The following is a 57671-nucleotide window of genomic DNA, read 5'->3' as shown; positions in this document are numbered from 1 at the left end:
CCCGAGGGCGTAGAGGTCGCTGCGCGGGCCCGCCAGCCCGCGCTGGATCTGCTCCGGCGACATGTACGCCGGGGTGCCCAGGATCTGGCCGACCCGCGTGAACTGGGCGACGTCCGCCTCGCGCAGCATGGCGAGCCCGAAGTCGAGCACCTTGACGCTGCCGTCGGGGCAGAGCATCAGGTTGGTCGGCTTGAGGTCGCGGTGGCAGATGGACAGGGCGTGGGCGGCCGAAAGGACCGCGCAGGCCTGGGCGGCGATCGCGGCGGCCCAGGGCACCGGCAGCGGCCCGTGCTCGCTCACCAGATCGGCCACCGTGACGCCGTCGATGAACTGCATGACCTGGAACAGGCGCTGGTCGAAGGTGCCGAAGTCGTAGAGGACGGGCGCCCCGGCGTGCTCGAGCCGGGCCAGGATGCGCGCCTCGCGCATGAAGCGCTGCTCGAGCTCCTCGTCGTGCCCGCCGGGGAACCGCAGGAACTTCACGGCGACCTTGCGGTCGAGATGCTTGTCGTGGCCACCGTAGACCGCGCCCATGCCGCCCTGGCCGAGGGGGAGGTCGTCAAGTACGTACCGGTCGCCGATGACCATTCACCCCTCCTGACGATCTATCGGGGAAAATACACCCTTAGCCATTGGGCCGCAGATGCCCGCCGATCAGTCCGTCAAAGCCTAGCCGGATCAGCGTCTCCCCCAGGGCGGTCGTCTCCCGCAGCCGGTCTTCGAGCGCGAGCAGTTCGCGGAAGGCCCGGCCGTAGACCCGCTGCTCGGGGAGGGAGAGCCTCGGGATCCGCACCCGGCGCGCGTCGACCCGGCTGGCCCCAGGGTAGGCCCGGGTCGCCGCGCCGGCGTACCGCAGGTACCCGGCCAGGAAGTCGGGGTCCATCCGGTCGTGGTCGACCCGGTAGAGGTGCAGCTGGGATCCGAGCACGGCACCCCCCTCGGTGACGGTGCGGGCGGCGCCCTCGGTGGTGCTCGTGGCCACGACGTCCCCGGCCTCCAGCGTGATGTGACCGGGGTCGTGGGAGGTGCGGCCGGAGGGCCCGCCCCCGCCGGCGAGATCGGCGGCGGTCAGCACCGGCACCTCGCCCAGGTCGGCCGGCATCTTCGGCGGCCCCTGGTGGATCGTGACCAGACCGGCCCTGACCAGCTCACCGATGGTGGTGCTGGGCAGGTCGCGCGTCTCGGCGAGGGCCGCGATCGCGGGCGTGTACTGGGGGAGTGCCGCCACCGCGGCGTGGAAGCGGTCGCGCACGGCGGCGAACCCGAGGGCAGGGTCCTCCTCTTCCCGGTAGGGGCGGTGCCGTGCGGGGGTGAGGTCGACCTCGTCGTCCAGCAGGTCGATGATGCGGACCGCGTGACCCGTGCCGGGGGCCTCCGACTCGGGGTCGGCCGTGAACGCCCGCCAGGCGGCCTCGACGCCGGGAAGCCCGCCGGTGCCGTCCATCAGCAGCACCAGCGACGAGGGCCGTTCACCGGCCGGGCGGCGCAGCAGCCACAGGTCGGGGCCCCCGGGCGCCAACGTGACCACGGCGCGCAGCGCGCCGGCCCGCAGCAGGTTGCCCCGGATCCGCTTACCCGGACGGCGTCCGGCCGCCGCGACGGGCATGAGGATGGCGACCAGGCCGCCGGGGCGCACGTGGGCCAGGCAGTGTTGCACCCACGCGAGCTCCGACTCGCCGCGCGGCGGCAGGCCGTACTCCCAGCGGGGGTCGCCGGTCAGCTCCTCGTAGCCCCACGCACGCTCGTTGAACGGCGGGTCGCAGACCACGACGTCGGCACGCAGATCGGGGAACCCGTCGAGCCGCAGCGAGTCGCCGGCGACCACCTCCGCCCGCGCGTCGCGCAGCAGCAGCCGTACGGCCGTGAGCAGCGCCGCCGTGTCGCCGCTCTCCTGCCCGAGCACCCGGGCGCCCGTGAAGGGCAGGAGCATGGCGCCGACGCCGCAGGACGGGTCGAGGACGGTCAGGCTCTCGCCGGCCGGGCTCTCTTCCAGCCTCGCGAGGCGGGCCACCAACTCGGCGATGTCGGCACGCGTGACGGACAGCTGGCGCGAATGGGCCACGACGTAACGCTCGCAGAGCAGCTCGAAGGCGCCGAGCGGCCCCTGCTCGGCCGCCAGGTCGGCGAGCAGCCGGTAGAGCCGGGCGTCGATCAGGCTCCAGTCGACCGGCACGGGCAGGTCGGCCGTGGCCGTGGCGGCGGCCTGGTGGAGCCGTTTGGCCGGCTCGGAGCTGCGCGCGGCCTCCCGCCAGCCGCCGGGGTCACGCCGCAGGAACAGCAGGAATGCTCCCGCGCAGCCGACCAGGTCTCCGAGCCGCAGGTCGTCGCCGGAGGCGCGTAGCCGCTGCCAGACACGTTCGCCGAGCGACATCTCATAGGATTTGCCATTACGGCGGAGCCAATCCTCGACCTCGGGAAGGGAGAACAGCGGGCTCGCGGCCGTGCCGCCGACGGGCTGGGGAAAGTCGTCGTAGCGCCGCCGCCAGTTGCTCACAGCGGCGCGTCCGACATCGGCGAGCCGGGCGATGTCGCCCGCGTTCAATGTGGCGTCGTGTCCCATTCGCGTCGCATCTCCCTGCTCACCACTCGGGTCTACGGCTCCCCAGGGTCAGATTAGTCCACCATGCCACTGCAATCCACAAATTATATGCTTGTGAAGTGTTTCAACCAATGATTTACTGAGCTCATGTCGAACAACGCGTCGTTCACGCTGCGTTACGCGGCTCGCACCGACGTCGGCCTGCGCCGCCAGCAGAACGAAGACTCGGTCTACGCCGGCCCCCGGCTTCTGGCCGTCGCCGACGGGATGGGCGGGCACAGTCACGGCGAGGTCGCCAGTGCCACCGTCATCGCCACCATGTCGTCCCTGGACAGCGATCCTCCGAGCGACGACCTGCTCGGCTCGATGGAGACCGCGATAACGGAGGCCGGCCGGCGGCTCAAGGACATGGCCGGGCGTGATCCCAAGCTGACGGGCATGGGCACGACCCTCACCGCCATGCTCTGGGACGGCACGCGGTTCGCGCTCGCCCACATCGGCGACTCCCGCGCCTACATGCTGCGCGACGGCTGCCTCTACCAGATCACGCGCGACCACACCCTGGTCCAGTCGCTGGTCGACGACGGCCAGATGACCGCCGAGCAGGCGGCCGCGCATCCACGGCGCTCCCTGCTGATGCGGGCGCTCGGCGGCAGCGGCTCGGTCGAGCCCGACCTGACGATGCGCGACGTGTGCGCGGGCGACCGTTACCTGATCTGCTCCGACGGCCTGAGCGGCGTGGTGGGCCCGCAGGCGCTGCACGAGACGCTGACCACGATGGGCGATCTGGGCGAGGCCGCCGAGCGTCTGATCGACCTCGCCAAGGACGGCGGCGGCCCCGACAACATCAGCTGTGTGGTCGCCGAGGTGCTGGCCAACACCTGATTCTCAGGTCGGGCCGCATCAGATCACCTGTTCAAAGCACCGCAATCCGGGTAGCACGCCATGTCGTGCCCCAAGCTGCCGTGATCGTGAATCCGACCAAAGTGTCCGACCTGGACCGCCACCGTGCCGAAGTCACGGCTGAACTGGCGATATACGGCTGGGACGAGCCGCTTTGGCTCGAGACGACGGCCGAGGACCCCGGCGTCGGCATGACCAAGCAGGCCGTGGCCGAGGGGGCGGACCTGGTCTTCGCCTCAGGCGGTGACGGGACCGTTCGCGCGTGCGCCGAGGGCCTGATGGGCACCGGGGTGCCCCTGGCCATCCTGCCCATCGGCACCGGCAACCTGCTGGTCCGCAACCTCAAGCTGCCCCAGGCGCTGCCGGACGCCGTACGCGCCGGCGTGGAGGGCGAGACGCGGCCGATCGACGTCGGTGTCATCGACGGCCGTCCCTTCGTCGTCATGGCCGGGATCGGCCTGGACGCCTCCATGGCGCACAGCACGAGCGACGACGTGAAACGCAAGATCGGATGGCCGGCGTACATCGGCGGCCTGGTGAAGCACCTCAGGGACCGCCCCTTTCAGGTGACGCTGTGCCTCGACGGGCGCACGACGCTGCGCAGGCGGGCGATGATGGTGCTCATCGGGAACGTGGGCCAGGTCCAGGGCGGCCTGCGCCTGCTCCCCGACGCCAAGCCCGACGACGGGCACCTGGACATCCTCATCCTCGCCCCACGCACCCCGATGGACTGGCTGCGTGTGGTCGGCCATGTCGTGACCCGGTCCAAGCGCTACGACCGGCGTGCGGAGCGGTACACCGCCGCGCGGGCCCGGATCGACATCGATCCGCCGGTGCTGCACGAGTGCGACGGCGATCCGATCGGATACTGCTCCACCACTTCCATTTCCATCGAGACAGAACCGAAGGCGTTGCTGCTGCGCACGCCGCGCGGAACGGATGGTTGATCATGGGTACGGCTACCACGGTGCCGCAGACCAGGTCGATGAGCGGCGAGGAGCTCAGCGCCGACGACGCCTGGATGACGTTACGCCGGTACGGCGGCTGGCATCTCATCCGCGACTCCTTCATCCGGTTCAGGTACGGAGACGGCTTCAGCCACTCCCGGGCCCTGGCCTTCCAGATCTGCCTCGCCGTCATCCCCGGCGCCATCGCGGCCGTCGGGCTCAGCTCCGAGCTGCACCAGGATGATCTGGGACGGGTCGTTCAGCTCACCATCCGCGAGTTCGTCCCCGGCTCCGGCGAGACGGTCATCAAGGACGCCCTCGAGGTGAGCGAGCGCCACGCCGGCGACGGCGGGGCCATCGCCCTGTGGTTCGGCCTGATCACCGCGCTGATCGGGCTCACCACCGCCATGGCGCAGGTCGAGCGGGGCGCCAACCGCATCTACGGCGTGGAGCGGGACACCCCGTTCCCCCGCAAGTACACCAAGGCCGTGCTGCTGGCGGTCACCTCCGGCTCCCTCATGACCCTCGGCTTCGTCATCATGGTGGGGGGCAAGCCCCTCGGCACGGCCTTCGCCAAGGTGTACCACTGGGACGACATGATCACGACGTCGTGGATGGTGCTGCGCTGGCCGGTCGGATTCCTGCTCGCCGTCCTGTCGGCCTCGGTCCTGTTCCGTGCCGCGCCGCGGCGCAAGCAGCCCGGGCACACCTGGCTCGCGGTCGGGGCGATCGTGGCACTCGCGCTGTGGACGCTGTTCAGCTGGGGCCTCGCCTTCTACATCGAGCACAACGGGTCCTTCGGCATGACGTACGGGCCGCTGACCGCCGTGATGGCGTTGCTCCTGTGGTCACTGCTCAGCTCGGTCGCACTGTTCCTGGGCCTGTCCTTCGCGGCGCAACTGGAGGCGTGCCGCGGCGGCGTGGGGGACCCGGTCGAACCCGATCCCGGGCCCGCCGGCTTTGACACGGGAAACCGGGGCAGTGCGACGCCCCAAGGCGAGTAAGGAGGGCTCGGGGAGTGATGACCACGTTCGGGCAGCGGCTGGAGAAGGCGGTTCGACCGCGGCGGGGAGACAGGTTCCGGAAACGGTTCGGGAAGCGAGCCGACAACGACAGGCGGCTCGGACTACGGCTCGCACTCGCCTCTGGCGCGGTGGCCCTGGTGCTGGTCCCGTTCGCGCTGCTGCTCGTGCTGGTGAAGAGCTCGTTCGGCCCGCTGAACCGGCTCGACGAGGGCGTGGCGCAGACGTTGCACGCCTACGCGCTCGAACACCCGGCATGGGTGCACTTCCTCCAGCTGTGGACGGACGTCTTCGGACCGAACACCTGGCGGGTCGTGGTCGTGCTGGCCGCGATCTGGCTGATGTACCGGGGCGCACCGCGGCTCGCGGCCTGGGCGGTGACGACGATCACGGTCGGCGGGCTGCTCGGGCTGGCGCTCAAAGTGGTCGTCGCCCGTGCCAGACCGCACCTGCCGAACCCCGTCGACGTCGCGCCGGGCTCCTCGTTCCCCTCCGGGCATTCGGTCAACGTGACGCTCGGCGTCGGGGTGCTGCTCCTGCTGCTGCTTCCCCTTCTCAACCGCCGCCAGAGAATGATCGCCTGGATCGTGGGCACTGTGATCATCGGCGGCGTGGCGTACACGCGGGTCGCGCTCGGCGTCCACTGGGTCAGCGACGTGGTGGCCGGGGTCGTCTTCGGCGCCGCGGTCGTCGCGGCGACGACGGCCGCCTTCGAGACCTGGCGGCGCGAGATCGGCCGCCGCCCCTCCGAGCCGCACTTCGAAGGTGTCGAGCCGGAGGCCAAGGAACACATCTCCCCGAAGGGAAGTGCACATGGTCACCGACACTAAAGCGGTGGCGAGCGGTTCGCGGCGGTCCCAGACCGTCGCGTGGGTGCTGCGCCTCATCCTGCTTCCGCTTGTGTTGCTGGCAGGGGTGACGCTCGGCATCGGCTGGCTGATCATCAAGCCGCTCCACACCGAGGTCGCGGGCGAGGTCGCGTTGAACCGGGAGCTGGTGGAGGACCGCACGCCCTTGTTCAACACGCTCACCCACTTCGGGTCGATGTTGTCCGACACGTCGGTGATCATCATCCTGACGGCCATCGCCGCCCTGGTGTTCAGGCTCGTCTTCAAGCGCTGGCGTGAGTCGATCTTCATCATCCTGTCGGTGTGGACGCAGTCCGCCGTGTTCCTGCTGGCCACGGTCTTCATCGAGCGCCCGCGGCCGAAGGTCCCCCACCTCGACCCCGCCCCGCCCACCTCCAGCTTCCCGTCAGGGCACACCAGCGCGGCGGTCGGCTTCTACGTCGGGATGGCACTGGTCCTGACACTGCACACCCATCGCCACACCGCGCTGAAGGTCCTGTTCTGGGCGATCGGGCTGGGGGCTCCGCTCATCGTCGCCTTGTCCCGCCTCTACCGCGGCATGCACCACCTGACCGACGTGAGCTGGGGCCTCGTGCTGGGCTTCGTCTGCGTCGCCATCGTCGGCCACGCGATCCTCGGCACGCCGCTCATCCCTGGCAGAGGGTCCGCCACACGAACGGCGGGAAGGCCGCGCGAGTCGATCGCCTGAGGACTTCGCGGACACGGTGCGGGGGAGTCGGTGAGGGGTCAGGGTGAGGCGGTCGGTTCAGCGGACACGGTGCGGGTGGAGCTGGTGAGGGGTGTCGTAGGCCGTTGGGGGGTGAAGGTTGGGGGGTCGGAGAACGCGGGTCTATTGACGTACACCCTCTTGGCCCACCCGGCACCCGTTTGATCGGGGCACCCGTGGCCGCCCACCCCGGGTGAGGGCTTCGCGGACACGGCACGGGTGGGCGGTGAGGGGTCGGGGTGAGGCGGTCGGTTCAGCGGACACGGTGCGGGTCGGTGGTGGCGCCGTTGTCAGTGCTTCCGGTGGCGGCGTGCGTTGTTCCTGCCCCCGGGGGCAAAGTCAGGCGTTGTCAGTCTTCCCAGGCGCAGATCGCGTAGGCCGTGACGCTCCAGTACCTGTTGAGGGGTTCCATTGCGGTGGCTCGGGTCAGGACTGTGTCGTTGGTGGGGATGAGGTAGTCGAGGGTGACCTCGCCCCCGCCGTCGTGGATCGAGAAGCCGGTGCCCAGGACCACCTGCCGGTCATCGGCGCCGCGACAGTCCGTGTCGATCGGCTTGCTGCCAGAGGTCGAGACCGGGCTGGTCGCGGAGTAGATCCAGAGCCCCGGCGGCGGGTCTTCGGCGCAGATCGCGAACACGCGAAGCGTCCAGTCGGTGGATGTCGCGGGATACCGGTTCGCCGCGTGGCCGGAGACGCTGTTCAGTTGCGGGATGAGGTAGACGAGGCTCGCGGTGCCTCGCGCGCCTTCCAACTGGTATCCGGTGCCGAGCAGGAACTCACCGGGGTCGCAGGTGACGGTCACCGGGATCTGCCCGTTGGGCGGGGCGGACCGCGAGCGAATCCTGGTCGACTCGTCCGGGTCGCCGCAGACGGCCCACGCGCGGATGTCCCAGGAGGCCGAGGTGCCCTCGTCGGTCTCGACCCCGTACGCGCTGACCGTGTACGTGGTCGGTATCACCTCGTCGATGACGACGGTGCCACTCGCGCCGGTGATCTCCGCTCCGGCACCGACCACGCGTGTACCGTGGGGGCAGGTGACATCCGCTCCTTTGTCGTTGGAGTTGCTGTCACTCCTGTCGCTCACGATCTCGTAGTCGGGGATATCGGCCGATGACGCGCCGGCCCGCACTGTCATGGTGACGGCGGACAGCGCGATGAAGAGCGAAACGGCGGCGGCTCGGGTGCGACGTGTCGCGACAGGCAATGTAGCCCCTCCCTGGGTGGTGGGCTCGTGGGCATCTCCTCGATCTTCGAAGAGCACGCTCCCTGACTCCTCGCAGCATCGCCCCAGGCCTCGCGTCACACTGTGCACATCTATCTGCTGCGACCTGTTACTTCTATACGCGGCGATCACGCCGAGTGTGGTAGCTCCAACCTGAACCCTCGCACGGCACCCGCACCGTGTCCGCTGAGTCGACGGCCACCCCTTGACCCTTCACTGCCGTCGGCCTGCACCGTGTCGGCGTGGTCCTCACCCGGGGTGGGCGGCCACGGGTGCCCCGATCAGATGGGTGCCGGGTGGGCCAAGAGACCGTTCGCCAAGTGGCCCGCGGTCCTCGACACCCCCCACCTTTACCTGCCAACGGTCTACGACACCGCCCCCCCGTGACCCCTCACCGGCTCCACCCGGACCGTGTCCGCTGAGTCGACGGCCGCCCCTTGACGCTTCACTGCCGTCGGCCTGCACCGTGTCGGCGTGGTCCTCACCCGGGTGGGCGGCCACGAGTGCCCCGATCAAACGGGTGCCGGGTGGGCGAAAAGGGTGTTCGTCAATAGCTCGCCGCAGTTAAAGGACGCCGTCCGAAATCCAGCGGACCTATGAGACCAGCTCCCCTTCACCCTTCCCCAAAGGATCGGCCCCCTGAGACCCGGGTCGGAGGAGTCAGCTGGCCAAGGTCAGGAGGTTGTCGCGTTCGACGGCTTCCAGCGAGAGGGTCTTGTAGCCCACGTCCTCGAAGAGCACCGTGACCCGGTCCGGTTCCCTGCTCATGACCACACCAGGGCCCCAGGCGCTGTGCCGTACCTTCGCGTGCATCGGGAAGGGTCCGTCGTCGGTCTCATCGGCGGGCGCGATGGTGGTGGTCGTCCCGGCCGAGCGGCAGGTGTCGCAGTTGCCGCAGGTTCGCTCGTATGGCTCGCCGAAGTACTCCAGCAGTGCCCTTCGCCGGCAGCCGGTCGTCTCGGCGTAGCCCCGCATCATCTCGATACGGGACTCGTCGACCCGGCGCCGGGTGTCGTCCAGGCCGACGGCCTCGGCCGCCGCGCGCTCGGGCGGCGGCCCGTCCGCGATGGAACGCAGGTCCCCGCTCTCGGTGACCTGCACAGCGCCGACCCGCTCCAGCAGGTTGACCACGCCCGTCAGCTTGGAGGGGCCGACATCGAGCAGTTCTCTCAACTCAGGGGCTGGGACGTTGCCGCCGTGCTCGTGGACCAGCGTCGCCACCCGCAGCAACAGCTCCTCGTCAGCGCGTCCACCGGCGAAGAACCGGCGGATGCCCAGATCCTCCGGCCGATAGAACAGCACAGCGGAGGCCGGCTGCTGATCGCGTCCGGCTCGGCCGATCTCCTGGTAGTAGGAGTCCAGCGACTCGGGCGGATCGGAATGCAGGACATAACGCACATTGGGCTTGTCGATCCCCATGCCGAAGGCCGAGGTGGCCACGACCACATCCAGCCCGTCATCGCGGAACAGCTCGTGCACCCGGTGGCGGTCGGAGGCCTTCATCCCGGCGTGGTAGGCCTCCGCCCGGCGTCCCGCGTCCCGCAACGCGGCGGCGTAGTCGTCGGCGGCGCGGCGCGTGGCCACGTACACCAGGCCAAGGCCCTCCCGGGAGGCGGCGTCCTCGACAAGGGCACGACGCTTGGCATCCTTGTCGACGAACCTGCGGACCTCCAGGTCGATGTTGGGACGGTCGAACCCCCGGACGATCTGCCGGGCATCTGTCATGCCGAGCGAGCTGAGGATGTCGTCTCGGACCAAAGGCGCGGCGGTGGCCGTCAGCGCCACCACCGGCGGGTGACCCAGCCGCTCGATCGCCTGCCCCAGCCGCAGGTAGTCGGGCCGAAAGTCGTGACCCCACGCCGAGACGCAGTGCGCCTCGTCGATGGCGATCAGCGATGGCCGCGCCGCGCGCAACCGGTCGATCACCTCCGGCTTGGCCAACTGCTCGGGAGACAGGAAGACGAACTCGGCGGTCCCGGCGCGAAGCTGGTCCAGCGAGGCGTCGCTGGCACCATCGGACTGCGCCGAGTTGACCGCGACCGCCCCACCCGCGTCCACCTCGGCCAGCCCGGCCACCTGGTCACGCTGCAGGGCGATCAACGGGGAGACCACCACCGTGGGGCCATCGAGCAGCAGAGCCGGGATCTGGTACACCGCCGACTTGCCACTCCCGGTCGGCATGACCACCAGCACATCACGCCCGGCCAGCAGATGCTCCATCGCCTCCTGCTGCCCCGGCCGAAGCTCCTGCCATCCGAACGCCTTCTGGGCCACCCCGCGCAGCCGCCGCCCTTTGCGCCCGAATCGGTTGCCGAACCCTCGAACCAGACCCATGAGGCTCGCTTCCCCCTCGTCTTCTCACCGGTGCTCGGACATCGCCCCGTGAACGGCATGCCGATGCCACCGGCGGCCGTGACTTGCGGCCGGGAATCCAGTGCCCCGGATGCGATCGCCTACGCATCTCGGTGGGCTAACGGCCCTTCCACCTGTGCCGGCATCGGTAAGGAGGCCGGGGCCGGGCCGCCGGCCGCTTCGGAGGGTTGCCCGGCACTCACCAGGAACGGGGTGAGCAGGCCGGGGATCCCCTGGTCGGCCGTGCGCAGGGCCTCGGCCAGGTCGACGTCCCAGACGCTGTACCCCTGGCGGCCGGCCGCGGTGGTCGCGGTGAGGGTGGCCAGGCCGGCCCGCCGCTGGAAGAACGACCTCCGCAGGTTCCACCCGATGATGCCGTCGCGGTCCAGTGCCACGCGCCGCCGTACCACCGAGCCCCACCGTGTGACGAGGTGACCGCCGGAGATGGTGTGACCGAGGCTGCGGTAGCGGTCGGCCGCGAGGGGCATCGCCGGCACCGTGAGCACCAGGGCCGTCTGCCAGGTCCAGGCGGGGAACCCGGCCCAGTACGACAGGGCCAGGAGCGCCGCGGTGAGGGTCCCCCACACCGCGAGCGCCCGGGTGAACCTGCGCCGCAGGGCCGCCGGGCCGTGGGGGAGCAGATCCGCCGTCAACGGCTCGGAGACACCGATCACGCGGGCCGCCACGTTCTGGGCCTCGGCCAGCGGTGCCGGTGGCAGCAGCATCGATCCGCCGCGCTGGGCCCCGAGCCCGACGCGGAGCCCGGTGGCCACCGCGATGAGGCGCGCCCCGCCCACCGCGCGCAGCAACAGCGGCTCGCTGACCTCGATGCCGCGCAAACGGCGCTCTTCGAGCGTGGTCGCTCTCGTGGTGATGAGCCCGCGCGTCACATGCAGCGTGCCACCGGTCGTACGGGTGAGGCGGAACCGCCAGAAGGCCAGTACGTACCCGAGCGTGGACGCGATCGCGACGAAGATCACCAGTGTCGCCACCGAGCCGGTGATCCGCAGCCAGAGGGCCCCTTGGTTGAACGAGTCGACCACCTGCCGTACGGGTCCTATCGAGAGCAGGTCGACGTTGCCCTCGGACACGATGCGGGAGATGAACCCGGCCAGCACACCCACCGTGACGACGCCCGACAGGGTGAACGGGCCGAAGCGGATCCATGCCGGTCGCAGCGCCGTGAGTTCGACCTCGGTCATCGGGCCGGCGGTGCCCGGGTGGACGTCCATCTCGGACGTGGCGGTCGCGCCGGCATGCGGGGACCCTGCGACGGAACCGGGTGCCACAGGACCGGAGGCCACGGAGCCGGGTACGACGGAACCAGGTGCCACGGTACCGAGTGCTGCAGAACCGGGTGCCACGGAATCGAGTGCTACAGGGCCGGGTGCCACGGAGGCCGCGGCGGCGGAGGCCGGCGCCGGACGCCGGTGCAGCAGTTCGTCGCGTAGCCGGTCCACCTCGTGTGTGTGGAGCGCGTCGAGCTTGAGCGTGCCGCCGTCCTTCCTGTCCGAGCGGCCGGTGCCGACCTCGACCCTGGACAGCCCGAGAAGGCGGTGCAGTACGTGGGAGGTGACGTCGACGGTCCTGATCCGGTCACGCGGCACGGTGAGGACCTGCCTGCGGAGCAGCCCTTTCCGTACCTGGACGTACTGCGGGGTGACGCGATAGGTCGTGGTGAACCAGCGCAGCGTGCCGATCAGGAGCATGATGCCGAGGCCGGCGAGGCTCCACAGATGTCCGTGGCCGCCCTGGGTGGATCCGGCGAACAGCAGCCCGATGAGGGCCGGGGCGCTCCGTACGACCTCCTGGAAGGGATGGATCACCAGCATGCGCCGGCTGAGCCGCCGCCACTGAACCAGCTCACCCCCCGGCTCGGCCACAGGTCCGCCCCCGACCGCGTCCGCCGGTTCGCCCCCCAAGGCGTCCGTGGTGTCGTCCATCGCGGTCACGTCGCGTCTCCGGTCGTCGCCTGGGTGTTGGCGGTGAGCTCATCCACCAGGCGCTGCGCCGTCTTCCGGTCGAGGCCGTGGACGCGCAGCGGGCCCGCCGCCGACGCGGTGGTGACGGTGACGTTGACCAGCCCGAACAGCTGCTCCAGCGGCCCGCGCTCGCTGTCGACGGTCTGGATGCGCGAGATCGGCGCGATGCGCCACTCCTGCTGGAGCCAGCCGGACTGGGTGTAGACGGCGTCGGCGGTGGTCTCCCAGCGGTGAACCCGGTACCGCCACCACGGCATGACGGTCACGTGGGTCACCGCGAGAGCGACCGTGATGGCGAGGACGGTGATGTGGGCGGTACGGTTCCCGCCGTCGAGGACGGTCCACACGACCTGGAGGGCGATCAGGACGAGCCATCCCACGGCGGCTCGCACGCCCCAGAACCAGATCGCTGTCCGGCTGACGTGGTGTCGCGGTGGCCGGAGGGAGAGGTCAGGTGATTCCACCTCTCCACTCTGGCAGCAGCGGCGCCACTTAGCGCAGTACGTATCTTCCTCGTATAAGTAGGACGAATGTCATATGCCGCCTCAAACGGTCGAGCAGGGCACCCCGTTCAAGGAGAATCCCGCCGGGGGAGCGTTGGTCCCGCCGACCGATGCGGTGAACCCGAAGGAAGCGCTACCTCCTACAGGGATCTGTCCGTTCCATCCGCCGTCCGCCGCGGTGACCTGGGCGCCGCTCTGCGTCACTCTGGCGTTCCAGGCGTTGGACACGCGCTGGTCTCCGGTGAAGGCGAAGGTGAGGGTCCAGCCGTTGACCGCCGCCCCGGTGACGTTGATCGTCACGTCACCGTTGAATCCGCCCTGCCACTGGCTGCCGACCTTGTAGGCCACCTTGCACCCGAGGCCACCCGGTGTCGGTGTCGGCGTAGGGGTCGGTGTGGGTGTGGGTGTCGGAGTGGGAGTAGGAGTAGGCGTCGTGGTCGAGTAGGTCAGCCCGTACCCGTAGTCGAACAACGCCGGCTTGCCGTCCCCGTTGTTGATCGGCTGCTGGGAGAACTCCCGCATCCAGGTCATCGGCAGCTTCCCGGTCGGCGCGTGGTCGCCGAACAGCACGTCCGCGACCCCGCCGCCCTCCGTACCGGGCAGCCAGGCGGCCACCAGCGCTTTCCAGCCGCCGATCTGTGAGGCGATGTCCATCGGCCGTCCGGAGACCAGCACGACGATCACCGGTACGCCTGAGGCGCGCAGCCGCGACAGAGTGGCCAGATCGGTCGCGTCGAGGGCGAGGGACGAGGGCCGGTCGCCCTGGCCCTCGGCGTACGGGGTCTCGCCGACCACCGCGATCGCGGCCCGGTAGGAGGAGTCGATGCCGGTCCCGTCACGGTTGTAGGTGACGGTCGCGCCCGAGCCCACCTTGTCGCGGATGCCCTGCAGGATGGTGGTCCCTGAAGTGATCGGTCCCGAGGAGCCCTGCCAGGTGATGGTCCAGCCGCCACTCTGGTTGCCGATGTCGTCGGCGCTCTTGCCCGCCACGAAGATCTTGCCGCCCTGCTTGCCGAGCGGCAGCAGGCCGCCGTCGTTCTTCAGCAGCACCTGCGACTTGCGCACGGCCTCGCGCGCCAGGGCCCGGTGGGCGGCGCTGCCCACGGTCGAGGTGAAGGACCGGTCTGTCAGCGGCCGCTCGAACAGCCCGAGTTCGAACTTCTTGGTGAGGATCCGGCGGTTGGCGTCGTCGATGCGCGCCGTCGTCACCCGCCCGGCCTCCACCTCGGACTTCAGCAGTGAGATGAACCTCTTGTAGTCGGTCGGCACCATCACCATGTCGATGCCCGCGTTGACGGCCGTCCTGACCTCGTCGGCCGTGAACCCCTGCTGGCCGTCGAGCTGGTCGATGGCGGCCCAGTCGGAGACCACGAAGCCGGTGAACCGGAGCTCGCCCTTGAGCACGTCGGTGATGAGGTAGCGGTTGCCGTGCAGCTTCTGGCCGTTCCAGCTGCTGTAGGAGATCATGACCGACCCCACGCCGCGCTCGACGGCCGCCCGGAACGGCGGCAGGTGGATGGCGCGCAGGTCGGCCTCGCTGAGCTGGGTATTGCCCTGGTCGTCGCCTCCGGTGGTGCCTCCATCGCCGATGTAGTGCTTCGCGGTGGCAAGGATGGACGCCGAGCCGCCCAGAGACGGCCCCTGGAACCCGGTGACGATCGTGGTCAGCTGGCTCACGAGCTGCGGGTTCTCGCTGAACGACTCGTAGGTGCGTCCCCAGCGGTCGTCCCGGGCGACGCACAGGCACGGGGCGAAGGTCCAGTCGACCCCGGTTCCGGTGACCTCCTCGGCGGTCGCGCGCCCCACCCGCTGGGCCAGGTCGGGATCGCGCGTGGCCCCGAGCCCGATGTTGTGCGGGAAGATCGTCGCCCCGCCCACGTTGTTGTGCCCGTGCACGGCGTCGACCCCGTAGATCATGGGGATGCCGAGGGGGGTGGAGGTCGACTGCCGCTGGAAGTTGTCGTACATGTCGGCCCAGCCGGTGGCCGAGTTCGGCGACGGCACGGAACCGCCGCCGGAGAGCACCGACCCGATCCGGTAGGTCGCGAGGTCCGACACCGGATTCAGCGCGGCCCGTTCGGCCTGCGTCATCTGCCCGACCTTGTCGTCCAGCGACATCCTCGAAAGCAGGTCGTTCACCCTCGCGGTGACGCTGAGGGCCGGGTCCTTGTACGGCGGTGTGTCGAGCGCCCTGGCCGGGCGCGGTTGCTCCACGACGCCGAACGCCGCGACGGCCAGCATCACAAGAACGGGTATCTTCAGCGTCCTCAGCAGGTGGTGCGGACGTGGAACGGCGGCCATCGGCTCCTCCTAGATATCGCCGCGACCGTAAGAACCGCCGCCTCCACGGGTCAAACAGGGTGTGGGCCGACCGCTCTCCACCTGCGTGAACAGCGGAAACTTTCACGGGCCCGGTGCCGGCGGCGGTCAGCCCTCGTAGCGGTAGTAGCCCGCGAGGTCGGGGAGGAGGGTCACACGGTCGGTGCGGATGGTCGTGCCGGTGCGAAGGGCATTGATCATCCTGCCGCCGCCGATGAAGATGCCGACGTGGTGGGTCTTGACGGTCCTCTTGCGGATCTTGCCGTAGAAGACCAGGTCCCCCGGGCGGGCCGCCGCGGGGGTGACCTTGCGCAGCCGGCGGACGTGGTCATCGGTGTTCCCGCCGCCCAGCACGTCGTCTTCGTAGGCGAGCTGGTACACCCAGCGGGCGAGCCCGGAGCAGTCGAGACCCTGGGTGGTGGCCGCCGGGCACGGCTTGATGGAGCCGTGGTAGCCCTTGCAGGTGCCGAGCGACGGGCCGGCCTTCTTCGCGTGGCCCCCGCCCCAGACGTACGGGATCGCTCCACCCGGCCAGCGTGCCTGCTTCTGCCCGCTCTCGATCGCGCGGGCGATCGCCACCACCCGGTTGAGCTCACCGCCCACCAAGGGCGCCGACCCCGCCGCGAGCACGAGGACGCCTGCCGTCACCGCCAGCCGGACCGCTCGTGCCATGTGGACCCCCGTCCCTCGGTACAAGTCCTAACGATTCTCACTACGTCGCGCGCAGATATCCGAGCATTTCTAGGAATCTCACGCTATGTGAGGAGAGGCGTAGCTAATGACCTACGCCGATGACGCTCCGCGCGACCCGGCCTGGTGTTCGCGAGGACGCCGGGGGACGGGAGCACGCTCCCCCCGGGGTCCGGCGCCGGGGGGAGCGTGGCGGAACGTCAGGCCGCGGTCGAGGCCTGACCGTCAGGTGACGAGCGAGTGCGGCTCGTTGGCAGGTGGTGCTCCTCTCCGGTGGGGAGTGCCCGGCCGGGCCTTGCTGGAAGGCCCGGCCGGGCCGTGGTCTCGCGCTCCCAGGGCAAATCGAGACCACGGGTGTGGGGCTAGGCGGGCGTGCAGGTCACGGAGGCCGGGACTCCGTTGGCACCGTTCTGGCTCGCGATGAAGCCGAACGACGTGGACCCGCCGGCCGCCAGGCCGCCGTTCCAGCCGGCGTTCCTCACCGACACATTGGCTCCGGTCTGTGTGTGGATACCGCCCCAGACCTGGCTGATCGTCTGGCCGTTGGGGAACGCCCAGGCCACGGTCCAGCCGTTGATCGCCGTGCTACCGCTGTTCCGCACCGCCACGTCCGCCTGGAAGTTGCCACTCCAGGAACGGGTGACCTGGTACGTCGCGGCGCACGCCGTGCCGGCCGTGGGCGTGGGCGTGGGCGTGGGCGTCGGTGTCGGAGTCGGTGTGGGAGTGGGAGTAGGCGTGGGAGTGGGAGTGGGATCGGGCCCCGTGCCCGGCGGGTCGCCCCAGATCCGGGTGCCGCCGGAGTACAACGGGATGTTCTGCACGGTGACCGGGGTGGCTCCTGGCGTGGTCGCCACGCCGGTGTACGACCAGTCGTTGGACGGATCCCAGGACCCTGACGAACTGGCGATGCGGAACTGCACCTCCCGCCGCGACTCCGACTGGCCCGCGGGGGCGATGGACGTCCCGGAGCAGTCGATCGTGACGTAGTAGACCCTGCCGGAGACCGGGGTCGGCCCCACCGGAGCCTTGCACTGCGTGTAGGCCGAGGACAGGGTGATCTGGCTCGGGGTGGTGTTGCCGTCCAGCGTGAAGTAGTAGCGGAACGTGCCGTCCGACAGCGCGCGGGCGGGCCACGCCGAGTGGTTGACGACAAGCGCCTTGATCTCGGTGTAGGTGGCGCCCGTGGAGTTCACCGAGGCCTGCAAGTAGATCTCGGGTCCGTCGGGCCGCTCCGCGACCGGGAAGTTCGACGCCGGGGCGCCGCCGTACTCCTTGTAGAGCCGGGCCAGGGCGCCGGTGAACGCGGCGTTGTAGTCGGTCGCGACCTCGTTCATCACGTAGTCGCTCCGGCTGTCGGTGTAGGCGTCGTTGGCCGAGGTCGGGCCGCCGACCAGCGCGCCGTACAGGATGTGCCTGCTGTCGACGGGCTCGTTGAGGCTGTTGGACCAGGAGCCGTGCGCCGTGCGATGGTGCGGGTTCCTGGGCGGGTTGGCGCCGAAACCGACCATGTACGAGGACCTGCGCGGGTTGTCGCCGAGCGCGTAGTTGATCTGCCTGACCCCGAAGTCGTGATATCTCGCTTTAAGGGTGGAGTTGGTGAGCCAGTCGCTGTAGACGAGCGCGGCGAACGCGGTGTTGGCGGCGTACCGCAGGGAACCCCACTGGTCGAGCACGGCCTCGCCGCCGGGCGAGTAGTTCACCTTGGTGCCGTTCACGCCCACGGTCCACCAGTCGAGCCAGCGGTTGGCGTCGTCCACGTACTTCTGCTTGCCGGTGAGCTTGGCGAGCAGCACGTAGGCGCCGTACGACTTGTCGTCCCACGCGATCGTCCACTTGTAGGAGCGGATCGTGCTCTGCGGCTCGGTGCTCAGGTTGTCGTAGTAGGTTTCCGCCTTGGCGAGGTAGGAGGCGTCGCCGGTCGCCCGGTGCAGCCAGATCGCCCCCCAGACGAGTTCGTCGTTGTAGCCGCTCCACGATTGGTAGAAGCCCGACGCGTCGGTGATGCAGTCGCTGTACTTCTTCCTGACCGTGTCGGCGAAGGAGTAGAGCTGCCTGGCGTGCGAGACCAGCGTGTCGGCGTAGGCCGGGTTCGTCGGGCGGAAGACCATCGAGGAGGCCGCCATCGCCGCCGCGGTCTCACCGGCCAGATCCGACCCGCCACACGAGGTATCGATCTTGTACGCCGGGCGTTCCATCGGCATGACCTCGGCCGGGCCCCACCACGCGTGGTCGGTGCCACCCCTGCCCACCTGCCCGTACAGGACGTTCGGCGACGGGTGGGCCTTGATGAGGTAGTCGTTGACCCACTTCAGGTTGTCGAGCAGGTAGGGGAGCTGTCCCGAGCTCTGGTAGGCGTCGCGGTATTCGACACCTCCCCAGGCGAGCATGGTCGCGCTGGCCGCCATCGGCAGGCCGAACTTCACGTGGTCTCCCGCGTCGTACCAGCCGCCGGTGAGATCGAGACCGGCGTCCGCGCCGTCGCGCAGGCCGGAGTCGCCGCGCCAGGTGACGCGGTTGCCCGCCGGAAGGTCACCCGATCGCTGTGCCTCGTAGAAGAACAGCGACTTCTGCAGGGCCTCGCCGTAGTTGAAGGCGGGTGCCGCCGCGGAGGAGGAGACCGGGAAGATCGTGGCCGACGCGACGAGGATCGCGAGACCGGTGAGCGTGCGTCTGAGGGACATCGATCGCCTCTCGGGCTGGGGACGCCGGTGGAACGGGGACCGCGGGGGTTCCGGGGTGGGACGAGCGGGGTGCGGTGGGGGTCAGGCCCACCGCACCCCGCCCTTCGAGAGGGTGCGGTGACGTGTCAGGCACCACCGCACTCCGCCCTTCAGGGGGTGCGGTGGTGTGTCAGGCACCACCGCACCCGGGTCGGTTGGATCAGGGGAACAGCCGGCCGTACTCGGCGAGGGCGACGGCGACGTCGACCTGCGCCCAGTAACGGTGGTAGTTGAACGTCGGGGCCGGGCCCGTGCCGTTCAGGTAGGCCTGGACCTTCGGCCAGTCCGGGTCGTTCCTGTAGAAGGACCGGATGGAGATGAAGGTCGAGTTGGAGTTGATCGCGTCACCGTTCGGCATCTCGCCGGTCCAGCCGGCCGGGATGTAGATCGGGTCGTCGAGCCGGTTGTAGTCGGCCTTGGTCTCCGGGACCGAGACGCCCCTGGCGTCCTGGTTGTTGGCCCAGATGCCGTCCAGGATCGACTTCGCCAGGTCCCGTGCCGCCGTGTTGCCGGCCTTGGCGGCGTAGTACATGAGGACCTTGGCGTAGGCGCCTGCGACGCCGACGTCGTTGGTGTAGTCGGCGATCGTGACGTGCAGACCCGCGTTCGAGCCCGGGTTGGACGCGTTCCAGGTGTCGGGCTGGCCGGTCCAGCGCAGCGTCGAGGGCATCCGGATCGCGCCGCTGGCGCTGACCGTCGTGTTCGCGCTGGCCCAGGCGACCCACTTGTCGAGGATGGCCTTGGCGCTGGCGTTGCCGGTGGCGTAGTAGTACTCGGCCACCCGCTCCATCGACCACGCCTGGAAACCGAACCACTGGTTCGACGGCGGGTCGTGGTAGACCGGCTGCCAGTCGTAGGCCATGCCGTAGAAGGTCGGCGTTCCCGCGGGCGGGGTCGCGTAGTGGCCCTGCCAGCTGTTGGTCGCGCCACCGGCGATGGCACCTTCGGACGACTGCAGCCACCGGTAGAACTCGAGCTGCCGGGTAAGGCTGGTGCTCCAGTCGGCGACGGCGGTCGCGCCCTTGGGCTTCAGGGCGTCCACGTTGGACAGTGCCCAGGCCGCGAGCGGGTTCTGGTAACCGGAGTGGTTGTGGCTGGCCCCGATGCGCCATGCCCAGCCGGCGGAGGTGTCGTACGCGCCGCCCCAGGCGTAGTACCAGGACATCAGGTAGGCAGAGCTGTCCTTGCCGGTTCCCGCGGCGCAGGAGGTGCTGGTGCAGCCCTGCTTCTTGAAGTACTTGTCGTACATCGAGTAGCGGAGGTAGTCACCCATCTTCGCGGCCTTGGCGACCGTGGCAGAGATCTGCGACGCCTTGCCCTGCGCGGTGGCCCAGGTGTGCGCCCAGTAGGCGGCCTGGACGGCGCGCGCGTCGGCGTCGGGGGCGTTGGTGTACTTCCACTGCCTGGCGTAGGAGCTGTCGCCGGTGAACAGGTCCAGGTAGCCGTTGGGGCCACCGAACGCGAACGTGTCACAGGACGGCTGGGGCACGGTCTCGAAGACCGATTCCTCCGGCCCGCGCTGGTAGGTGTTGATGTAGGCGGGCTTGGTGGTGCCGTCGCCGCAGCGCCCGTAGCCGTAGGTGTTGTCCACGTCCAGCAGCCAGTGCATGCCGTAGATGTCACGGGTGCCGTAGGCGCTCTGCAGCTCACCGGCGATCGGGTCGACGCCGACCGAGACGTTCGAGTCGAGCCGGGAGGGGTATTGCCTGATGTCGTCCCACTCGCCGGCGTAGGTGGCCGGCTTGCTGGGGTTGTAGGACGCGTTGGTCGGCTGGTCGGCCGTGGCGGGGATGATGTACCTCTCCATGGTCGCCCAGGCCTCGTTGAACCTGGTCCACGTGCCGGTGACCTGCCCGTACACCGCCTCCAGCCACAACATGTAGCTGAACGCCTCGGACGTGGTCTCGTGGCCGTGGTCCGGGGCCTCGACCATCAGGGTCTCGACGGAGTGGTACGGCACGCCCTCGGGCGAGTAGTAGCCGTTGGCCGGGTCGTGCAGCTTGTTGTACATCGTGGTGAAGCGGTTGATGTACTCGTTGTTGCCGCCGGTGCCGTCGTTGTCCGCCTCGGTGGCGGTCAGTGAGCCGCTGGTCCAGCCGCTGGCGGTCGAGTTGAACGTCGCGGTGCCCGCCGTGGTGTCGGTGTCCTCGGCCGCCGCGATGACGACGTTCTGCGCGGTGTTCCAGTTGGCCGGGGTGAACGTCAGCGACGCGCCTGTCTGCACCGTGAGGTTGGCGTCGCCGCCGGTGGCCTTGGCGGTCGCCACGGTGACGTTGGCCGTGGGTGCCCGTGACAGCCTCACCGTGTACGACGCGGTGCCGCCCTCGGGTACGACCAGCGTCGCCGGGCTCACCACGATGGTGGACGTGGTGGTCCCCGAGACGGTGATGCCCACCGGGGTCGACGTGGTGGCGGCGCCGGCGTTGTCGGTCGCCCTTGCGGTGAGCGAGTAGCTGCCCGCCGCGACGCCGGTCCAGCTGTAGGTGTACGGCGCGGTGGTGTCGGTGCCGAGCAGGGTGGTCCCGTTGTAGAAGTCCACCTTGGCGACCGTGCCGTCCGCGTCGGCGGCGGTCGCGGCGAGGTTGACCGTGGCGGGCGCGGTGAACGTCTGCCCGGCGGTCGGCGAGGTCAGGCTGACGGTCGGCGCCTGGTTGCCCGGGGTGCTCCCGCCGTTACAGGTGACGCCGTTGACGGTGAACGACGCCGGCTTGGCGTTGGTCCCGCTGTAGGTGGCGTTGAAGCCGATGTTCGTCGACTGGCCGTTGCTCAGGGAGCCGTTCCAGTTCAGGTTGGTGGCGGTCACGCTGGTACCACTCTGGGTCCAGTTGGCGCTCCAGCCCTGGCTGATCCTCTGGTTTCCGGGGAAGGTGAACCCCAGGTTCCAGCTGGTCCAGGCGTCACCGCTGTTGGTTATCTTCACGTTTCCGGTGAAGCCGCTGCCCCAGTCGTTGGTCGTATAGTCGACCGTGCAGGCGACGGCCGCGGAAGCCGGTACGGAGGCCAGGACGGTGAAGAGGCCGGCCGCCAGGCTGGTGAGCGCGACCCACACGCCACGTTTCATCCGTGAACGTGGGAGCGCTCCCGCTCCTAACGATGATGTTGACATTCTGGACGTACTCCAAAGTGATAAAAGCGATGGATGGTACAGAAGGTGGCGCAGCGTCGGTCTCGTACCGGGTGGGGAAGGTGTTGTGGAATGGGAGCGCTCCCACATCGGATTCTGGTGAGTAAGGCAAAGATGTCAATGACATGTCCGGCAGATTTCAAGTCCTGGGCGCGGGCATCGTCGCCAGCCTGCTCGTTCTTACGGCGGGCTTATGCGGCGGTCCGGCCGGGTTCTGAAAGTTTCAGGTTCACGATCCATGATCGAGAAAGTCCCGGGATGCCGCCGACGCATTGATCGATCACGCCGGGTTCCAGGTCATCGGCGAGTCGTGACGATCAACGGTTCCGTCTCTCCGTCACGGGACGGCGCAGCGAGTGTGAGATATACCGCTTTGTCTGGAGGTGACGGTTTCGGCCTATCGGGTACATGGTGGAACCATGAACAGAGTCGATCCGAGAAACCTGAGCGTGCGAGATCTGCGCGACGAGCTGAGAGAGCTCGAGGAGTCATGGACCGAGACGCTGCTGCGCGGTTCCGAGGATGCCCTCGACGACTTCGCGTCACGCACACGCGAGCTTGAGGAGGAGTTCGACCGTCGGCAGGGGGTCGCCGACCCGATCGCCGCCGGGGGCGCGGCGGCGGAGGACACCGCGGCGACGGAAACGACCGCGGGAGACGAGGCTCCGGGGCGGACCGCCACAGGGGAGGAGCTCTCCGCGGGGGCGGCCTCGGAGGAGTGGCCCCCTGGATGGAGGTCCCCGTTCGAGCGGCACTCAGGGGAGCCGGCCTGGGGGAACGGCACCGCTCGCTCCTAGGTCCGCACGTCACCCGAATCGCTTGGGGCCCGTCCGATCAGATCGGACGGGCCCCGCGAGCTTTCCGGTCGTTACCTCAGCCGGTGACGGCGACGCGCGGACGCGGAGCCGGGTGGTACTGCTTGTACTGCTTTTGTGGCTTGGCCTGGTGGCCGTGCTGCTTCTTGTGACCCCCGTGGTAGGCCTTGTGGTGCCCCGCGTGGTGCCTGGAGCCCGAGTGGTGCTCGCTGTGGTGGCCGCCGCCTCCACCCTCGTGGAACACGCCGTGCAGCGTGCGCAGCGTCTGCACCGTCACCAGGCGACCCTTCTTGTCGTAGTGTTCCCGGTCCATGCGATGCTTCCTGGCCAGCTGCTTCTTGTCACGGTTCTTGGCGTCGAACTGCTGCTGCTGCTCCCCCTCCTCCTCCTTGTTGTCGTCAGACTCCTCGCATTCGTCGTCCTTCGACGGCGGGCAGCTGCCGTTCGGGCCGACCCGCAGGAGGAACTCGGACGAGGCGCTGGGATTCAGCGGGTCCGTGCCAGGGAAGCTGGCGACGATCCGGCGGATCCCCTCGGTGAGAGTCGGCGAGAGCGTGGCGCGGCCGTTCGAGTCGAGCTGGACGGCGCCCAGGCTGACGCCGTCGGCGGTGAACACGACCGGGCCGGTCGGGACGGTCTTGCCCGAGGACCGCACCGTCGCGGTCAGGGTCAGCGGACCGCCTCCGGGCCCGTTGGTGGAGCACGACGTGGTCACCGTCGTCGTGGTCGTCCTGCCGGTGGTCGGCGGGGTGCAGCCCGGGGGCAACGTGATGGTGTCCGAGGAGAGGAACAGGGCGCTGGGGCGGCCGACGAGCACCCGGCCGTTCACCGTGACGTTGAAGCCCAAGGCGACCACGCCCGCGACCGTGGGCTCCACCAGGAGGTTGCCACGGAAGGTGGAGCCCGTCCCCAGGGTCACGGCCGCCGTGCTCATCGCGAAGAACACCCGGCAGGGTGATGCGCCGTTGATGAGTGAGATAGCGCCGGTGGACGCGGTGGTGAGGCCCGCGCCCCTGATGATGAAGACCGAGTTGGGGTCCCCCTGGGCGTCCAGCGTCAGAGTCCCGCCGGTGAGCGTGAACAGACCCGGCGCGGCGGTGTTGTAGACACCGGGTGTCAGCGTCTGCCCGGCCAGCGCGGGAGCGATCGTGCTGGTCAGAGGCCTGCTCGTGACGTCGTCGTAGGCGAGCGCCAGGCCCGTCTGCGCCGCTGCCGCGGCGGGGTCACCGATGTGGATGGCTCCGTTCACGGTGGGTGGCGTGCCGACCACCGCGAGGGCCGGGCTGACCCCAAGGTCTCCGTTGACGGTGGTGCCGCCGACGTTGGTGATGGCGCCCCCGGACAGAACCGCGAAGGAGGAGGCCGCGCCGAGGTTCACCGAGGGCGCGGCCGCCGCCGTCGCCGAATCGGGCGCCGCCGCGACGACCCACATCGCGACCGTCGTCGTCAGAGCCGCCGCCAGCAAGGAGCGAACGAAATGTCGCGGCCCGACGCGAGGCCGGCTGGCATATTTCATAAAGCGTTCCTTTGCTTTTAGTATTGCTATGTGAAAACGCATTGATGATGATGATGCGCCTTGAGATCCCACCGTACTGACGCGTGGCAGCGCTTTCATCGTGCGACATGCGGAAGATTTAAATCCGCGCTCATCAGCGCATATGAAGGAAATGTCACTCGTCGCCGCAAAAGGCCGGCCGCTTGGGGGACATGAGCCCGTCCCGCCCGGGATGAATCGGACCGCGGCCACGGGTTCTCCCGTGTTCATGCCATCCGTCGTGTTCTGTGTGCCGCTTCGGCGTAATAAAAGGCTCTGATACCGGAAGAACGTTAAATGCGGTACGGGCGGCGATCACCGAATTCGTGTCGGCCGGCGCGCCGAGGCCCACATGGCGAAGGCGGACGCGATGCGCCCGCCTTCGCATTTCTCCGGCCCGCGAACGCGGATGTCCCGGACGTGAGGGGCCTCGGGAACGCGGGCCGGTGGACGTCGTGATCGTGCGGCTACGTGCAGGTGACTCCGGACGGGCCGGGGGTAGGAGGGCCCGTTGGCGGTGAAGCCCACGACGACCGACTGGCCGGGAGCGAGGGTGGTGGCGTGGCTCGGGGCCTTGGCGGTGAAGGTGCTGCCGCTCTGGGTGAGCGTGGCGTTCCAGCCGCTGCCGAGGGAGACGCCGGACGGCATGGACCAGCTCACCGACCAGTTCTTCCAGCTCGCCGTGCCGTTGTTCTTGACGGTGAGCTCGGCCTGGAACCCGCCCGACCAGGAGTTGGTCACGGCGTAGGTCGTCCCGCAGGTGGCGGAGGTCGGGGTGGGGGTGGGCGTCGGGGTGCCGCTGCCTCCGCCGCCCACCGGCGGGATGAGGTAGGGCTGCAGGATGCTCTGCTTGGCCTGGTCGACGGTCGTCCAGTCGTCCTTCACGATGCCGCCGGTGTCACCGGAGTTCGGGTTCCACGACCAGTAGGTGAAGGACATGCCGTTGACGCCGGTGCCGGTGTACTTCATCAGCTCCTGGAGCCAGATCTTGTCGGTGTTGCCGGCCAGCGTGGTGCCGAACTCGCCCATCATGATGGGGGCGATGTTCTCCTTGTGGAGGTAGCCCCAGAACCTGTCCCAGATGGCGGGCATGTTCGCCGGGTAGGTCGGGTCGTCGAACCACGACTGGCGGTAGACCGAGGTGGCGTACTCGTGGGGCGAATAGACCAGCCGGTTCGCCACGTTCAGCCGCACCGGGAAGTCCCTGGCCTTGGACAGGTTGCCGCCCCACCAGCCGCAGGGCTCGTCGGGGATGTTGTCCCAGGCGTTGGCGTTGCCGCCGCTGGGGCAGCTCACGCCCTCGACGAAGATCAGCCAGTTGGGCTGCACCCCGAGGATCGCGTTCCCGGCGCGCTCCGCGGCGAGGCGCCAGTCGCGGGCGGTGTCGCCGCAGCCCCAGCACGCGCCGGTGCTGTTGGGCTCGGTGCCGTCGGCGTGCGGCTCGTTGTGCAGGTCGGCGCCGATGACGGTGGTGTTGCCCGCGTAGTGCTGCGCGAGGTTCTTCCAGTCGTTGATCCACGTGCTCTCGGGAACCGCCGCGGTGTACCAGAGCGCGGTCTGGCCGGCCGAGGTGGGCCGGTGCCGGTCGAGGATGACGCGCATCCCCTTGGTCCCGGCGTAGTCCACGACCTTGTCGAGGATCTGCATCGGGGAGAGCCCGGCGAGATCGGGGTTGGTGTAGGTGTTCACGCTGGTCGCGACCGCGCCGGGCTTGACGGCGTCGTCGGAGAACGGTACCCGCAGGGTGTTGTAGCCGAGGCTCGCCATGAGGTCGAGCTGGCTCCTCCAGGGGTTGCTCGACCACAGGCCGTGGAAGGTCTTGTTATCGGTTTCCATCCCAAACCAGTTGATTCCGGTTAGCCGAACCGTGGCACCGGTGCTGTCCACGATCTTGTTTCCGCTGGTGTGGAGGTACCCGACGCCGGTCCCGCCCGCCGCCTGGGCGGGAGCCGAGCCGAGCGTGACCGCCAGCGCGGTGGTGGTGACGGTGACGGCGACCGCGGTGAGCGCGGCCTGCCACCTCCCGCCGATCCATGGAGATTTCATCGGGTGCCCTTCATTGATGAGGCGAGGCGCGACGGCACTTCCGCGGGGCCCGCTGGTCGCAGGGGATACGGCCGGGATGTTCGGCGACCGGTACGGCCGGGCCCGCTGCACGGCCCGGCCGCGCTCGTCATGCTTCGGCGCGCTTTTCCGGCACGTCAAACGCGAGTGAAGCCGTTCCCGTGATGACCTGCGCGGGGGCATGTAACTTTCACGCCGGGCGGCCGTGGCGGTGAAGGCGGTTGTAATTTTCACGGCGGGCAGCGAGGGGCCGGGCCGGTTGCCTGGGGATTTCACGCGGTCAAGCGCTCGCTTGCCGGATGGGCCCCGGTGTCCTCATATACGGCGCCCTTGTGGGCGTGGAGAAATTTCTCAAAGCTGGGAGCGCTCCCACCGATCTGGGCCGAGGCGGGCGGCGTGGAAGGCGCCACGAGCCTTTCGTGGAACGGCGTGCGAGGCCCCGGGCACCCCGGGACGGCCTGATTCAACGGGTCCGGTGGCGGAGCGGGATGAATGCGGCGGGATTCACGGTGAGCGGGTCCACCATGCCCGGATGGAAAGATCAGAGTCAAGACGGCTCAGTCAAGAGCATGAATTCGGGCGCGCGACCCCGATTTATGAATAGGGGTTTCCCGTACGGAATTGAATTCCTGAAAGCGGCTTCCTGGGCGCCGGGATTCACCGGCGCTTCACACGCGAAAGTGAACGGCCGCCGGGCCTGCGCCCGGCGGCCGTTCACGGCGTGCGTCTCCTCGGGGCGGCCCGGCGCCTCAGGCGGCCTTCCCGAGCGCGGCCCCGATCAGGAGGAGGCCCTGCACCAGCTCGTCACGGACGCTGGGGGACAGGCTCCCCTCCCGGGCCCGGTCGTCGAGCTTCCTCTGCGCGCTCTTCAGGCCGTCGCGGGGATCCTCCATTGACTGCAGAAGGTTGTGCACCACCTGCCGCAGATCGAGGGCGACGTCGGCGCGAATGGCTCCGGCGGTCTCTCCGGCCTCCAAGGTGGCGTCGAAGCGGCCTACCGCCTGGGTGAGCGTGGGAGTCGGCCGCGTGCCGGACGTGGGCTCCCGCCCGGCGCCTGGTGGCGGAGGTGAGGTGGCCCGCAGTGTCGGGGCGGGTGAGGGCGATCGCGACAGGGAGGGGACTGTGGAGGGGGATCGGTCCGGCTTGGCGGTCCCGTCCTCGCCGGAGATCGGCTCGGCCAGCGCGCCGGACCGCCGGTCGTGACCGTTCGCCGGGGCCGTGGGGTCCGCGGAGGTCCGCGTGGTGATGACCGACGCCACCGGCGGCGGCAGGTCGGGCTGTATCCACAGCAGGGCGACGGTCCAGGTGGCCAGTGCGGCGGCGGCGATGGAGGCCAGCCGCAAGCGACGCATCCACAGGGCGGTCTCGTTGCCCGAGGTGGCCGACGCGCTGAGGGCCGCGGTGAGGGTCTCGGCGACGTGCTGGGCGCTGGGCCGCTGCCCGGGGTCCTGGGCCAGGCAGCTCCTGCACAGCTCGGCCATCTCCCGCGGCAGTCCCGGCACCCCGTCCGGGGCCGGGGGCGGCCCGGTACGTTGGGCGTCCTCCACCGCCTCCCAGGTGGTCTCGGGATAAGGGGGAGCGCCGGTGAGCATCTCGAAGATCAGCACGCCCAGGCCGTACACGTCGACGGCGGGGTGGACGCTGGCGCCGGCCAGCCGCTCCGGCGCCACGTACGGCGGGGTGCCGAACTCGGCCAGCCGCTGGTCCACCTGCTCGCCGACGAATACCGCTATCCCGAAGTCGAGCAGCTTCGCGCCCTCGGGGGTGAGCAGGACGTTCTCGGCCGTGACGTCACGGTGGACGATGCCCCGCTGGTGCGCCGCCGCGAGCACCAGCGCCACCCTGGTTCCGATGATCGCGGCCTCTCGCCAGGGCAGGGGGCCCTCGGCGATCCGCTCGGAGAGCGGCCGGCCGTCGAGCAGGCGCATCACGACGTAAGCGGCGAGCCTGCCACGGGCCGTGACGGTCTCGCCGTAGTCGTACACCTCGATCGCGTCCGGATGGATCAGCCGGGCGGTGGCCCGTGCCTCCCTCCGGATCAGATCGCGACCGCCGTGGTCGCCGCCGACGCACCCGTCCAGGACCTTGATCGCGACGGTCCGATGGAGCGACTGGTCGAACGCGCGCCAGATCGCGGACATCCCCCCCGTTGCGATCTGCTCCACGAGCCGGTACCGGCGCGTGAGCACATCGCCTTCCTGCATGCCCCCCGAATCAAGTTGATTCACGAACTACCAGCTCCGTGGGAAGAATCGGGTTGCCGTGGGGGACGTCGTCTTCTGAGGTGATGGACATGAGCAGCATCCTCGCGGCGAGCACCGCCATCTCCTCCACCGGCTGGCGCACCGTGGTCAGCGTGGGGGAGGTGTGCCTGGCGAGCGGGGCGTCGTCGAACCCGATCACGGCCACGTCGTCCGGCACCCGCCGCCCCGCGCGCCGCAGGGCCTGCATGGCCCCGGCGGCCATCGGGTCGGAGGCGGCGAAGACCGAGTCGAGGTGCGGCGACCGCTGCAGCAGCCACTGCATGGCGTGCGCACCCGAAGCATGGGTGAAGTCGCCGTACGCCACCGGGACGTCGTGCATCCCGGCCGCGTGCAGTGTCCGGAGGAAGCCGTCCAGGCGATCTCGGGCGCCGGGCAGCGTGGGCGGTCCCGCGATGACCGTGATCGCCCGGCGGTTGGTCAGCAGCAGGTGCTCCGCCGCCTGGCGCGCTCCATCGAGGTTGTCCATATCGACGAAGGGCAGGTCGATGCCGTCGGGCGGGCGCCCGGCGCTGCGCACGGCGATCCCCGAGGCGGCCAGGGTGACCGCCAGGGGATGTCGCTCTCTGGCGCCCGCGAGCAGGACGCCGTCGAAGGATCCCGTCACCAGAGGCGGTGCGGCGATCGTCGAGGTCGCCGGTGTGGCGGTCATCACGACGAACGGCACCCCGTAACTGGTGAAAACCTCGTCCGCCGCGGACAGCAGGCGCGTGTAGAAGGGCTCGGAGAACATGCGCTGCGTGTGCTCGCAGATCACCGCGGCGACGAGCTGGTCGGACCGCCGTGCGGAAGTGCCACGGGGCGCGCGATGCCGTACGTAGCCAAGACGTGACATGGCGTCATGGACCTGACGGCGGGTTGAGGTGCTCACGCGGACGGAGCCGGTGAGCACTCGTGAGGCCGTGGCGGGGGAGACCCCTGCTTCGGCTGCTACTTGGGCAAGCGTGGGCTGGTCAGCCATCCGGCTTCCTCCGCTTTCAAGGCAAATCGCGAAGGCGTGGGAGCGCTCCCATTACAATAACAGTGTTTCTTGCGTGTCAACAGATGTTTCCGATAAATGTTCCACGCGATCTGGAGGCGATGTTACGGACATATTCCATGCGAAGAAAGGTCCCAGTCAGAGATTCCTGGTGGAATCGGGGGAACTGGGCCACGGTGCATCGCGGTGGACGGGAGTGGCACGCGGCGGCCGACCTGCTCAGCCCTGTCAGACGAGCGGAGCGGCCGGCCGCGGCGGCAGGCGCGTGTTACCGGGATGTTACCGGCAGGGCTCGTGCGGCCCGGGGTTGCGGTCAGCCAGGCGTGGGCGATATGCCCAGCCTGTTTAACTTAAGGGATGTTTGTGGTGATTGATGAGCGTGTAGGCGATTCGCCGACTGGGTCGCCGGTCATGTCGTAGGCGCCGGCGATCAGCTCGAACGAGCGGAGCCGCGCCTCGGCACCGTAGACCCCCGTGGTGATCATGAGCTCGTCCGCGCCCGTGCGCTCGCGCAGCGCCTCCAGGCCCGCGCGTACGGTCACCGGGTCACCGTGGACGACGTTCGACAGCCAGTCCTCGACGAACTGCTGCTCGGCCGGGCTGTAGGGATACGACTCGGCCTCTTCGGGCGTGGGAAGCGGAGCGGGCCGGCCGCGCCGCAGCCAGAGCATGCCGAGCGCGGCGGTGCGCGCCGTGCGGAGGGCCTCGCCGGGGGTGTCCGCGGCCACCGCGCTGACGCCGATCATCGCGTAGGGCTTGTCCAGCACGTCGGAAGGCTGGAACGCCGAGCGGTAGATGTCGAGGGCCGGAATCGTGTTGGCCGCGCTGAAGTGATGGGCGAAGGCGAACGGCAGCCCGAGCAGGCCCGCGAGCTGGGCGCTGAAGCCGCTGGAGCCGAGCAGCCAGATCGGAGGGCGCCCCGAGCCGGGAGCGCTCGCCTCGCCGGGCACGGCATGGATGCGCTCGTACGGGTGGCCGGCAGGGAAGTCGTCGTCGAGGAAGGCGGTGAGTTCGGCCAGTTGCTGCGGGAAGTCGTCGGCGTCCGGAGTGGCCATGCGGCGCAGTGCCCGGGCGGTCGCCTGGTCGGTGCCGGGCGCGCGGCCGAGGCCGAGGTCGATGCGTCCTGGGTGCAGGGCGTGCAGGGTGCCGAACTGCTCGGCGATGACGATCGGGGCGTGGTTCGGCAGCATGACCCCGCCGGAGCCCAGCCGGATGCGCCGCGTGCTCGCTCCGAGGTGGGCGAGGATCACGGCCGGGGAGGAACTGGCGACGCTCGGCATCCCGTGGTGTTCCGCCACCCAGAACCGGTGGTACCCCCAGCCCTCGGCGCGCCGTGCCAGCTCGGTGGTCGTCCGCAGGGCATCGGCGGGCGTGTCGCCGGCGCCTACGGTGGCCAGGTCAAGGATGGACAGCGGGACGACGGATTCGCCACGGGCGGTACCACGGATGAGATCACTCACAAACCAAACAACCCCGGTTGAACAGCGACTATTCCGACGGGACACGCCCGGGGTACGGCCCGCGCTGCGGACCGGGCGTATCCGACGGGCGGCCCCTATCGGGAGACCGGGCCCATCCGGCGGGGTCGGTCCGCATCTGGGGGCCGGGCCCATCCGGGGGGTCGGTCCGCATCCGGGAGACCGGGCCCATCCGGGGGGGCCGCATCCCGGGGTCCGGGCCGTTTGCGGCGGGTCGGTCCGCATCCGGGGGGCTGGGCTGTTTGCGGCGGGGTTGGTCCGCATCCGGGGGGCTGGGCGATTGCGGCGGGGTCGGTCCGCATCCGGGGGGCCGGGTCGTTTGCGGCGGGGGTCGGCTTGTCCGGGAGACCGGGGCCCATCCGGCGGGGACGCCGGCCGCCGAGGAGGCACCGGAGCTATGAGGGTGATGGGTACACCCCTCATAGCCCCATAGTGTTCCGCCTCATAGCCCCATGGTGTTCCGGCTCATAGCCCCATGGTGTTCCGGCCCATTCAAGGGAGACGGCACCGGTCGGGGCCGCCGCCGGTGCCGTGGGTGGGTCTTCGGGCTCTCAGCCGGTGATCCGGCTCAGGCGGGCGGGCGGTCGTTGGCCGGCACCGCGGTGAGCTCCGCGGTGCAGAAAGCGCAGCGGCGGGCGTCGAGCGGGATGTCGCTCTTGCACTCCGGGCACTCCTTCTCGGTGCTCTTCTGGTTCCGGTCGAAGATGCTCACCAGCCGCGTCATCGGCATGACGACCAGCCAGTAGACCACCGCGGCGATGATGAGGAAGGTCAGCAGGTGGTTGATGAAGTCGCCGTACTTGAACTCGGAGCCGTTGACGGTGAAGCTGTACTTCCCGAAGTCGGGCTGCCTGCCACCGGTGATGGCGCCGATCAGCGGGGTGATCAGATCGGCCACCAGAGCCTGGATCAGGCCGCTGAAGGTGGCGCCGATCACTACGGCGACGGCGAGTTCGACGAGATTGCCGCGGAGCAGAAACTTCTTGAATCCGCCCATCTGTGCGTCCTCCGGGGGATGCGTGCGTAGGGGGTGAAAGGTCTCGGGCTACCCCTATGTTCCCCCGCAAACCCAGCCAAGGCAGCAGGGTTCCAGCCGCTCGCGCTGGGGATCAGCGCCTGTCGGCCGCGAGCCGGTCGAAGTCGAACCGCCCCTCTTTGGCGGCGTCGATGAAGGACTTCCACTCGTCACCGGAGTAGACGAGGATCGGGCTGCCGTCGTCCTTGCCGTCCCGCACGCCGACCCAACCCTCCTCGTACGCAACCTCGACACAACTGCCGTTGTTGCAAGCCGCGTACCACGTCACCCCCTGGAACGCAGGTCCGCCTGTCATACGCCTCCCTCCCAGGAAACTTCCACCGTATTTCGGCACAGGCATTGTGCTCGGCGAAATTATAGATGATCGCCGCCCGGAAAAACGGCCGTGTCACGCTGGTGTTCCAGGCGTCGGAGCGAGTGATGTGACGATTGGGGTGGTCAGCCACCTCAGATGCGAACGAGCATCTCTCTGTCACTCCGGCGATACGGCACGCTTCCTGGCTATAGGCAAGCCATTCGGGTAAGAAGCCTCGTCAACCGGACGGGCATCGCCGGTGCCCAGGTAATAGGAATGCCAGAAATAGCACGAATGAATGTGTTATGCCAGGCCATGGCGGGTGTGGAATTCCGGTGAACGGGAGGTGAATTCGGAAACGGCGCCGGTGAAGCGGCCCGGCGCCGTCTGCTCGGCTGCGTTCATCTGGATTTCGCTGTCACGCATCATATGGTGAGCGGTATTCCTGCGGTGGGGCCGACGCTCGTAACATCCGCCATCCGCGACCGTGGATCTCTAGGTGGAAGATCTGGTTTGTCTTTCGGTGACGGTGGCGCCGGACCGGCGGCCGCCGTCATGAATCTTTCGGCTCGTTTCCGGGTCAGAGAAGCGGGCCGTGAAGCCGGAACCCCGGATCAGAGATCGAATTCGCCGGCCTTGACGCCGCTGACGAAGGTGCGGAACTCGTCGAGGCTGAATTCGAGGACGGGGCTGTTGCCGTCCTTGTTGTCACGGATCCCGACGCCGCCGTGCGGAAGCTCGGCGACCTCCACACAGGTTCCGTTGTTACATCCGCTCGCGGCCTTCCACTGCAGGCCGGAGTACCCGAAAGGGTGGTGCGACGTCATCGTCTCTCCTGATGTCACTGAGGATCCCTCGCCGAGCGTGCCCTTCCAGGAGATGGCGTTCTCCGGACAGGCGCGACCGACATGATCGGGCCGGATAAATAGGCGTGAGCCCCCGCTGAGACGTGGCCGTGGCGGGCCAAGTCGGTATGCGAGGGCTCCTGGTGATCATTTATCGCAGCTACGGCCGACATGTCAACATGATCAAGGACGTGATCAGGTAGAAGTTCCCCCAACGGGCCTTTACTTGGCGACCGCCTCTGTCGGTTCCTGTCGCCGCATGCCCGATATGCCCAGAAAATCTGAAATGTCAGGTGTGATGGCCATTTGCGATGTTGTTTGACGTGTTCGGCGGGACGACACGGGAAGAGGGCGGCCTCCTCACCGCCTAGGGAACGTACTTCTTGCGCAGATCGTCGATGAGGGAAACCGAGTCGCGGGAACTCAGGGCCGCGGCGCGGAGATGGGTGATGACCTCGCGGAAGCGGCCCAGCTCGCGAGGTTTCTCGAGATAGAAATCGCCCATCAAAGACTCGACATACACGGTGTCCGGGACCATGTTGTCGGGGAACTCGAGAAGGATGAACATGCTGTCGAAGCCGATATGCGCCCCGACCGTGAACGGGATCACCTGGATGATCACATGGGGAAGGTCGGCCAGCTCCAGCACACGTTCGAGCTGGGCGTGCATCACTGATGGTCCGCCGACATGCCGGTGGAGGACCGATTCGTCCAGGAGCACACAGCAGCGGGGCGGATCGTCCTGGAGGTGAAGCCGCTGTCGCTTCAGGCGGGCGTCGACGCGCTCTTCGAGGACCTCCTGCTTGATACGCGGCAGGCACCCGCGGATGACCTCCCGGGCATAGTCCTCGGTCTGGAAGAGGCTGGGCACGGTGGTCGTCTCGTACATCGTGATGGCGGTCGCCTCGCCCTCAAGGCCGATGTACGGATCGAGATCGAGATCTTCGTACTCCTGCCACCAGCCCGGCTGGCGCGCCTCCCGGGCCATGGAGATCAGGGCCTCCGCCTCTGATTGATCGACACCGTAGATCTGGCACAGATCGCGCACGTCCCGGGGGATGACGCTCCGCTGGGCCGTCTCGATGCGGCTGATCTTGGCCGTGGAGCACTCGAGCCGCTGGGCGGCCTCTTCGATGCTGAGCCCGGCGTTCTTCCTGAGCTCTCGGAGACGGGTGGCGAGCTGGCGACGCCGTAGGGTCGGATTGGCCCCGGCCATCGACGCTCACCTCTTCTCGATGCGACCATGGCCGCACGCCCCCGAGTTTTCCCAGGTAGCTCCCGTTGTCAACAGCTAACACTATTCGCCGGGGTCGATCGCCGAAGGTATCCACCAACGACACTTTCCTATGGCAATTGCCAATGGCGGTTGCTCTTGGCATGAACCAGGGTAAACAGAAGGTTAGCCCCTAACAGAGAGGACGTCGCCCCCTAAAGTGCCGCGCCCTCGCGGGGTGGCCGTCCCCTGCGGGAGGGGGAGGGTCTGCCGCGAGGTTCGCGGCCGGCGGGCGGCGTTCCCCCCTGGGGCCACGGCTAAGCCGGCTCGGTGATGGGGCACCGGGTCCGGCCGGGGAACCACGCGTCACCCGGAACGAGAGGACGACCCTCTATGAATGTGAGCCCCGCCGGGGTCGCAGTCAGCCTATGGACCTGTATACGCGAGCAGGCGCTCGCACGTCACTGGAAGCTCAGCGACGCGTTGTTCGCCGAGATCGACGGATTCGCGTGGGTGCAGGGCTGGGCGATCATCCGGTACCGGACCAAGCACACCTATCGCGACCCCCGGTTCGACCGGGTGGTCGTCTGCTGCACCTGCGGGGGAGACGGCAAGGGGGAAGGCGGCCGTATGTGCCGCACATGCAAGGGCGACGGACTGCTCAACTTCTGCGACCCTCCGGTCGCCAGAAAGACCGCCTGACCGCCCGATCCGACCGAGTCAGCACCTCTCGCCCCATCGCCACGGCATGGGGCGATTCCTTGCGTCTCACGGTGCCCTGACCTCGCCCTCACATCCGGGTGGGCGACAACCGGGTGCCCCGGTCGAAGGCGTACAGCTTCCGCGGGCCGGTAAGGAAACCTTACTGGTCACCTTGACGGCGCCCGATCAGCAGTGGTCCCATGGGCAGGAAATCGTTAGGAAGCTTTCCTAACTCTCTTGCCCCATCTCCTGATCACCCCCTAGGGAGAGGACACCTGAGGTGCACCGTCTTCTACGCGCCGCTATCACCATGCTCGCCTCGCTCACCCTGGTGCTGACCGTGTCGGCGCAGGTGAGCGTGTCGGCCGCCTCCACCCGGTACGAGGCCGAGAGCGCCACCATCTCGCAGGGCTCGGTGGCGGCCAACCACACCGGCTATTCGGGTACGGGCTTCGTCGACTACACCAATGTCACCGGCAGTTACGTCCAGTGGTCGGTGTCCGTGGCCGGTGCGGGCAGTGCCGGTCTGGTGCTGCGCTACGCCAACGGCACGTCGGTGAACCGCCCGATGGACATCAGCGTCAACGGCACGGTCGTGTCGGCGGGTAAGGCGTTCAACGGGACCGGCTCGTGGGACACCTGGGCCGACGGCACGCTGACCGTGACGTTGAACGCCGGAGCCAACACCATCCGCGCCACCGCCACCACCGCCAACGGGGGCCCCAACGTCGACCACCTGACCGTGACGACCCAGACCGGCGCCGGCCCCGCCGTGCCGTTCGGCGCGCACCTGTTCCCGTACGCTTCCGGAACCCTCAAGCCGTCCGGGTCGCAGGCCACGCTGGACCAGGCGGTGATCACCTACTACAACAAGTGGAAGAGCGCCTTCCTCAAGCAGAACTGCGGCAACGGCTGGTACCAGGTCATCTCGCCCGACGCCGACCACCCCTACGTCGCCGAGGGCCAGGGCTACGGCATGGTGATCCTCGCGACGATGGCCGGAGCGGACCCCAACGCCAAGACGGCGTTCGACGGCATGGTGAAGTACATGCTGGCGCACCCCTCGGTGAACAACGCGAACCTGCTGGCGGCCGAGCAGGACAGCTCCTGCCGCAGCGTCAACGGGTCGGACTCCGCCACCGACGGCGACCTGGACGTGGCCTTCGGCCTGCTCCTGGCCGACAGGCAGTGGGGCAGCGCGGGCACCTACGACTACAAGGACCTCGCGATCAAGCACATCAACGCGATCAAGGCCAGTGAGGTCAACCCGTCCACGCGCCTGACCCTGCTCGGCGACTGGAGCTCCTCCGGTGACTCCCTCTACTACGTCACCCGATCGTCCGACTGGATGATCGACCACTTCAGGGCGTTCAGGAAGGCCACGGGCGACACCGCCTGGGACACGATCAGGACCACGCACCAGAACCTGATCACGTCCCAGCAGGCCACCTACGCCCCCTCGACGGGCCTGCTCGCCGACTTCGTGGTCAACACCAACACCACGCCCAGGCCCGCCCCGGGCGAGGTGCTGGAGGACCCCAACGACGGCAAGTACTGGTGGAACGCCTGCCGCGATCCCTGGCGGATCGGCGCCGACGCCGTGACCAGCGGTGACCCCGCCTCACTCGCCTCGGCACGCAAGCTGAGCACCTGGATCAGGGGCAAGACCGGCGGAGACCCCGCCAAGATCGCCGTCGGCTACTCGCTCGGCGGGTCGCAGATCAGTAGCGGCAGCGAGCCGGCCTTCTTCGCGCCGTTCACGGTGGCGGCGATGACCGACCCCGCCGCCCAGGCCTGGCTGGACGCTCTCTGGAACAAGATGCTGAACACCCCCTTCACATCGAGCGACTACTACTCGACCAGCATCCAGCTCCAGGTGATGATCATCGCCAGCGGCAACTACTGGGTGCCCTGACCGAGGCTCCGCGGACGCCGTCCGGACCCCGTCCGAGGCGGCGTCCCAGCACCCGGCGGCCGGGCGCCGCGCGAGGCTAGTGCTCCGGCGTCCCGGGCCGCCCGGCCCGCTCCTTCAGCAACTCGGTGAACAGGCTCTCCCACGCCGGCATGACCTCGGCCGGAGAGTACCTCCGCACCGCCGTCCTGGCCTCGGCGCCGAGCCGCCGCCGGAGCTCGGGATCCGCTATCAGCCGGTTCATGGCGCCGGCCAGTCCGCCGATGTCCTCGGGCGGGACGAGCAGCCCGTCCACCTCGTGCGTGATGACGTCGCCCGGTCCGGTGGGGCAGTCGAAGCTGACGATGGCCAGCGCGTGGCTCATCGCCTCGATCATCACCATCGGCAGTCCCTCGAACCGCGAGCTGAGCACGAAGACGGAGGCCCTCGCCAGTTCCCGGTCGAAGTGGGAGCTGCGCCCCATCAGGGAGACGTGCTCGTGCAATCCGTGCTCATCGATCAGCGTCTGCAACTCCTCCTTCTTCGGCCCGGTGCCGTAGATGAGCAGCCGCCAGCCGGGATGGTCGCGCGCCACCTCCTCGAAGGCGGGGATGAGCAGGTCGAATCCCTTCTGCCAGTACAGGCGCCCCGCCGCTATCACGATCTTGTCCCTGTGCTCCGGCGGCCCCTGGCCGAGTCCGTCGACCGCGTTCGGGATCCGGCGGACGCGCGCCCGTGGCAGTATCCGCTGGTAGTCCGCGCGGTCGGTCTCGGTGAGCACCACCACGGCGTCCAGCCGGCTGTAGTGACGCACGACCTGTTCGCGCACGTCGTCTTTGTGGGTGGAGAGGTTCATGTGCTCCTGCGCGACGCGCACCAGGTGCTCGGGGGCGTGCCGGGCGGAGATGAGGTTCAGGGCCGGGCGGGTGGTGACCAGGATGCCGTCGTCGAGAGAGGAGACGTAGTCGATGACCGCCTTCTCGACGCGTTCGGTGAAGTAGGACGCCGCGAACTCGCCGGCCGGGACGACCTTGCCGCGCAGCCGCCGATATACCCGGCGTGACAGCGAGTCACGGGTGACCCCGCCGCGCTGGTCGGCCAGCGAGGTGACCGTGATCCGGGGATCGATGGAGAAGTGCGGGTTCTTGCGGCGCCGCACCACGCTCACGATCTCGACGTCGTGTCCGGCGGCCACCATGTGGTTGGCCTGGTTGATCACGGTGCGGATCGTGCCGCCCATCCCGTAGGCGTGGAGGAGCATGTAACGGATCTTCATGGGCCCTCCGCCTGGTCGGCGGTGTAGCCCCATCTCACGCAGATCGACCGCAGGGCGTCGGGGATCTCCTCGGCCGGTGGCAGTTCCCGTCCCGCCTGGACGGTGCCCGATCTGATCTTGTCCTTCCAGTCGCCGAGGCCCTTGCGCAGGAGCAGCCGGTCGCCGTAGGTCAGCATCCCCGGTTCCCAGGGGATGCCCAGGAAGTCGCAGACGCGCCGGGTCTCCCTCTCCGGGTCCGCGGTCAGGTCCTCGTACCGCAGGGTCGGCCCTGTCAGGGCCGACCTGGCCTTCTCGACCGCCTTCATGTAGCGCAGGGCGTCGAGCGCCGCCTCCTCCTGAGACCTCTTCTCGGGGCTCGCCTCGTGCCAGGACCGCGCGATGGACACCGGGTGCCGGAGCAGGAAGACGAACCGCGCGTCCGGCCAGCAGGTGATGAGCCGCTTGTAGGCGAACGCGTTGGCCGGCGTCTTGTCGACGATGGTCTCCTTGCCGCTTCTCACCAGTTCCCGGTGGAGCACGCGGTCCCACAGCAGGTGTTCGAGGTCGGCCTGGTTGTGGCCGAGGGCCTCCATCGCCTGCTCGGCCAGTAAGGTGCCGAACCCCACGGTCAGCCGCCGTACGTGCAGTTCGTGGGGGGCGTGCAGCTTCGAATGGGCGTCGAGCAGGGCCCGCAGCAGGGTGGATCCCGACCGGACCGGGGAGATGATGAAGACGGGGGCGGTCAGCAGGCGGTCGGTCGCCCGATCGGCGGGAGGTCTGATCGTCTCGGCCGCGGCCGTGGCCGTGAATGGCCCGGGTACGGATCCGGACGTGCCGGCCTTGCTGATCTGGAGGCCTGTCAGCCCGCTCAGCGCCTGGTTGGCCTTGCGCTTCCAATCCATGGCGGTGGAGGCTACCCGGCGTTCCTGGGAATCCACTGGGGCCGCCTTGAAGCGCGCTCGATGTTATTGAACCGTTCCACATCCCGGGACGGGAGCGCTTGGCATGATCCTTGCCGGAACGGCCATCCACGGGACGGAGGCCGCACCGGCCGCTGGATCCGAGGTGCGCCTCCCCGCCATGGGCGAGTGTCCGATGCGGGTTGACCTGGGATGTCGAGTAGCCTTTACACGAGCCGCCTGATCATCTGGCAGCCTTGGTCGGTGCGGCACCGTGACGGAAGGAACCACGAGAAGAGTGCACAATGTCCCCCTTGGACCAGTGATTGACGCACCGAGCTGCGCGGCGTGGCATGGTCGGGGGAACATCGGGCAAATCCCTATCCGGGTGGTGACATGATCGAAACTTGGCCCGGCGACCCCTATCCGCTCGGGGCTACATATGACGGCGCGGGCACCAACTTCGCGCTATATACCGAGGTCGGCGAGCGTGTGGAGCTCTGCCTGTTCGACGAGGAGAACAAGGAGGAGCGGGTCGCCCTCACCGAGTGCGAGGGGTTCGTCTGGCATGGTTACCTGCCCGGCATAGGTCCCGGTCAGCGGTACGGCTACCGCGTGCACGGACCCTACGACCCCTCTCGCGGGCAGCGCTGCAACCCCAACAAGCTTCTCCTCGACCCGTACGCCAAGGCCATCGAGGGCTCCGTCCAGTGGGACCAGGCCGTGTACGGCTACCAATTCGGCGAGCCCGACAGCCGGGAGGACACCGACTCGGCCGCCTACGTGCCGAAGTCCGTCGTGGTCAACCCCTTCTTCGGATGGGGGCACGACCGCCCGCCGGCGACGCCGTACCACGACACGGTGATCTACGAGGCGCACGTCCGGGGGCTGACCATCCAGCATCCCCGGATCCCCGAGCGCATCCGGGGCACCTACGCGGCGCTCGGGCACCCCGAGATCATCGACCACCTCAAGGGGCTTGGGGTCACCGCGATCGAGCTGATGCCCGTGCACCAGTTCGTCACCGACGACACGCTCCAGCAGCGCGACCTCACCAACTACTGGGGCTACAACACCATCGGCTTCTTCGCGCCGCACAACGCCTACTCCAGCTCGGGCGAGCGGGGCGGGCAGGTGCTGGAGTTCAAGGCGATGGTCAAGGCGCTGCACGAGGCGAACATCGAGGTCATCCTCGACGTGGTCTACAACCACACGGCCGAAGGCAACCACCTCGGCCCGACGCTGAGCATGCGCGGCATCGACAACGAGGCCTACTACCGGCTCGTGGACGACGACCAGCGCTACTACATGGACACGACCGGCACCGGCAACAGCCTGCTGATGCGCTCGCCGCACACCCTGCAGATGATCATGGACTCGCTGCGCTACTGGGTCATCGAGATGCACGTCGACGGCTTCCGCTTCGACCTCGCCTCGACCCTCGCCCGCGAGCTCCACGAGGTCGACCGGCTGTCGGCGTTCTTCGACCTGGTCCAGCAGGACCCGGTGCTCAGCCAGGTGAAGCTGATCGCCGAGCCGTGGGACGTCGGGCCCGGCGGCTACCAAGTGGGCAACTTCCCGCCCCGGTGGACCGAGTGGAACGGCCGTTACCGCGACACCATCCGCGACATGTGGCGTGGCGAGCCCGCCGCGCTGCCGGAGTTCGCCTCGCGGCTCACCGGCTCCAGCGACCTCTACCAGGACGACAGCCGCCGTCCGGCCGCCTCGATCAACTTCGTCACCTGCCACGACGGCTTCACGCTGCGCGACCTGGTCTCGTACAACGGCAAGCACAACGAGGCCAACGGCGAGGGCAACCGCGACGGCACCGACGACAACCGGTCGTGGAACTGCGGCGAGGAGGGCCCGGCCAGCGTCGCGATCGAGGCACTGCGCGAGCAGCAGAAGCGCAACTTCCTGGCCACGCTGTTCCTCTCGCAGGGCGTGCCGATGCTGTCGCACGGGGACGAGCTCGGCCGCACGCAGGGGGGCAACAACAACGCCTACTGCCAGGACAACGAGATCAGCTGGGTCGACTGGTCCGACGTCCGCGAGAACTGGCTGCTGCTGGAGTTCACGCAGCAGCTCGCGCGGCTGCGCAGCGACCATCCGGTGTTCCGGCGCAGGCGGTTCTTCTTCGGGCGGGCGGTGCGCGGGTCGGGTGACGAGCTGACCGACATCGCCTGGCTCACGCCTTCGGGCCAGGAGATGGCCGACGCCGACTGGCACAACGGCTACGCCAAGTCGCTCTGCGTCTTCCTCAACGGCGAGGCCATCACCGAGCCCGACCGGCGGGGGCGGCGGGTCGTCGACGACTCGTTCCTGCTGATGTTCAACGCCCACCACGACATCATCCGGTTCACGATCCCCAAGGACTTCGGCGACGTGTGGGTCCCGGAGATCGACACCGCGGTGCCCATCTCCATCGACTCCAAGCTGTACCGCGCGGGTGAGGACGTGCCGGTCGCCGGTCGATCGGTCCGAGTGCTCCGCCGGGCCTGACCGGTCGCAAGGCATGACCGACTGACATTCGGAGGACATCACGTGACCGAATCCGCGAAGCCGGATGCCACCGTATTCGTGAAGCCCACGGCGACCTACCGGCTCCAGCTCACCCCCGACTTCGGTTTCGACCAGGCGGCCGAACTGGTCGGCTACCTGACCGAGCTGGGGGTGAGCCACCTCTACCTCTCGCCGATCCTCCAGGCCGTCCCGGCGTCGCTGCACGGCTACGACGTCACCGACCACTCGCGGGTGCGTGAGGAGTTCGGCGGCGTCACGGGCCTTCGCCGGCTGGCGGGCGAGGGGATGCCGCTCGTCGTCGACATCGTGCCGAACCACATGACCGTGCCGGTCCCCGAGTCGGACAACGCCCGGCTGTGGGAGGTGCTGAGGGACGGCCCGGAGTCGGGCTCGGCGCGGTGGTTCGACATCGACTGGTCCAGCGGCAAGGTGGCGATGCCGGTGCTGGGCGGCGACACCGATGTCGACGCCGAGGTGGTGCCCGACGGCGAGGTGCTGCGCTACTACGACCACGAGTTCCCCGTGCGGCAGGGCAGCGGCGGCCGGTTGGACGACCAGTTCTACCGGCTGGTTCCGTGGCGCGAGAGCCCCGGCTACCGGCGCTTCTTCGACGTGTCGTCGCTGATCGGGCTGCGCGTCGAGGACCGGGAGGTCTTCGAGGCGACGCACGAGGTGATCCTGTCGCTGGTGGCCGAGGGCGTCGTCGCCGGGCTGCGGGTCGACCATCCCGACGGCCTGGCCGACCCGCGCGGCTACCTCGCCCGGCTTCGCGAGCGGGCCCCGGTCTGGACGGTGGCGGAGAAGATCCTCATCGACGACGAGCGGCTGCCGGCCGACTGGCAGTGCGACGGCACCACCGGGTACGACGCGCTCAACATGGTCACCCGGCTGTTCGTCGACCCGGCGGGGGCCGCGCCGCTGATCGACACGTTCGTCAGGCAGACCGCCTTCCCCGCCGACTACGACGTCGTGCGGTACGAGGCCAAGAAGCAGGTTCTGACGCAGTTCTTCGGGGGCGAGGTCGAGCGGCTCACCCGCGAGGTGCCCGAGCTGCGCGAGGCGATGGTCGAGCTGCTCGCGGCGATGACGGTGTACCGGGCGTACGCCGTGCCCGGCGAGGAGCCACCGGCGCGGACCGTGGCGTTGATCCGATCGGCCGCCGCCGCGGCCGCCAGGCATGCCGACCCGGAGGCGGTGGCCAGGGCGGCCGACCTGGTCCTGTCCGGCCCGGCGGAGACGGTGACCCGGTTCCAGCAGACCTGCGGGCCCGTCATGGCCAAGGGCGTGGAGGACACCGCGCTGTATCGCTGGTACCCGCTGGCCTGCCTCAACGAGGTCGGCGGGGAGCCCGACCGTTTCGGGGTCTCCCCCGGGGAGTTCCACCGGTTCTGCGCCGGTCTGCCGCCGCACACCATGACCACGCTCTCCACCCACGACACCAAGCGGTCCGAGGACGTGCGCGCCCGCCTGTCGGTGCTGTCGGAGCTGCCCGGCGAGTGGGCCGAGGCGGTGGCAGGGTGGTCGGCACAGGTCTCCTTCGACCCCAAGCTCGACTACTTCGCCTGGCAGAACCTCATGGCTGCCTGGCCGATCAGCGTCGAGCGGTTCAGCGACTACCTGTACAAGGCGGCCAGGGAGGCCAAGACCTCCATCTCCTGGATGGCTCCCGACGCCGCGTACGAAAAGGGCGTCCGTGACTTCGCGGCCCGGGCGATCGACGTCTGCGGGCCCTCCGTCGCCGCCTTCACCGAACGTCTCGACCGGTACGCCCGGGTCAACTCGCTCGGCCAGAAGCTGGTGCAGCTGATGATGCCGGGCATCCCCGACGTCTACCAGGGCAGTGAGACCACCGACTTCTCGCTGGTCGATCCGGACAACCGGCGGCCGGTGGACTTCGCCTACCGGCGGTCGCTGCTCACCGCTCCGGGCGGCGACAGCTGGGACGCGGCCAAGATCCTGGTCACCAGGTCGGCGTTGCGGCTGCGTGCGCGGCTCGACCACGAGCTGCCGTACATCCCGATCGAGGCCGACCAGGCCGCGGGGCGTGAGCACACCATCGCGTTCGCCCGGGGAAACCGGGCCGTCGCGGTGGCCACGCGCTTCCCGGCGGGGCTGGCGAAGCGCGGCGGCTGGGGTCCGGAGACGCTGACGCTTCCCCCCGGGCGGTGGCGCGAGGTGCTGACCGGCATCCAGCACACCGGGCGCATCCCTCTCGCCCACCTGCTCGGGCGTTATCCCGTGGCATTGCTGGAAAGGGATTAGCGGGCGGCGGTCGCCGTAGCACGAGATCACGGCGTCGGACGACGCCCGGTCACGGGACTCTCCGGGGAGGAACATGTTCGAGGTCTGGGCACCGACGGCCGGCCGCGTCGAGGTCGAAATCGACAGGTCGGATCGGCACGAGATGGTGCGTGGCGAGGGCGGCTGGTGGACGGTGGAGGTGCCCGGCGCCTCGCACGGCACCGACTACGCCTTCAGCGTCGACGGGGGAGAGGCGTTCCCCGACCCGAGGACGCGCCGGCAGCCGTACGGCGTGTTCGGGCCCAGCCGGGTCTACGACCACGACCGCTACACCTGGGAGGACCAGGCCTGGCGCGGGCGCGACCTGCCCGGCTCGGTGATCTACGAGCTGCACGTCGGCACGTTCACCAAGGAGGGCACGTTCGACGCGGCGGTGGGCAAGCTCGGCCACCTGGTCCGGCTCGGTGTCGACTTCGTGGAGTTGCTCCCGGTCCCGCCGGTTCCCGGACGCCACAACTGGGGGTATGACGGAGTCGACCTCTACGCGGTGCACGAGGAGTACGGCGGGCCCGACGGGCTCAAGCGCTTCGTGGACGCCTGCCACCGTGCCGGCATCGGCGTCCTGCTGGACGTCGTCTACAACCACCTCGGCCCTTCGGGGAACTTCCTCGCGCAGTTCGGGCCCTACCTGCACGACACGGCGTCCTCCTTCTGGGGGCAGGCGGTCAACCTCGACGGCAAGCACTCCGACGAGGTGCGCCGCTACTTCATCGGCAACGCGGTGCAGTGGCTGCGCGACTACCACATGGACGGGCTGCGCCTGGACGCCGTGCACGCCCTGCACGACAACCGGGCCGTGCACTTCCTGGAGGAGCTCGCCGAGGAGGTCCACGCGCTGTCCGCGGCCGTCGGACGGCCGCTGACGCTGATCGCCGAGTCCGACATGAACGACCCGCGCCTGATCACCCCGCGCGACGCCGGAGGGTATGGCCTGGCCGCGACGTGGGACGACGACGTGCACCACGCCCTGCACTCCGCCCTGACCGGCGAGCGGCACGGCTACTACTGCGACTTCGGGCCGATGGAGGTGCTGGCCAAGGTGCTGACCTCGGCCTATCTCCACGACGGCACGTTCTCGACGTTCCGCGGGCGTACACATGGGCGTCCGGTCGACCGGCGCCGCGTCCCTGGCTACCGCTTCGTGTGCTGCCTGCAGAACCACGACCAGATCGGCAACCGGGCGATGGGCGACCGGCTCTCGCCTGAGCTGCTCAAGGTCGGCTCCGGCCTGCTGCTGACCTCGCCCTTCACCCCGATGCTGTTCATGGGGGAGGAGTGGGGGACGACCACGCCGTTCCTGTTCTTCACCGATCACGTCGAGCCGCACCTCGCGCAGGGTGAGAGCGAGCGCAGGGAGCGGGAGTTCGTCGGGTTCGGGTACGACGACTGGGGTGCCACGGCCCCTGACCCGCAGGACGAGGGGACGTTCCACCGTTCGAAGCTCGCCTGGGACGAGCTGTCGTCACCGGTCCACGAGGAGCTGTTCGGCTGGTACCGCGACCTGATCGCGCTGCGGAAGAGCTGCCCCGACCTCGCCGATCCGCGTCTCGACCGGGTGTCGGCCGAGGTCGGCGAGGAGGACCGCTGGATCATCGTGCACCGGGGGGCGTTCCGCGTGGCCGCCAATCTTGGGGACTCCCCGGTGTCCCTGGCGCTGGGAAAGGGCACGATCGCGCTCGCCTCCGACCCGAAGGTGGCGCTGAACGGGGCCGACGTCACCCTGCCGCCGCGTTCGCTGGCCGTGGTGCGCCTGTCCTAGCCCACGCCTCCTGGCTCACGCCGCGATCGGGGAGAGCATGGTGGAGAGCCGGTGCAGGCCGCGTGCCGTGCGTGCCTTGATCGTGCCGATCGGCACGTCGAGCCGTTCGGCGATCTCCCGCTGGGTGAGATCCCCGTAGTAGGCGAGCTCGATCGCCTCGCGCTGGGGCCCCGGCAGTACCGCGAGCGCGCGCTGGACCTGGTCGCGCTCGCCCAGCGCCTCCGCTGTCTCGCGGCCGTCACCGTCCCTGGGTTCGGACACGCTGTCCAGCGGGACGGTGGTGAGCACCCGCACCCGCAGGTGGTCGATGGCGCGCTTGCGGGCGATGCCGAGCAGCCATGCCTCCAGGCTGCGGCTCGGGTCGTACCGATGCCGTGAGCGCCACACCTCGGAGAAGACGACCTGCAGGACATCCTCGATGTCCTGCGGGGGGACGAGCCTGCGCAGGTAGGCGGCGACCAGGGATGCGTACGTCCGGTAGCACTCGGTGAGCGCCGTGTCGTCACCGCTCGCCAGCCGGATACCAAGTGTGCCCGTCATTGGACCCTCCTCAGGGACCAGAAAACTTATTCAAAACCTATTCATAGCTCGCCGAGAGGGCGCAGCGCAACCCAAGGCGGTCCATATCGCAGGCAGGGGTAGGGCAAGGAGGATCGACGGACCGGCCCGCAGGCCGCCGGGAACGGTCTAGTGAAGCGTGGCGCGAACCTGGGCCACGGCGTCCTGGAGGGAGAAGGCGCGGGTGATACCAGGGGGAAGGTGCTCGCTCCACCAGCCAGGGCCGCCCACGATGATCCGGCTCGCCGGGCGGAGCACGGGCAGCGTGTGAAGGGGCGCGGGGTCGCCCGTCATCCCGAGCTGCGACCAGACGAACACCACCAGGGGGCCCAGGCGGCGCATGGCGTCCGCCAGTGCGGTGTAGGGCGTACGGGGCCCGAGAACGCGCGTCTCCAGGTCGTGCACTGTGGTGAGCGTCGCGGCCAGCGCGTACACCGGCAGGCTGTGCTGCTCGTCCTCCGCGCAGGCCAGCAGGACGGTCCGGGGATGGGCCGGATGGGCGGGCCTCCCGATGCGCTCGCTCAGGGCGCTCAGCAGCCGTTCGGAGAACAGGTGCTCGATCTCGACGCCGGCTCGGGTGGAGTCCTGCCGCCTGGTGATCGCGTCGAAGACCGGCAGCACCAGCCGCTCCCACGTCCAGATGACGCCGTGGGTGTCCAGGGCCGCGCACAGCCCGGAGACCACGGCCTCCCCGTCGAGGTTCAGTGCCGCCCGGGAGAGCACCGACGCGCTCGGCACCCGTGTCACAGGTGCCTCGGGGCGCGCGAGCTCCACCGGTCCCAGGCCTCTGAGCTCCACGGGCAGTGCGGGCTCCTCCTCGGCCACCTCGACCCGCTCCCGCAGGGCCGCGTGGGCGGCCTCGGCGGGTGGCAGTCCAGCCTTGATCAGCCGGTTCATCTCTTCGAGGCGTGACAGGTCGGCCGCGTCGTAGCGGCGGTGCCCGCCAGGGCTGCGACGGCTCGGGCCGATGCCGTAGCGGAGGTTCCAGGTGCGCAACGTGGGCGCGGGAACACCGAGCCGCCGCGCGACCGCACCGATGCCGTAGCTCGGACCGTCGTCGGCCTGCTCGCCGATCACTTCACCTGTGCGATCGTCCATCCGCTCTGTCCTGACCCCGTACCGCGGGCCCGCTCGTTTCGAGGTAACAGCCTGCCAGGCGGCGGACCATGCTCGGGCCGTTCAACCGCCATCGGTTCCCGTCTCCCTGGGTTCTTCGGGAACGGACCCGCCACCGGACGCAACCGGCCCCGCCCATTCTCCGAAGACAGAAGCATGGACACGGTCATCGTCCTTCTCAACAGGGATCTGCGGGTGCACGATCATCCGGCCCTGGCCGAGGCGTGCGCGCGGGCCCGCCTGGTGGTACCGCTGTTCGTGATCGACCCGGCCATACCTGCACGTCACCGCCAAGGCTTCCTGGCCGAGGCCCTGGACGACCTGCGATCGACACTCCGTGACCTCGGGGGCGATCTCGTCGTCCGCCGGGGAGACCCGGTCGCCGAGGCCGTGCGGCTCGCCACCGAGACGCGGGCCACGGCCATCTGGGCCACCTCGGACGTCAGCTCTTATGCCCGCCGGCGCGAGCAGCGCCTGGAGAAGGCGTGCGACGCCCAGCGGCTGCAGTTCCGGCTGTTCCCCGGCGTCACCGTCGTGCCACCCGGTCGGCTGCGCCCCTTCGCGGGCGACCACTACCGGGTGTTCACGCCGTACTGGCGGGTGTGGTCCACCGCGCCCCATCGGCCCGTGCTTCCCGCTCCCTCTGTGGTGCACGTGCCCCCGGGGATCGATCCGGGAGAGCTTCCCGGCCTGGAGCGGAAGCCGTACGGGAACCTGCGGGGCGGCGAGACGGTGGCGCGGCGGCGGCTGGACCTGTGGCTGAAGCTGTGCCTGGCCGACTACGACGAGGGCCACGACGAGCTGGCCGAGGACGGGACCTCGATGCTGAGCCCGTACCTGCGGTTCGGCTGCGTCTCGCCGTCGGAGGTGGCCGCCCGGGCCGCGGGCCGGCCGGGAGGCGAGGCCTTCGTCAGGCAGCTGTGCTGGCGTGACTTCTACTACCAGGTGGCGCTGGCGTTCCCGGAGCTGCCGCGGCGTGACTACCGACCTCGGGACGTCGACTGGAACGACGACCAGGACGCCGCCGACGCATGGCGAGAGGGCCTCACCGGCGTGCCGATCGTCGACGCCGGGATGCGCCAGCTCCGCACGGAGGGCTGGATGCACAACCGCGCCCGCATGATCGTCGGCTCCTACCTGACCAAGCGGCTGAAGATCCACTGGCGGGTGGGCGGGGATCACTTCGCGGACCTGCTCCTGGACGCCGACATCCCGAACAACTGGGGCAACTGGCAGTGGGTCGCCGGCACGGGGAACGACACGAGACCGAACCGCGTGCTCAACCCTGTTCGCCAGGCGACCAGGTTCGATCCGAAGGGGGACTACGTTCGGCGCTACGTCCCCGAGCTGAGCGGCCTCCCGGCGTCCTTGGTCCACGAGCCGTGGAAGGCGCCCGCCCTGGCGGCCGGGTATCCGGCGCCGCTGGTCGCCGTCGACAATGGGTAGATGATCGTCGCATTTTCCGTGACCCCGCTCGGCGTGGGCGAGGGCGTTTCCGAACCGGTGGCCAGGGCCGTCCGCATTGTCCGTGAGAGCGGCCTGCCCAACAGCACCGATGCCATGTTCACCACTCTCGAGGGCGAGTGGGATGAGGTGATGGACGTCGTCAAGCGCGCCGTCGAGGCCGTCGCCGAGGTCGCTCCCCGGGTCAGCCTGGTCCTGAAGGCCGACATGCGCCAGGGCGTGGACGACGCCATGACCTCCAAGGTCGAGGCCCTGGAACGCCACCTGGACCATCCGCGGGACTAGCCGGGTACCGGTGAGGTCCCGATCCCCGCCGTCCCCGGTCACTCGGCCAGTTGCCCGGCCGGAGCCGAGGAACGAGCCCGGGTGAGCAGGACCTGGGCCACGACGACCACGACGACGGCGAGCGGGAAGATCGTGCCGATGAGAAGGCCGGCGCGCAGGCCCGACCCGCCGTCGCCGGGCAGCAGGTCGGCGAGGCCGCCGAACGCGCCGCCGGTGCCGGTCGCGTCGGCGACGGCGCCCGCCAGCCACGGTCCCGCCGCCGCGCCGGCGTCGCCGAACACCGCGAGGACGCCGAACATGGCCGCGCCGCCGAAGGGGAAGCGCGCGGCCGTGAGGCTGAACGTCCCCGGCCACATCAGGCTGACCGCCAGCCCGCACAGCGCGCAGCCGACGAGGCTGAGCAGCGGGTCCCGGGAGAGGGCGGCGAGGAGGTAGCAGGCCACCGCCAGCGCTCCGCAGGTGAGCAACGCCGTGAGCAGGGGGATCCGCTTCCCCCACACTCCGTACGCGATCCGGCCGAGCCCCATGAACACCGCGAACAGGCATGGACCGGCGAGGTCGCCCCAGACCTTGGGCACGCCGAGTCCCTGTTCGGCGAAGAGCGAGGACCACTGCGACATGGTGAGCTCGGCGGCGCCGGCGCAGAGCATCAGCAGCAGAGCCACCGCGAAGGAGGGAGCGCGGAGCAGCGTCCCGATCGTGGTCCGGTGCTCATCGGGGACCGTCGGCGGCAGCGGCACCCGCAGGAAGAGCACGAGGTTGGCCAGCGGCACCAGCGCCCAGAGCAGGGGAAGGACCTGCCATGCGGAGTCCCCGATCCCGGCCAGCAGCAGTGTGGTGCCCAGCACGACGGCGACCTGGCCCCAGCAGTAGAAGGAGTGCAGCAGGCTCATCGTGGCGGCCCGGTGCTCCTGCGGCGCGGGCAGGGCGTCCACGACCGGGCTGACCAGCACCTCCAGCAGGCCGCCGCCGATCCCGTAGACCACGACGGCCAGGGCCAGCCCCGCGTACGGCGAGGGCAGCACGGACGGCGCCACCGACAGGAGCGCGAGCCCGGCCACGCTGAGCACGTGGGCCAGGACCAGCGGCACGCGGTAGCCCGTGCGGTCGACCACCTTGACCGCGATCAGGTCGGTGACCAGCTGGGTCGCGAAGTTGAGCAGGACCAGCCTGCCCAGCATCTCGTAGGGGACGTGGTAGCGCGTCTGGAAGACGATGAACAGCAGAGGCGCGAGGTTGTTCACGATCGCCTGTGTGATGTACCCGACATAACAGGCCCGACGGGTGTGGTCGAAGGTCATGATGTCTTCCTGGTGCTGGGAAGCCGGGAGCGCCGCTCGGAGGGACGACCTGTCATCGAAGGGAAGAGGTCCGATGAGGCGAACACACGACGAACCACACGAAAAGGGGCACGAGGCATCGTACGGGAAGAGGTCCGACGAATCGGATAATGAGGCGTTCGACACGGCCATCGAGTTGCTACGGACGCTCGGCGCCGGAGAGGTCGACCATCCTGGCGGGACGCTCCTCGCCCACCTGCGACGGGTCCACGACCTGCTGGCGGAGTGGGGCGCCCGGCCCGATCTCCGGCTGGCCGGGCTGTGCCACGCGTTCTACGGAACGGACGGCTTCGCGACCGCGTTGCTGCCGCTCGACCGCCGGGGGGAGCTGGCGGCGATCATCGGAAAGGACGCCGAAGCGCTGGTCCACTTCTACGCCGGCTGCGACCGGGAGGCCTCGTACCCGGGTCTGGCGCGTGACGAAGGGCTGTTCCGCGACCGGTTCAGCGGGGACACCTTCTCGCCGCCGGTGTCGTGGCGTCGTGACTTCGCCGAGCTCACGGCGGCGAACGAGCTGGACGTCGTCACGGCCAGTCCCGAGCTCCGCGCGCGCTGGGGGCCGGGCCTTCGGGAACTGCTCACCGAGCTGCGGCCGCTGCTCAGCGACCAGGCGTGGCGGGCCTGCGAGCGGACCCTCGGCTGAGGGCCACGCCGGGCCCGTGCCCGGCGTGCCCCCGTAGACCGCCGGGCACTCCACGACAGGTCAGAAGAGCCGGAGCTGTCCGGTGCGCTGTGCATTGGCCTCGCCGAGCCGCAGGGCCGTGACGGCGGCGAGCAGGAGGAGTCCGGACAGAACGGCCAGCATCACCAGATCAGGGGCGAGCGCGCCGAGCGTCTGGCCGTCCAGGAGCGCTCCTCTCACCACCGCCAGGCTGCCGGTGAGCGGAAGGACCGAGCCGAACACGCGGATCCACCCCGGCAGCGCGAACAACGGCAGCCGTACCCCGCTGGCGAACCACATCGGATCGTCGAGCAGCGTGTAGAGGAACGCCGAGTCCCTGGAGAAGATCAACAGGCTGTTGAGGAACGCCCCCCACGCGATGGCGGGAAGCAGCAGAGCGAGGAAGACGACCGCGTACATCGCCGGATGGGCGACACGCACCACGTCCAGCGCGGTGAACAGGGCCACCATGAAGCAGGCGAACAACCAGGCGTTCTGCACCAGGGCCCCGAACCCGTTGCCCACGACGATCGCGAGCCGGTTCGCGGGGGAGAGGAACAGCGACTCCAGCGTCCCGGTCACCCGCTCGAACGAAAAGTGCCAGGCCGACTGGACGAGGGAGAAGAAGAACGTGAAGCCGAGGGTGCCGGTGGCGAGGAAGGCCAGTAGCCGTTCCGGGTCGGCGGCGAGCGGCCACCGCCCGGCGATCCCGGGCGTCGCCGCCAGCGGGCGCACCGTGTAGTAGGTCGCCGCGAGCTGCATCAGCGGCCAGATCAGCATCGAGAAGACGACGAGCTTGCTGCCGAAGACGCGCCGGTGCTGCTTGAGCGCCTCGGCCCTGAAGACCTTGGCCGCGTGCCTCATGGCGTCCTCCGATCAAGCGGTCCGGCGCACCGCGCCCGCGAGATGGTCGCGGCGGGCCGTCCGGGGACCAGGACGCAGGAGTGGATCCCCTCCGGGCCGAAGGCGCAGATGACGCAGCAGAGGTTCATGCCGTCACCAGCCCCACGCCGTCGCTGAGCACCAGGATCGCGTCCTCGAGCGACGGCTCGGCGACCTCCAGGCCGGCCAGGGTGCCGCCCGCGCCGACGATGGCCATGGTGAGCGGGCCCGCGATCTCGTCCGGGTGGCTGAGGGAGACCACCAGGGAGCCGTCCTCGGACCTCTCCAGGCCGGCGACCGTGTGGAGCCGGGAGGCGAGGGAGGCGACGGCGGCCTCCACCTCGGGGGACGGGTCGGACACGGTGACCCGTACGGTGCGGTGGCACCCGGTCTGAGCGGTCAGCTCAGCCGGGCTTCCGGCGGTGAGATGGCCGCCGTCACCGATCACGTACACGTACTGGCAGAGCTCCTCCACCTCGGTCAGGTAGTGGGAGGTGAGCAGCACACCCTTGCCCTCGGCGGCGAGCCGGGCGACCACCCGCCGCAGGTCCCGGGCGATGGGCGCGTCCAGTCCCAGGGTGGGCTCGTCGAGCAGCAGGTAGGCGGGGTCGTTGATCAGCCCTCGGGCGATGGACAGCCGCTGGGTCATGCCGCGCGAGTAGCGCTCCACCATGGTGTCCGCCGCGCCGCTCAGCCCGACCATCGCGAGCAACTCGTCGATGCGGGGGCCGAGCACGGTACGCGGGAGGTCGTAGAGCTGGCCGAAGTACCACAGGTTCTCCCGGCCGGTCATCCGGGCGTAGACCATGCGCTCGCCGCCGGCGATGAGATTGATCCTGCGGCGCACCTCGTTCGGCTCCTTCAGCGGGTCCAGGTGGTCCACCCGCACGGTGCCGCCGGTCTGGCGCAGCAGGGTGGCCAGGATCTTGATGGTGGTGGTCTTGCCCGCGCCGTTCAGGCCGAGCAACCCGGTCACCCGTCCTGGCGGGATCTCCAGGGTGAGCCCGTCCACCGCCACCTTGCTGGTGTGGCCGGTACGGAACTCCTTGCGCAGGCCCTCGGTCCTGATCAAGTCAGTAGCTCCTTTCCATCGCGTGCCGCTCGGCGTGAGGCAGCCACAGCAGCCCGGCGAAGGTGTAGAGGAGGCCGAGCCCGAGAGCGACGGCCAGCCGGTCGGGTGCGAGTCCCGCGCCCGTGGTGAAGACCCCCCTGACGACGTCCATGGCCGCCGTGGTGGGGACCAGCTCGCCGAGCCACTGGAACACGACCGGCAGGTCCTGGCGGGGGAAGGTGAAGCCAGAAATCAGGGCGATGGCCATGAAGACCGAGTTCTGGGTGATGTGGGCCTCGCCGGCGGTGATCATCACGGCGCTCAGCACCATTGACATGCCGAACACCGCGACGCCCAAGGTGAGGACGGCGAGCAGCGCGCCCGTCGGTCCCGTCGCCGCCGGCCGCACTCCCAGGGCGTATGCGCACACCAGCAGGACCGACACCTCCAGAGCGATCGCGGTGAAGGCGAACCCGGAGAAGCCCAGCAAGTAGGGCAGGCGGTTCGCGGGGGCGATGAGCAGCACCCCGAGCGTGCCCTCACGCTGCTCCTGGATGAGTGCCTTGGCCACCCAGAGGATGCCGTGAGTGGTGAACATGAACGCCGCGGCCCCGACGGTGATGTACCAGAGGTAGTCGGTGGTGCCGGTCGTGGCGACGAAGTCGCCCGCCACCTGCCCGCCTCCGATCGCCTCCAGCCCGAGGTAGGCGAGGCCGACGGTGAACACGCCGAGCATCAGGGTGCCGATGAAGTACGTCCAGGGGTAGGCGCGCCGCGTGACGGCCCAGGTGCGCCGGAAGGTGGCCCAGGCGACGTTCACGGACGGCGGGGGGCTCAGCATGTAAGTCTCCTTTAGGAACTAACCAGTTCCTATCAGAGACCGACCCGGGCGTAAAGTGGGCGCATGGCACGGGAACTTCGCGACCAGGACCTGCACTGCGCGATCGCGCAGGCCGCCGCGGTCATCGGCGACTGGTGGAGTCTGCTGGTCGTGCGGGAGGTCACTCGCGGCCACCACCGCTTCGAGGACCTGCTCGCCGAGCTGGGCATCTCCCGCAAGGTGCTCACCGAGCGTCTCAAGCATCTGGTGGACCACGACGTGCTGAGACGGCAGCCGTACCAGACGGGGCCGACGCGGCACGAGTACATGCTCACCGAGACGGGGTGGGCGCTGGCACCCGTGCTGATCTCCATGCAGGACTGGGCCGACCGGTGGCTGCTGGCCGACGGCTCGCTCACTGGAAGCGCGGATCCGGAGAGCGCCGAGGCCAGAAGGGCTCACGGGCTGGCGGGCATGGTGATCCCGGCCCCGCTCATGCTCCCCGCGACGCTGCCGTCACCCGGATCCACCACGCACACGTCTTCGCTCGACGTGGTCGGGGACCGGAACGCGACGCTGCCGTCACTCGGATCCGCCACGCACACGTCTTCGCTAGACGTGGTCGGGGACCGGAACGCGACGGTGGTGTTCGCCTATCCGTCGACGGGGACCCCCGCCCCGCTGCCCCCCTACTGGAGCTCGGTGCCGGGCGCGATCGGCTGCACGCTGGAGAACCGGCTGTTCCGGGACGCCGCGTCCGGGTTCGCCGCCGAGGGCGTCGCGATCCACGGCGTCAGCACCCAGCGCCCCGACGAGCAGGAGGCCTTCGCCAGAGCGGAGGGCATCACCTTCCCGCTGCTGTCCGACATGGATCTGCGCCTGGCCGCGGCGCTGCGGCTTCCGACGTTCCGGGCCGGGCAGACGCTGCGGCTCAAGCGCCTGATCCTGGTCGTGGACGCCTCACGGGTGATCCGTCACGTGATCTATCCGGTGCTCGACATCCCGGCCGCCGTGGCCGAGGCTCGTGAGGTGGCGGGTGAGGTCGCGAATCAGGGCTTGCGGGCGACGCCGCCATATCCGAGCACCAAGAACCGCTCGGCGAGATAGGCCGGCATGAAGGGGGTGGTGTCGAGCTGTTCGAAGTCGCCGAAGAGTTGGGCGATCTCTTCGGCGCTGCGCGGGGCCAGGGGAACACCGGCCTGGGAGTAGATCTCCCGCAGCCGATCGGTGTCGCCGCCGCGGTCCTCGGCCCGGGTGAGATGCGTGATCACCAGGTGGCTGCCGGGCGCCAGCGCCTCGCGCAGCTTCGCCACGTGCTCGTACGGCTCCTCCACGAAGTGGAGCATCGCCACCAACAGCAGCGCGACCGGCTCGCCCCAGTTGATGAGGCCGGTCTGGGCGACCTTCGCGTGGACGTCTTCGGGCTTGCGGACATCGCCGTTGACCATGGCCACGGTGGGGCTGTTGGCCAGCAGCGCGCGGCCGTGCACGCACACCACCGGGTCGTTGTCGACGTACACCGTGCGTGCGGCGGGGTCGACGGAGTGGGCGACCTGGTGCACGTTGTTCTGGGTGGGCAGGCCGGCGCCGATGTCGACGAACTGGCGGATGCCGACCTCCTCGGCGAGGTGGCGGACGACCTTGCCCAGGAACTCCCGGTTCAGGCGCACGCCCTCGCGCGACTCGGGGAACGTCCTGGCGATCTTTTCGGCCGCCGTGCGGTCGGCGGCGAAGTTGTCCTTGCCGCCGAGCATGTAGTCGTAGATGCGCGCCGAGTTGGCGGTGTGAACGTCGACGCCGCCGGGGACTCCATCGCTCACCGCGTCCTCCTAGCTGTACGTCGGCTTCTGATCGTACCGGAAAGGTTCCTTGTAAATCGGCTTAAATGCTGTGATCAAGCCTTATCGGTTGTCATGACGGCACATCTGGAGATAATGCCGCGTCGGGCGCGCTGGGTACCATCGGCCATGGCACCTCTGCGGAAGTTCGATATCCGTATGAACCGGACGGCCCGGGGGTAGTGCCCATCTGCTGACCCGAATGACCGTGGGACGAGGAGTTGTCATGGTGCACGAGCGCGCTGGGAAGCCGGCGCAGGCGTCCGATCTGGTCGATGTCCCCCGTCTCGTGACGGCCTACTACGCCCTGCACCCCGACCCCGGGCGCCCCGAGCAGCGGGTCACCTTCGGCACCTCCGGCCACCGGGGGTCGTCACTGGCCACCGCGTTCAACGAGGACCACATTTTGGCCACCAGCCAGGCCATCTGCGAGTACAGGGCACGGCAGGGCGTCGACGGTCCGCTCTTCGTGGGCGTCGACACGCACGCCCTGTCCGAGCCCGCACGCGTCACCGCGCTGGAGGTGTTCGCCGCCAACGGCGTCTCGGTGCTCATCGACAGCCGCGACGGCTACACCCCGACACCGGCGGTCTCGCACGCCATCCTCGCCCACAACCGAGGGCGCACCGCCGGCCTTGCGGACGGCGTGGTGATCACCCCCTCGCACAACCCCCCGCGCGACGGCGGATACAAGTACAACCCGCCGAACGGAGGGCCGGCCGACACCGGCACCACCTCCTGGATCCAGGACCGCGCCAACGCGCTGATCGCCGGAGGGCTGAAGGAGGTCCGCCGCATCCCGTACGAGCGCGCGGCGATCGCGGAGACCACCGGGCGGTACGACTTCCTCGGTTCGTACGTGGACGACCTGCCCTCGGTCATCGACGTGGAGGCGATCCGCGGCGCCTCGGTGCGCATCGGAGCCGACCCGCTGGGCGGCGCGAGCGTGGAGTACTGGGGGGAGATCGCCGAGCGGCACGGGCTGGACCTCACCGTGGTGAACCCCGAGGTGGACCCCACCTGGCGGTTCATGACGCTCGACTGGGACGGCAAGATCCGGATGGACTGCTCCTCGCCGTACGCGATGGCCTCCCTGATCGCGAACCGGTCCGCGTTCCAGGTCTCCACCGGCAACGACGCGGACGCCGACCGCCACGGGATCGTCACCCCGGACGGCGGGCTGATGAACCCCAACCACTACCTGGCCGTCGCCATCTCCTACCTGTGGAGCCACCGGGACGGATGGCCGGCCGGGGCGCGGGCCGGCAAGACCATGGTCAGCAGCAGCATGATCGACCGGGTCGTCGCGGACCTCGGAGCCGGGCTGTACGAGGTACCCGTCGGGTTCAAGTGGTTCGTCAGCGGCCTGCTCGACGGGTCGCTCGGTTTCGGCGGCGAGGAGAGCGCGGGCGCGTCGTTCCTGCGGCGCGACGGCTCGGTGTGGACGACCGACAAGGACGGCGTCATCCTGGCCCTGCTCGCGTCGGAGATCGTCGCGGTGACGGGAAGGTCTCCCAGCGAGCACTACGCCGACCTGGTGGCCCGATTCGGCGAGCCGGCGTACGCCCGCGTCGACGCCCCCGCGTCCCGCGAGGAGAAGGCGGTGCTCGGGCGGCTGTCCGCCGCCGACGTCACCGCGGACACGCTCGCCGGGGAGCGTGTCACCGGAGTCCAGAGCTCCGCCCCGGGGAACGGCGCCGCTCTCGGCGGGATCAAGGTCTCCACCGAGAACGCCTGGTTCGCCGCCCGCCCGTCCGGCACGGAAGATGTGTACAAGATCTACGCCGAGTCGTTCAAGAGCCCGGAGCATCTGGCCGAGGTGCAGGAGGAGGCGCGTGCCGTGGTGGACGCGACGCTCAAGCAGGCCGGCGGGCCCGCCTGAGCCCTGCCTTTCCGGCGCCCGCTCAC

Annotated in this window: 45 protein-coding genes (1 of these 45 running past the window's edge); 16 read left to right on the top strand and 29 right to left on the bottom strand. The window is 69.3% G+C overall.

Translation table 11 applies throughout. From position 1 onward, the window contains the following. Positions 1–588 carry the 5' portion of a serine/threonine-protein kinase gene (locus tag ABD810_RS33250; protein WP_344949979.1) on the bottom strand. The gene continues 306 nt to the left of window position 1, outside the view, so only the first 588 of its 894 coding nucleotides appear in the window; it begins with the start codon at positions 586–588; the stop codon falls past the left edge of the window. 37 nt (positions 589–625) lie between these two features. Then, positions 626–2560, bottom strand: coding sequence for an N-6 DNA methylase (locus tag ABD810_RS33245; RefSeq protein WP_344949976.1), 1935 nt, complete (start codon positions 2558–2560; stop codon positions 626–628). A gap of 126 nt (positions 2561–2686) precedes the next feature. Between ABD810_RS33245 and ABD810_RS33240 the strand changes: the two genes are divergently transcribed. The 5 genes from ABD810_RS33240 (at position 2687) to ABD810_RS33220 (ending at position 6968) form a co-directional block, all read left to right on the top strand. After that, a complete protein-coding gene (locus ABD810_RS33240) occupies positions 2687–3424 on the top strand; it encodes a PP2C family protein-serine/threonine phosphatase (RefSeq protein WP_344949973.1) in 738 nt (245 codons plus the stop codon). Between the two features lie 86 nt (positions 3425–3510). Further along, complete coding sequence (locus ABD810_RS33235) at positions 3511–4389, top strand: diacylglycerol/lipid kinase family protein (protein WP_344949970.1); 879 nt, start codon at positions 3511–3513, stop codon at positions 4387–4389. A 2-nt stretch (positions 4390–4391) separates the two neighbouring features. Further along, positions 4392–5393 carry a YihY/virulence factor BrkB family protein gene (locus ABD810_RS33230; protein WP_344949967.1) on the top strand — a complete coding sequence of 334 codons (1002 nt, stop codon included), beginning with the start codon at positions 4392–4394 and terminating at the stop codon, positions 5391–5393. Positions 5394–5410: 17 nt separating this feature from the next. Beyond that, positions 5411–6241 (top strand): phosphatase PAP2 family protein, encoded by an 831-nt coding sequence (locus ABD810_RS33225; RefSeq protein WP_344949964.1) that lies wholly within the window; start codon positions 5411–5413, stop codon positions 6239–6241. Then, positions 6225–6968, top strand: coding sequence for a phosphatase PAP2 family protein (locus ABD810_RS33220; protein WP_344949961.1), 744 nt, complete (start codon positions 6225–6227; stop codon positions 6966–6968). Before ABD810_RS33225 ends, ABD810_RS33220 begins: the two co-directional genes overlap by 17 nt. A 367-nt stretch (positions 6969–7335) precedes the next feature. Here the strand turns inward: ABD810_RS33220 and ABD810_RS33215 are convergent, their stop codons facing one another. From ABD810_RS33215 to ABD810_RS33180, 8 genes are all read right to left on the bottom strand, one after another. Then, complete coding sequence (locus tag ABD810_RS33215) at positions 7336–8190, bottom strand: hypothetical protein (RefSeq protein ID WP_344949958.1); 855 nt, start codon at positions 8188–8190, stop codon at positions 7336–7338. A 678-nt stretch (positions 8191–8868) separates the two neighbouring features. Then, positions 8869–10542, bottom strand: a complete 1674-nt coding sequence (locus tag ABD810_RS33210; RefSeq protein WP_344949955.1) for a RecQ family ATP-dependent DNA helicase — start codon at positions 10540–10542, stop codon at positions 8869–8871. Between the two features lie 119 nt (positions 10543–10661). Further along, on the bottom strand, positions 10662–12503 hold the full coding sequence (locus ABD810_RS33205; protein ID WP_344949952.1) for a PH domain-containing protein: 1842 nt from the start codon (positions 12501–12503) through the stop codon (positions 10662–10664). 5 nt (positions 12504–12508) lie between these two features. Then, on the bottom strand, positions 12509–12934 hold the full coding sequence (locus ABD810_RS33200; protein WP_344949949.1) for a PH domain-containing protein: 426 nt from the start codon (positions 12932–12934) through the stop codon (positions 12509–12511). 153 nt (positions 12935–13087) lie between these two features. Beyond that, entirely contained in the window at positions 13088–15346 is a 2259-nt protein-coding gene (locus ABD810_RS33195) for a glycoside hydrolase family 3 N-terminal domain-containing protein (RefSeq protein WP_344949946.1), read from the bottom strand. A 126-nt stretch (positions 15347–15472) separates the two neighbouring features. After that, positions 15473–16036, bottom strand: coding sequence for a C40 family peptidase (locus ABD810_RS33190; RefSeq protein WP_344949943.1), 564 nt, complete (start codon positions 16034–16036; stop codon positions 15473–15475). Positions 16037–16416: 380 nt separating this feature from the next. Then, the gene (locus ABD810_RS33185; RefSeq protein WP_344949940.1) at positions 16417–18735 is read right to left on the bottom strand and encodes a glycoside hydrolase family 9 protein; all 2319 of its coding nucleotides are present in this window, start codon (positions 18733–18735) and stop codon (positions 16417–16419) included. Between the two features lie 199 nt (positions 18736–18934). Beyond that, positions 18935–21835: a glycoside hydrolase family 48 protein gene (locus tag ABD810_RS33180; protein WP_344949937.1), complete on the bottom strand. Its 2901-nt coding sequence runs from the start codon at positions 21833–21835 to the stop codon at positions 18935–18937. 482 nt (positions 21836–22317) lie between these two features. Here ABD810_RS33180 and ABD810_RS33175 point away from each other — a divergent pair, with 482 nt between their 5' ends. After that, positions 22318–22695 carry a DUF6158 family protein gene (locus ABD810_RS33175; RefSeq protein WP_344949934.1) on the top strand — a complete coding sequence of 126 codons (378 nt, stop codon included), beginning with the start codon at positions 22318–22320 and terminating at the stop codon, positions 22693–22695. 76 nt (positions 22696–22771) lie between these two features. On the opposite strand, the gene ABD810_RS33170 is transcribed toward ABD810_RS33175, so the two are convergent. From ABD810_RS33170 to ABD810_RS33125, 10 genes are all read right to left on the bottom strand, one after another. Then, positions 22772–24229, bottom strand: coding sequence for an ice-binding family protein (locus ABD810_RS33170; protein ID WP_344949931.1), 1458 nt, complete (start codon positions 24227–24229; stop codon positions 22772–22774). Positions 24230–24562: 333 nt separating this feature from the next. Continuing rightward, positions 24563–26293, bottom strand: coding sequence for a cellulase family glycosylhydrolase (locus ABD810_RS33165; protein WP_344949928.1), 1731 nt, complete (start codon positions 26291–26293; stop codon positions 24563–24565). 767 nt (positions 26294–27060) lie between these two features. Continuing rightward, positions 27061–28539: a serine/threonine-protein kinase gene (locus tag ABD810_RS33160; protein WP_344949925.1), complete on the bottom strand. Its 1479-nt coding sequence runs from the start codon at positions 28537–28539 to the stop codon at positions 27061–27063. After that, complete coding sequence (locus ABD810_RS33155; RefSeq protein WP_344949923.1) at positions 28526–29533, bottom strand: LacI family DNA-binding transcriptional regulator; 1008 nt, start codon at positions 29531–29533, stop codon at positions 28526–28528. The genes ABD810_RS33160 and ABD810_RS33155 overlap by 14 nt, the downstream gene beginning before the upstream one ends. Positions 29534–29901: 368 nt before the next feature. Next, entirely contained in the window at positions 29902–31011 is a 1110-nt protein-coding gene (locus ABD810_RS33150) for an LLM class flavin-dependent oxidoreductase (protein WP_344949920.1), read from the bottom strand. A 586-nt stretch (positions 31012–31597) separates the two neighbouring features. After that, positions 31598–32026 carry a large conductance mechanosensitive channel protein MscL gene (gene mscL / locus ABD810_RS33145; RefSeq protein WP_344949917.1) on the bottom strand — a complete coding sequence of 143 codons (429 nt, stop codon included), beginning with the start codon at positions 32024–32026 and terminating at the stop codon, positions 31598–31600. A gap of 112 nt (positions 32027–32138) precedes the next feature. Then, positions 32139–32360 (bottom strand): DUF397 domain-containing protein, encoded by a 222-nt coding sequence (locus ABD810_RS33140; protein ID WP_344949914.1) that lies wholly within the window; start codon positions 32358–32360, stop codon positions 32139–32141. Positions 32361–32663: 303 nt separating this feature from the next. Beyond that, positions 32664–32789 carry a hypothetical protein gene (locus ABD810_RS33135; RefSeq protein ID WP_344949911.1) on the bottom strand — a complete coding sequence of 42 codons (126 nt, stop codon included), beginning with the start codon at positions 32787–32789 and terminating at the stop codon, positions 32664–32666. A gap of 185 nt (positions 32790–32974) precedes the next feature. Beyond that, a complete protein-coding gene (locus tag ABD810_RS33130) occupies positions 32975–33187 on the bottom strand; it encodes a DUF397 domain-containing protein (RefSeq protein WP_344949909.1) in 213 nt (70 codons plus the stop codon). 385 nt (positions 33188–33572) lie between these two features. Continuing rightward, positions 33573–34421: a helix-turn-helix domain-containing protein gene (locus ABD810_RS33125; RefSeq protein ID WP_344949906.1), complete on the bottom strand. Its 849-nt coding sequence runs from the start codon at positions 34419–34421 to the stop codon at positions 33573–33575. A 390-nt stretch (positions 34422–34811) separates the two neighbouring features. Here ABD810_RS33125 and ABD810_RS33120 point away from each other — a divergent pair, with 390 nt between their 5' ends. Continuing rightward, entirely contained in the window at positions 34812–35120 is a 309-nt protein-coding gene (locus tag ABD810_RS33120; RefSeq protein WP_344949904.1) for a hypothetical protein, read from the top strand. Positions 35121–35400: 280 nt separating this feature from the next. Further along, positions 35401–37035, top strand: coding sequence for a glycosyl hydrolase family 8 (locus ABD810_RS33115; RefSeq protein WP_344949902.1), 1635 nt, complete (start codon positions 35401–35403; stop codon positions 37033–37035). Between the two features lie 76 nt (positions 37036–37111). Here ABD810_RS33115 and ABD810_RS33110 read toward each other — a convergent pair whose 3' ends face one another. Continuing rightward, the gene (locus ABD810_RS33110) at positions 37112–38287 is read right to left on the bottom strand and encodes a glycosyltransferase family 4 protein (protein ID WP_344949899.1); all 1176 of its coding nucleotides are present in this window, start codon (positions 38285–38287) and stop codon (positions 37112–37114) included. Next, positions 38284–39204 (bottom strand): sulfotransferase family protein, encoded by a 921-nt coding sequence (locus ABD810_RS33105; RefSeq protein ID WP_344949896.1) that lies wholly within the window; start codon positions 39202–39204, stop codon positions 38284–38286. The genes ABD810_RS33110 and ABD810_RS33105 overlap by 4 nt, the downstream gene beginning before the upstream one ends. 357 nt (positions 39205–39561) lie before the next feature. Between ABD810_RS33105 and glgX the strand changes: the two genes are divergently transcribed. The 3 genes from glgX to treZ all read left to right on the top strand — a co-directional run bounded on the left by glgX (position 39562) and on the right by treZ (position 45748). Continuing rightward, the gene (glgX, locus tag ABD810_RS33100; RefSeq protein ID WP_344949893.1) at positions 39562–41667 is read left to right on the top strand and encodes a glycogen debranching protein GlgX; all 2106 of its coding nucleotides are present in this window, start codon (positions 39562–39564) and stop codon (positions 41665–41667) included. A 42-nt stretch (positions 41668–41709) separates the two neighbouring features. Continuing rightward, complete coding sequence (treY, locus tag ABD810_RS33095; RefSeq protein WP_344949890.1) at positions 41710–43950, top strand: malto-oligosyltrehalose synthase; 2241 nt, start codon at positions 41710–41712, stop codon at positions 43948–43950. Positions 43951–44023: 73 nt separating this feature from the next. Beyond that, positions 44024–45748 (top strand): malto-oligosyltrehalose trehalohydrolase, encoded by a 1725-nt coding sequence (gene treZ, locus ABD810_RS33090; RefSeq protein ID WP_344949888.1) that lies wholly within the window; start codon positions 44024–44026, stop codon positions 45746–45748. Between the two features lie 15 nt (positions 45749–45763). Here the strand turns inward: treZ and ABD810_RS33085 are convergent, their stop codons facing one another. Beyond that, complete coding sequence (locus ABD810_RS33085) at positions 45764–46288, bottom strand: RNA polymerase sigma factor (RefSeq protein WP_344949885.1); 525 nt, start codon at positions 46286–46288, stop codon at positions 45764–45766. A 147-nt stretch (positions 46289–46435) separates the two neighbouring features. Then, positions 46436–47404, bottom strand: a complete 969-nt coding sequence (locus ABD810_RS33080) for a MerR family transcriptional regulator (protein WP_344949883.1) — start codon at positions 47402–47404, stop codon at positions 46436–46438. Positions 47405–47578: 174 nt separating this feature from the next. Here ABD810_RS33080 and ABD810_RS33075 point away from each other — a divergent pair, with 174 nt between their 5' ends. Beyond that, positions 47579–48868: a cryptochrome/photolyase family protein gene (locus ABD810_RS33075; protein ID WP_344949882.1), complete on the top strand. Its 1290-nt coding sequence runs from the start codon at positions 47579–47581 to the stop codon at positions 48866–48868. Beyond that, positions 48869–49171, top strand: coding sequence for an MTH1187 family thiamine-binding protein (locus ABD810_RS33070; RefSeq protein ID WP_344949880.1), 303 nt, complete (start codon positions 48869–48871; stop codon positions 49169–49171). It begins immediately after the preceding gene. Between the two features lie 38 nt (positions 49172–49209). Here ABD810_RS33070 and ABD810_RS33065 read toward each other — a convergent pair whose 3' ends face one another. Beyond that, complete coding sequence (locus ABD810_RS33065; protein ID WP_344949878.1) at positions 49210–50472, bottom strand: MFS transporter; 1263 nt, start codon at positions 50470–50472, stop codon at positions 49210–49212. A 73-nt stretch (positions 50473–50545) separates the two neighbouring features. On the opposite strand from ABD810_RS33065, the gene ABD810_RS33060 reads away from it, so the two are divergent. Further along, on the top strand, positions 50546–51154 hold the full coding sequence (locus ABD810_RS33060; protein ID WP_344949876.1) for a DUF6817 domain-containing protein: 609 nt from the start codon (positions 50546–50548) through the stop codon (positions 51152–51154). 60 nt (positions 51155–51214) lie between these two features. Here ABD810_RS33060 and ABD810_RS33055 read toward each other — a convergent pair whose 3' ends face one another. The 3 genes from ABD810_RS33055 to ABD810_RS33045 all read right to left on the bottom strand — a co-directional run bounded on the left by ABD810_RS33055 (position 51215) and on the right by ABD810_RS33045 (position 53946). Further along, positions 51215–52036 carry an ABC transporter permease gene (locus ABD810_RS33055; protein ID WP_344949873.1) on the bottom strand — a complete coding sequence of 274 codons (822 nt, stop codon included), beginning with the start codon at positions 52034–52036 and terminating at the stop codon, positions 51215–51217. A 124-nt stretch (positions 52037–52160) separates the two neighbouring features. Further along, the gene (locus ABD810_RS33050) at positions 52161–53126 is read right to left on the bottom strand and encodes an ABC transporter ATP-binding protein (RefSeq protein WP_344949870.1); all 966 of its coding nucleotides are present in this window, start codon (positions 53124–53126) and stop codon (positions 52161–52163) included. Position 53127: 1 nt separating this feature from the next. Further along, complete coding sequence (locus ABD810_RS33045) at positions 53128–53946, bottom strand: ABC transporter permease (RefSeq protein ID WP_344949867.1); 819 nt, start codon at positions 53944–53946, stop codon at positions 53128–53130. Positions 53947–54009: 63 nt separating this feature from the next. On the opposite strand from ABD810_RS33045, the gene ABD810_RS33040 reads away from it, so the two are divergent. Then, positions 54010–55032 carry a winged helix-turn-helix transcriptional regulator gene (locus ABD810_RS33040; protein WP_344949864.1) on the top strand — a complete coding sequence of 341 codons (1023 nt, stop codon included), beginning with the start codon at positions 54010–54012 and terminating at the stop codon, positions 55030–55032. Here the strand turns inward: ABD810_RS33040 and ABD810_RS33035 are convergent. Then, positions 54975–55745: an SAM-dependent methyltransferase gene (locus ABD810_RS33035; protein WP_344949861.1), complete on the bottom strand. Its 771-nt coding sequence runs from the start codon at positions 55743–55745 to the stop codon at positions 54975–54977. The two genes, ABD810_RS33040 and ABD810_RS33035, sit on opposite strands and share 58 nt — an antisense overlap. A 244-nt stretch (positions 55746–55989) precedes the next feature. Between ABD810_RS33035 and pgm the strand changes: the two genes are divergently transcribed. Then, a complete protein-coding gene (gene pgm, locus ABD810_RS33030; RefSeq protein ID WP_344949858.1) occupies positions 55990–57645 on the top strand; it encodes a phosphoglucomutase (alpha-D-glucose-1,6-bisphosphate-dependent) in 1656 nt (551 codons plus the stop codon). Positions 57646–57671 lie beyond the last annotated feature (26 nt).

This window comes from Sphaerisporangium flaviroseum (genome assembly GCF_039537005.1).
In the GTDB taxonomy this organism is placed as follows: Bacteria; Actinomycetota; Actinomycetes; order Streptosporangiales; family Streptosporangiaceae; genus Sphaerisporangium; species Sphaerisporangium flaviroseum.
Note: the sequence above shows the minus strand (reverse complement) of the source record. Positions and strands in the feature narration are given on the sequence as shown.

What these genes read in the sequence shown, in the direction of transcription:
- ABD810_RS33175 (WP_344949934.1), top strand. Translation starts at nt 22,318, where the DNA reads ATGAACAGAGTCGATCCGAGAAACCTGAGCGTGCGAGATCTGCGCGAC.
- ABD810_RS33155 (WP_344949923.1), bottom strand. Translation starts at nt 29,533, where the DNA reads ATGGCTGACCAGCCCACGCTTGCCCAAGTAGCAGCCGAAGCAGGGGTC.
- ABD810_RS33225 (WP_344949964.1), top strand. Translation starts at nt 5,411, where the DNA reads ATGACCACGTTCGGGCAGCGGCTGGAGAAGGCGGTTCGACCGCGGCGG.
- ABD810_RS33080 (WP_344949883.1), bottom strand. Translation starts at nt 47,404, where the DNA reads ATGGACGATCGCACAGGTGAAGTGATCGGCGAGCAGGCCGACGACGGT.
- ABD810_RS33220 (WP_344949961.1), top strand. Translation starts at nt 6,225, where the DNA reads ATGGTCACCGACACTAAAGCGGTGGCGAGCGGTTCGCGGCGGTCCCAG.
- ABD810_RS33060 (WP_344949876.1), top strand. Translation starts at nt 50,546, where the DNA reads ATGAGGCGAACACACGACGAACCACACGAAAAGGGGCACGAGGCATCG.
- glgX (WP_344949893.1), top strand. Translation starts at nt 39,562, where the DNA reads ATGATCGAAACTTGGCCCGGCGACCCCTATCCGCTCGGGGCTACATAT.
- ABD810_RS33230 (WP_344949967.1), top strand. Translation starts at nt 4,392, where the DNA reads ATGGGTACGGCTACCACGGTGCCGCAGACCAGGTCGATGAGCGGCGAG.
- ABD810_RS33120 (WP_344949904.1), top strand. Translation starts at nt 34,812, where the DNA reads ATGAATGTGAGCCCCGCCGGGGTCGCAGTCAGCCTATGGACCTGTATA.
- ABD810_RS33045 (WP_344949867.1), bottom strand. Translation starts at nt 53,946, where the DNA reads ATGCTGAGCCCCCCGCCGTCCGTGAACGTCGCCTGGGCCACCTTCCGG.
- ABD810_RS33210 (WP_344949955.1), bottom strand. Translation starts at nt 10,542, where the DNA reads ATGGGTCTGGTTCGAGGGTTCGGCAACCGATTCGGGCGCAAAGGGCGG.
- ABD810_RS33170 (WP_344949931.1), bottom strand. Translation starts at nt 24,229, where the DNA reads ATGAAATATGCCAGCCGGCCTCGCGTCGGGCCGCGACATTTCGTTCGC.
- ABD810_RS33245 (WP_344949976.1), bottom strand. Translation starts at nt 2,560, where the DNA reads ATGGGACACGACGCCACATTGAACGCGGGCGACATCGCCCGGCTCGCC.
- ABD810_RS33195 (WP_344949946.1), bottom strand. Translation starts at nt 15,346, where the DNA reads ATGGCCGCCGTTCCACGTCCGCACCACCTGCTGAGGACGCTGAAGATA.
- ABD810_RS33240 (WP_344949973.1), top strand. Translation starts at nt 2,687, where the DNA reads ATGTCGAACAACGCGTCGTTCACGCTGCGTTACGCGGCTCGCACCGAC.
- ABD810_RS33040 (WP_344949864.1), top strand. Translation starts at nt 54,010, where the DNA reads ATGGCACGGGAACTTCGCGACCAGGACCTGCACTGCGCGATCGCGCAG.
- ABD810_RS33065 (WP_344949878.1), bottom strand. Translation starts at nt 50,472, where the DNA reads ATGACCTTCGACCACACCCGTCGGGCCTGTTATGTCGGGTACATCACA.
- ABD810_RS33130 (WP_344949909.1), bottom strand. Translation starts at nt 33,187, where the DNA reads ATGACGTCGCACCACCCTTTCGGGTACTCCGGCCTGCAGTGGAAGGCC.
- ABD810_RS33055 (WP_344949873.1), bottom strand. Translation starts at nt 52,036, where the DNA reads ATGAGGCACGCGGCCAAGGTCTTCAGGGCCGAGGCGCTCAAGCAGCAC.
- ABD810_RS33135 (WP_344949911.1), bottom strand. Translation starts at nt 32,789, where the DNA reads ATGATGCGTGACAGCGAAATCCAGATGAACGCAGCCGAGCAGACGGCG.
- pgm (WP_344949858.1), top strand. Translation starts at nt 55,990, where the DNA reads ATGGTGCACGAGCGCGCTGGGAAGCCGGCGCAGGCGTCCGATCTGGTC.
- ABD810_RS33085 (WP_344949885.1), bottom strand. Translation starts at nt 46,288, where the DNA reads ATGACGGGCACACTTGGTATCCGGCTGGCGAGCGGTGACGACACGGCG.
- ABD810_RS33140 (WP_344949914.1), bottom strand. Translation starts at nt 32,360, where the DNA reads ATGACAGGCGGACCTGCGTTCCAGGGGGTGACGTGGTACGCGGCTTGC.
- ABD810_RS33165 (WP_344949928.1), bottom strand. Translation starts at nt 26,293, where the DNA reads ATGAAATCTCCATGGATCGGCGGGAGGTGGCAGGCCGCGCTCACCGCG.
- ABD810_RS33125 (WP_344949906.1), bottom strand. Translation starts at nt 34,421, where the DNA reads ATGGCCGGGGCCAATCCGACCCTACGGCGTCGCCAGCTCGCCACCCGT.
- ABD810_RS33180 (WP_344949937.1), bottom strand. Translation starts at nt 21,835, where the DNA reads ATGAAACGTGGCGTGTGGGTCGCGCTCACCAGCCTGGCGGCCGGCCTC.
- ABD810_RS33185 (WP_344949940.1), bottom strand. Translation starts at nt 18,735, where the DNA reads ATGTCCCTCAGACGCACGCTCACCGGTCTCGCGATCCTCGTCGCGTCG.
- mscL (WP_344949917.1), bottom strand. Translation starts at nt 32,026, where the DNA reads ATGGGCGGATTCAAGAAGTTTCTGCTCCGCGGCAATCTCGTCGAACTC.
- ABD810_RS33075 (WP_344949882.1), top strand. Translation starts at nt 47,579, where the DNA reads ATGGACACGGTCATCGTCCTTCTCAACAGGGATCTGCGGGTGCACGAT.
- ABD810_RS33110 (WP_344949899.1), bottom strand. Translation starts at nt 38,287, where the DNA reads ATGAAGATCCGTTACATGCTCCTCCACGCCTACGGGATGGGCGGCACG.
- ABD810_RS33190 (WP_344949943.1), bottom strand. Translation starts at nt 16,036, where the DNA reads ATGGCACGAGCGGTCCGGCTGGCGGTGACGGCAGGCGTCCTCGTGCTC.
- ABD810_RS33205 (WP_344949952.1), bottom strand. Translation starts at nt 12,503, where the DNA reads ATGGACGACACCACGGACGCCTTGGGGGGCGAACCGGCGGACGCGGTC.
- ABD810_RS33070 (WP_344949880.1), top strand. Translation starts at nt 48,869, where the DNA reads ATGATCGTCGCATTTTCCGTGACCCCGCTCGGCGTGGGCGAGGGCGTT.
- treZ (WP_344949888.1), top strand. Translation starts at nt 44,024, where the DNA reads ATGTTCGAGGTCTGGGCACCGACGGCCGGCCGCGTCGAGGTCGAAATC.